Here is a 57,671-nt window from a genome sequence, read left to right as displayed (position 1 = left end):
TGCGTTTTTGACATCTTGGCAGTTTTCGACATCAGTGCTGCCTGGGTAGTATTTAACCCACTAGCTGCCAGTTTAGAAATCATCCTTTGAAACTATATTTAATTACGAATTACGAATTACGAATTACAAATTACAAACTGATTAATTAGATTTTGGCGGTTCTGGGTTGGTCGTTGGAGGATTTTCTGTTGCGGGGATGGGGTTTTCGGGTTTTGGATATACAGATACCCAATCGAGCGATCGTATTGGTGGGAAAAGTTCAACTTTTGCGACTGAAGCTGGAAGTTTCTTTAAATCTAAAGATTTAATTCTGCCGACTGCGACACCAGCAGGAAACTTTTGACTATAAGTGGAAGTAGAAACATAATCGCCTACTTTCACATTCGGAACTTTTTCATAAAATTCCAGCACTGCTTCCGCCGAAGAATCTCCGCGCAAAACCCCTTTGGCTGAGGTGCGACCGATTGTGACACCAACTTGGCTTTTCAGGTCACTAATTAATAAAACCCGGCTAGTATTGGGGGTGACGCTTTCTACCAAACCGACCAATCCGCCTTCTGCCCTCACAATGTAACCTTCTTGAATTCCAGCATTTGAGCCGCGATCCAAGGTGATTTGTTGCCACCAATGGTCAGCGCTACGTCCAACTACCCGCGCTGTCATTGGGCGAGAAGTAGCTGGCTCCTTCTCTACGTAGCCTAATAAATTTTGTAACTTTTTGTTTTGGCTTTCTAAATCAGCAATACGTGTTTGTAACTCCAATGTCCGCGCATCTTTCAGGCGTTCTTCTGCAGTAGGCCCCGTCTGCAACATTTGCAAAGGACGAGTAATCGTTTGATACATCTCCAGTAATAGCGCTCCTTGGGTTTGGCGTAAAATCCAAGCGCTACTTAACACGAGAGCGATTAATCCAATTTGTAGACCTTTGCGTTCCCACCAACGACGTAAGATAACCATCTATCCATACCCGATTTTTATATCTTTGAATATTGTGAAGAATTTTGGGTTCTATTTATAGGAAACCCAATATCAGATAATGAATTCTACGTATTTAGAACTCAATATCTGATATTTTTTATTACATATTGCGAGAACGACCGCTGAATACCCGTTCCAGCTGCTTGAAGTTTTCCAACACACGACCCGTTCCCAAAACCACACAACATAAAGGATCGGCAGCAATATGTGTGACGATACCTGTTTCATGGCTAATGAGAGTATCTAATCCTTTCAGTAAAGCACCACCACCAGCGAGCATAATTCCTCGATCAATAATGTCAGCTGCTAGTTCGGGAGGTGTCCGTTCTAATGTTCGCTTCACCGCTTCAATAATTACCGATAGCGGTTCCAACATACTTTCACGAATTTCCGGGCCTTTGATAGTTACAGTTCTAGGCAAACCAGAAAGCAAATGTAAGCCTCGGACTTCCATAATGGCATCATGATCATCATTGGTAGGATAAGCAGAACCAATGCGAATTTTTATGTCTTCCGCAGTACGTTCTCCAATCACCAAATTATGAACTTTCTTCATATATTGCAGGATGGAATCTGTTAGTTCATCACCTGCAATGCGAACTGATTCACTAATAACTGTACCTTGAAGACTAAGTACTGCTACTTCTGTGGTACCGCCACCAATATCAATGATCATGTTGCCAGTTGGTTCAGCAACTGGGAGTCCTGCGCCAATAGCCGCAGCGACTGGTTCATCAATTAAATAAACTTCTCTAGCGCCAGCTTGGGTAGCTGCATCCATCACTGCTCGTCTTTCTACACCCGTCACGCCGCTGGGAATACCAATGACAATCCGGGGTAAAATCAGCGATCTGCCTTCATTAACACGTTGAATAAAGCTTTTCAACATCAGTTCAGCTGTATCGAAGTCAGCGATTACACCATCACGCAAAGGACGGAGCGCAATCACATTTCCTGGTGTACGACCAAGCATTTTTTTAGCTTCTTCACCTACAGCCAGTGCAATCTTTTCGTTTTGATCGATGGCTACTACCGAAGGCTCTTGGAGTACAATACCTTTACCAGATACATAAACGAGGGTATTAGCAGTACCGAGGTCGATACCCATATCCCACGATGAGCGAAAGTTCCTGAAAAGACCCACGCGTCCTACGCCCCCTATTTGCAATACTTGATGATTAAAATGGTTAGGTTAATCGTGCTGGATTCTATTATGTTTTTGATCCTGAGTCCAGTAAAGCAGGCTATTTTTTTCAATAACTTTTGGCAATCTTTACGACAACTCAGTCGTTCTATTTTTTGATCTTCTGTGATTGACTCAGTATATCCGTAAACTTTTCTACAATCTTCTGAGTAATTTGTATCATTTTTAGACGCAACTATATTGCTAATTCTTTAACATATTTTCAACACTTTCACAATTCGCTATGATGGAATTCAGAATCAATAAGTACGTATGTACTGAAAGGTAACGCACATGAGCATCAATGTTGTCACCCTTGTCGGTCGTGTAGGCAGCGACCCAGATATTAAATATTTTGGTGCGACCCGTTGAATGGGAAACCAATCTCTTTTGAGGTTGGAAGCCATTCGCAAGGATAAGTAGGAATGCCTACATAACCTTGACAACTTAGCTTCTGAGAGGGTGAGATTTCTAAGAAATATTAAGAGGAATCAAACTTTTAATAAACTCTTTAGAATTTCAATTCCCTCCTTCTAGATGCAAGGAGATGCAACACCCCCACTAGGGCGACTGACTATCAAACTAGTGAAGCGGGGAGTAACGGAGGTAACTCTGAACCTGACAGAGAATCCCCCCAAGCAGAGATGGGCATGAGTAAGATTTTCTGAATCTACGTTTGAGCCGTCGTCATTTATATCAGCCTACACAGGTTATTGGCTGTGCCAAAAGGCAAGGATTTGGGCTAGGCAATCCGAAATTTGACCTAGAGCATCCCCACACAAACCCGGCGGATAGTAGAACTCTAACCCCATCGCAAAGCAGGAGCTAGGAACGGGATAACCCCTCAATTTCTCTCACAGTGGTCGATTTGTGAGCAGGGAGTCACCCGCATGGAATTGAAGGGAGGGATTGGCTCAGAAGCCAAAGCCTTTGGGAAAGCCAAAGGATATGCAGACAGAGCCACGGTAACTCAGAGATGGATAATTCAGTAGGAGTCAAAAAGTCATGGACACGGCAAACAAGCCGATGTATGAATGGGAGACAATCAACTGGTCAAAAACCCAGCGATTAGTCTTTAAGCTTCAAAAAAGAATCTATCGAGCCTCAGAGCGTGGTGATGTCAAGGCAGTTCGTCGGCTACAGAGGCTGTTGACCAAATCTTGGAACGCCAAAGCGGTAGCAGTCCGCAAAGTAACTCAGGACAATCAAGGCAAAAATACGCCTGGGGTTGATGGAGTCTCAAGACTCAGAAATCACCAGAAAATTCATCTTGCCAACAACCTGAACTTGAGTGACAAATCTCAACCAACAAAACGGGTATGGATTCCCAAGCCTGGGAGTGGTGAGATGCGACCGTTAGGAATACCAACGATGAAAGAAAGAGCGAAGCAAGCCCTATTGAAGCTGGCTCTAGAACCAGAATGGGAAGCAAAATTTGAGCCTAACAGTTACGGTTTTAGACCCGGTAGGTCATGTCATGACGCAATAACTGCAATTTATAACGGTATTGTGCAGAAGCCAAAATATGTTTTAGATGCAGATATTGAGAAGTGCTTTGACCGCATTAACCATAAAAAGCTACTTGATAAACTCAACACAACGCCAACATTTAGAAGACAGATTAGAGCTTGGCTCAAATCTGGAGTTATGGATGGAAAAACGTTATTCCCCACAGAAGAAGGCACGCCGCAGGGGGGAGTAATTTCACCTCTACTTGCCAACATTGCCTTACATGGAATCGAAGAAATGTTGACGAAAAATTTCTCTAGAAGAACAGGAAAAACTAGCAGAAAACGAAAACCTAGTTTCGTCAGATATGCAGATGATTTTGTTCTTATGGATGAGAGTTTGGAAGTAGTTCTAGAAGCAAAACAGTTAATAGAAACATGGTTAAGTGAAATGGGGTTAGTTCTCAAAGAATCTAAGACGCGAATCACTCATACATTCATGAAATATGAAGAAAAGGTAGGATTCGACTTCTTGGGATTTCATATCCGACAGTATCCATGTAGTGATAAACAAAGTGGGTCAGTTGGCGGAACTGAAAGAAAACGAGGATACAAAACGTTCATCAGACCCAGTAAAGAAGCCATCAAACGACACCTGAACAAAATTGATGACCTACTGGAAAGAAATGGCAAATCTAGCCAAGAACAAGTAATTAATGCGCTTAACCCAGTTATTAGAGGGTGGGCAGCATATTACTCAACTGTTGCTAGCAGTCATACTTTTAACAATATGGATAGTATTTTGTACCAGAAATTGTTTGCCTGGGCTAAGAAAAGAAAAAATCGGGGACAAAACAATACTGAGCTAGTCTCCAATTACTGGGGGGTCAACAGAGGATTAGGCTGGAAATTCATGACTCCAGATAATGAGTATGTCCTAGAAAGATACCGGGACACTCACATCAAAAGGCACGTCAAAATCAAAGGGGAAAGAAGCCCCTATGATGGCGACCTAACTTACTGGAGTAATCGTCTGGCTCAACATCCTATGCTACGTCATGTAGTAGCCAAACTCTTGATTAAACAGGAGAAAAAATGTAGCGAATGTCATCTCATGTTTACCAGTGAAGACATTATGGAAGTTCATCACATCGATCAAAATCGCGGAAATAACAAACTCAGCAATCTTACACTGGTGCATCGACATTGCCATGACATCATACACGCAAGAGGTACACACGCAAGCTGAGTTATTGAGGAGCCGTGTGCGGTGAAAGTCGCACGCACGGTTCTGAAACAGAGGTAAGCAGGGCGACTTGCTTATCGACTGTAACAGTCAGGCAGTGTCAAGTGTAGATTGACGTTAGCAGTCAACAGGCGATCGCGAAATCGAGATGAGCCTGATTGGTTCACATTAGAATTATGGGATAAAACAGCAGAGATTGCTGGTAATTATGTGCGGAAAGGTAGCTTAATTGGTATCAAAGGCTCCTTAAAGTTTGACACATGGAGCGATCGCCAAACTGGAGCAAATAGATCTTCGCCAATTATCAGAGTAGACCAACTAGAGTTGTTAGGTTCTAAACGAGACAGTGAAGCAGCAATGACAGATATGTCCTCAGAACATTTCTAAAATGAATCCAAAGTCAAAAGTCCAGGGTCATAGAGTTTGACACTGGACTGTTGACTGTTGACCGTTGACTGTTGACTGTTGACTAATAACTAATTTGCAATGTCACCGATGCTTCTACTTGCTGTTCGCCACCAATTACTGGAGTCGAAGCATCAGCTTGAGCTAGCTTCGCAGACTCAGCACGGTATAAAACAGGTAATGGTGGGGGCGCACTCGCACCGTTAACTTGAATGCTTACTACTTCTTTAGATGTCAAACCCAAGGAACCGAAAACTGCTTGTGCTTGTGCTTGCGCGTCTTGGGTAGCTTCTTTGAGTGCTTGCTTTTGAGCAGCTGCGATCGCTTCATCAGTTGCCACAAAACTAATACCATTAATTTGTGTAGCACCAGCTTTTACAGCTTCGTCCAATAAGGGGCCAGCTTTTTCTGTTGCAATCCGAAAACTAACGGTATTGCTAGCAGCATACCCAGTAATTCGCTGCACGTTATTGGTATAACTATAAACTGGATTCAAACGAATACCTGTGGTTTGTAACTTCTCCACATTCCGGCTCTTGAGTAGCGCCACTACTGCTGCTGAACGCTGGGCTGCTTCTTGCTGTACTTCCTGGGCTGTTTTACCCTGAATTTCTACCCCTAAGTTAACTAAAGATAGGGTAGTAGGAATTGATTCCATACCACGACCACTCACAGTCAGAGTACGCCACAATTTTTCTTTTTCTTGAGCTAACCCTGGTTGTATAAAAGTTACACAGACAAGCAGAGCTAAAGGTAGGGTTTTACAAAAATTGCCAACGTTAAACCGTGAACCGGATAAAGCGGCTCTCAACATAAAATTTGCACTCCTCAAAAAAATTATCTCGGATGTTTGTCATAGAGCATATCTAACAATCAACATTTAACGGTTAACTGTGCATAGTCAACCGCCACCACTAAGTTTTCACAATTCTTATGGGATTGAATAGATACGATTTGTATGTTTATACTTTGACACTGTTACAGTCAAAAACGGAAATGGTTTCATTTTTTGAAACTAAAAAAATTACAACTGACCAATAATTCATTGATGGTACAAGCCGCCGTTTTGCTGTGGAATCAATATAAAATCTTCAAGCTCCCGTTTCGCTACGGGGTCAATCTAAAATTGTTTGACTGTGGAGATTTTGATGGCGTATTGGCTGCTGAAAACTGAACCCGATAGTTATTCCTACTCTGATTTAGCAATAGAAGGCAGTACAGTTTGGGATGGAGTCAACAATCCTCTAGCTTTAAAACATCTGCGAACAATGGTGATTGGTGACTTGGCTTTGATTTACCATACAGGGAAAGAACGGCAGGTTGTAGGTATAGCAGAGATAGTCAGTCAACCTTACGCCGATCCAGCATTAAATGATGCCAAACGTACAGTTGTAGATGTACGGGCAATACAGAAAGTCAAACAGCCAGTTACCTTAGCTCAAATCAAGCAAGATAGTTTTTTTAAAGACTTTGACTTACTAAGACTTTCTAGATTATCTGTCGTCCCAGTTTCAGAATCCTATTGGCAACGCTTAATGCAGTTAGCAAACAACAAATGAGTGCTCAGAAGCCAGTGCGTTGAGGACGACAGTTGCGTGGGCGGGTTTCCCGACTGGAGCAAACTGTCCGTTGAGGTTCTCTCCGTTGTAGTAACTGGCGTTGCTGAGTAAAAATGCCAGTGAGACTTTTATACATGACGGTGAAATTTTTTTAATTAGGGCTGCCTAAAAAGTCCCTAATCTGGCGAGATAGCAGCAGGCTTCTCGTGGAAACAGGTAAAAATAAAGAGAAAGATTTTCGCAGAACCAATGCAGTTTTTAAATGCAATCAGCTCCTCTGTTCCCCTGTTGGCCAGCGCCACAGAAACAGTAGACAGTTCAATGGTAATGGCAGCAGTGCTGCTAAGTTTAGTGGTAATTTACTTCGCCAGCAAAGTTGGCGGAGAGTTATCTAACAGGGTTGGTTTACCCCCAGTTTTAGGCGAACTGGTAGGCGGTGTTGTCGTCGGTATCTCTGTGTTGCACCTTTTAGTATTTCCTGAAGGTGGCACAGATAGTTCTAGTTCTTTAATTATTGCCTTCCTACAATCTACTGCTGGGTTAACTCCACAAGCTGCTGATGGTGTGTTTGCAGCGCAGTCAGAAGTGATTTCTGTGTTAGCAGAATTGGGTGTAATCGTTCTGCTATTTGAAATTGGTTTGGAGTCGAACTTAAAAGACTTAATGGCGGTTGGTATCCAAGCCACAATTGTTGCAGTCGTCGGAGTAGTAGCACCTTTTGCTGCAGGTACTGTGGGGTTGATGACTTTGTTTGGTATCGATGCTGTTCCAGCGATTTTTGCTGGCGCAGCCTTGACTGCTACAAGTATTGGGATTACGTCCAAGGTACTTTCAGAAATTGGACGACTCAATTCTAAAGAAGGGCAGATTATTCTAGGTGCGGCTGTAATTGATGACGTACTAGGAATTATTGTCTTGGCAGTGGTTGCTAGCTTGGCTAAAGATGGTGAAGTAGATGTCACTAAAGTTATTTTTCTCATTATCAGTGCAACTACTTTCCTGCTAGGCGCAATTTTGCTAGGCAATTTTTTCAACAAGTCTTTTGTATCCATCGTCAACCGTCTCAAAACCCGGGGTGAATTGGTAATTCCAGCATTCATCTTTGCCTTTGTGATGGCATATCTCGCTGCTGTAATCCAATTAGAAGCAATTTTGGGAGCTTTTGCGGCTGGTTTAGTCTTGGAAGAGACGGATAAGCGTAAAGAATTGCAAAAGCAAGTCATTCCCATTGCCGATATGTTAGTGCCAATTTTCTTTGTCACTGTCGGTGCAAAAACTGATTTGGGTGTATTAAACCCTGCTATTCCCACTAATCGGGAAGGTTTAATCATGGCTAGTTTCCTGATTATCGTAGCCATTATTGGAAAAGTAATTACAGGCTTAACGGTATTTGGTCAGCCAGAAATCAACCGTTTAGCCATTGGTGTGGGGATGATTCCCAGAGGTGAAGTAGGATTGGTATTTGCTGGTGTTGGTGCTGCTAGTGGGGCACTCTCCAAACCACTGGGAGCAGCAATTATCATGATGGTAATTTTGACAACCTTTTTGGCACCACCTCTGTTACGGTTTGTCTTTCCAGATCCAGCTAGCGAAACAACAGATACAGAGACATTGGTATTAGATGGTGCTGGTGCTACATCCTTAACAATCGAAGAACCTCAGTTGATGACCGCACAATCGCCAGATGTAGCTAATTTAGAATCGGCTCCGGATTCTTCAGAGACTTAATTGGATTCTTAAGTAGAAACACCCTGTTGATTATCTACTGAGGTAGATTAAGACTGAGTTCTGAATCATTACAATTCAGAACTCAGTCAGCTTAAATGCGATCGCTCTCGGTGTTGGCTACGTAGCATTCCGTGATCATAGTTCTCAATGTACTTGAGTATTTTCCTATGGTCACGGGAAACTTATAGCTTTGAGTGTCCGTCCCCTAAGATTGTTAATTTGGTTTTTTCTCATTCAGACCAGTATTTGTCCTTTGATCGGTTGCTAGCTTTTCCCTGTTTTACTATCTTTACTTTGGTTATTTTTTCAGCAGTGAGGAAGTAAGTAGTAGTCATGAACGGCATACACCAAGTATGAGCAAGGGAATAGAGACTAGTATTTTTTACTTAGACTCTGTACTCACAACTTTTGCTAGCGATCGCATAACTTGAACTCAATTACCTGACTAATTCAAGTTTTACTGACTGGGATTTACTGCTTAAAGTCAATTCTGGTGATTTTTTGTGGTTGTGGTCTGGTGCGATCGCTAGCAAAATCAAAGCTTGTGGCAAATTTGATGCTCTTAAGTTGATGTCTTAATAGCAATGTTCAAGCTCAAATAGGCATAAAAATTCATTTTAGGTGATGCAAGTGTGACAATTTACCAATATGTTGAAATATTAACTACTCCCATGAATGTAAATCAGCAGAAATGACTTTGAATCTAAATTGGTTAATACCTGGTACGTTAGGAACTGTTTTGTTGCTAGCATCACCAACATTGGCAGCGAGGCTAGATTCTTGGCGTTTTGATGCCAATCAAAACCAGCTAGAAATCAATACGATGGGTGCTGTGCAACCGAAGGCACAATTACTTTTCAACCCTACTCGTCTAGTAATTGATCTACCACAAACTGTATTTGGCCGTCCCCAAGTCACGCAAAATTTTGGCGGAGCAGTTCGCTCAATTCGTGTGGGACAGTTTGACCAAGAAACAACCCGCATCGTAGTCGAAATCAACCCAGGCTATACCATAGACCCCAAGCGGGTACAATTTACCCCGATTAATGACAGCCGTTGGCTGGTAAAATTACCCGATCCAGAAGTGGTGAAAATACCATCTGGCGATCGCAATGTTTACAATCCAGCTGCAACAGATGCTGCACCTCAACCTGAGTTACCCCCGTTGATAAACGCCACAGCAGGAGTGACTCAAATTCAGAGATTACGAGTCACGGGTGATGGATTTTTTATCTTGACTAGTGGTGGTAACCCGAAGATAGAAGTGAATCGGACTGAGGACAAAAAGTTAATTAATATCGATATCTCTGGCGCTGCTTTATCACCAAGGTTTGACCAACAGGATATCTTAATTAACCGCTATGGCGTGAATCGGATTCAATTCAAGCAATTACAAAATCAACCGCCTGTAGTGCGGATGACAATGCGGGTAGAGAGTAATAGCCCTGATTGGCGGGCTATGAGTAGCAGGGTTGGTGAGTTAGTTGTTTTGCCCAATAATAGTGGCGTGGCATCCAGCGAAGATAATAATCGACCGCCTGTAACATCTTCTAGCAACTCCCCAGCCAATATTCAATCTGTAGAATTAGCGGGGAACGGCACACAATTGCTGATTCGTGCTGACCAAGCTGTATCTGCAACAGGTGGTTGGGATAGATCTTCTGGTTTGTTCCGCATTACAATTCCCAATGCTAAGGTATCTCCCAGGGTTCAAGGGCCAGCTTTAGATGCTACTAGTCCAATTTTGCGGGTAAGACTCCAACCCCAAGAACCAAATACAGTGGTTGTCTTAGTTCAGCCAGCATCCGGAGTGCAAATTGGCGAACTTAACCAAGTTGGTAGTCAGCTAATAGCGCTACAATTACAACGCTTTTCCCAAGTTAGACCACCTCTCGATTTACCACCGCGATCGCCTTCAGATCTACCAGATAACAATCTTCCCCTACCTGGTTCAGGTTCCACAATTCCCAATGGGCGAATGGTAGTGCTAATTGACCCCGGACATGGCGGTAAAGACCCAGGAGCCATTGGGATTGGTGGAGTGCGTGAGAAGGATATCATCCTCCCCATTGGCATAAGAGTGGCACAGATATTGCAGCAAAATGGCGTGCAAGTAATTATGAGCCGTAATTCTGACTATTTTGTCAGCTTGGAAGGGCGAGTTGTGATGGCAGCCAGAGCAAGAGCTGATGTCTTTGTCAGTATTCATGCTAATTCAGCAGGTGCAGGTCGTCCTGATGTGAATGGATTAGAAACGTATTATTACGACAGTGGTCTCAGTTTGGCTCGCATTGTTCATAGCAACATTCTCCAAAGTTTAAATATCAGAGACCGCGGAGTGCGACGAGCTAGATTTTATGTCCTCAGAAAAAGTTCTATGCCTTCTATTTTGGTAGAAACTGGCTATTTAACTGGTCAAGTGGATGTTGCCAACCTCCAAAGCTCAAATTATCAAAATCAAATGGCGGAAGCGATCGCTCGCGGTATCCTCCAGTATCTTAAACAAAGATAATCAAGCAGCAAAAGTTGAGTAATTTCACTAGCAGCGGGTTCTCAAAATAGATACTTACGTAATTTTAATACCAACTTAAGGATTAAAATATTTATTGCTGAATAACTACTACAAGAAATATCGATGAAACTCTTTCTTCCCAGTCAACGCTCAACAATCAACAGTCAACATTTAGGACTATTTTCCAGATAATCATGCTGAAAAATTTATCAAAGCTAACTCACTTATAAAGTCAATTAATCTCATCTGTACAGTTCGACACACCCATCTATAAAATATTTTTCTAAATATTAAAGAGTGGCTGTCACTAGCCTTGGTACACAAACTAAACGTAGTTAGAGTTTTACACTAGGTGCATTAATTACTAGTAAACAAACAGTTAACTGCAGGATAAAGGGTAAAGAGGGAAGTATGAAGCTCATACCTGAAGATAAATCTGCTAGACGACAACAAGCTACCTGGTTTTTACGGGAGTTGACCTCAAAATACCTCTTTATTGTGCGACCTAATTAAATTTACTTACTTTGGAGAAAATTCTGTTTTTTACTTCTTGAGACTTTATCCTGATTCTTCAGAAACACTTTACGAACATACTTCAATGGTCAGTTTAATTCTAATTATCTTTTTTTGGTGTACCTTAATGCTTTGGAGATGGAATTTGGCAGCATTCACAACATGGCAAAGTTGCAAAAATATGCTAAAATTCCACGCCATTAAGTATGTTGTTAATGCCAGCGCCAAAAGTTTTTGCTGCATTAAAGCTAATGTTTGGGCGGTGACGGTGTGAGGATTTATCAATATTTTGAAAGCTTAACGGCTCCCATGAATGCGAATCAGGAGAAAGGACTGTGAAATTACACTGGTTACTACCCGGTACTTTTGGAACCATCTTCATACTGTCGTCGCCGGCATTTGCAGCGAGACTAGAATCTTGGCGTTTTGATGCCAATCAAAATCAGTTAGAAATCAACACCGCCGGTGGCGTACAACCAAAGGCGCAACTCATTTTCAACCCTACTCGTTTGGTAATTGATTTACCACAAACTGTATTTGGTCGTCCTCAGGTAACCCAACCAGTAGGCGGCGGAATTCGTTCAGTGCGTGTGGGACAGTTCGACCCAGAAACAACTCGTATTGTGGTCGAACTGAACCCAGGGTACACCATAGACCCGCAACAAATAAAATTTACAGGTATCACTGCCAGTCGGTGGTCAGTAAAGTTACCGAATCCCAAAATGGAGCAGGTGTCTGCGTCTAATAATCTTCCAGAGCAACAAACACCAGTTCCTCGAACTATCACTCCTGCTAAACCACCAGCCACCTCATTACCGCCGAGAAATATTTACAACGTAGTCAGAACCGCCCCGGTTACTCCCATCGATAATCGCACTGCGGTTAACTCTAATTCAGGCGCAACTCAAATTCAAAAATTACAACCCACAGGTGATGGATTTTTTATCCGTACCAGTGGCGGTAACCCCAAAATTCAGGTCAACCGCACTGAAGACAGAAAGACAATTAATATTGATATTGCTGGGGCTGCTTTGGCACCCACATTTGAGCAGCAGGATGTCTCAATTAACCGCTATGGCGTGAATCGCATTCAATTTAGCCAATTACAATCTCAACCGCCTGTCGTGCGGATGACAATGCGGGTAGATAGCAATAGTCCCGATTGGCGAGCCAGTAATAGCAGTGTGGGTGGCTTTGTACTTTTACCCAATAGTGGTGGAGTGAGATTACCTGCAGGGAATAACAATGCCAATGTTGTCATCCCCAGTACCAACTCTCCAGCGACAATTCAATCTGTAGAATTAGCTGGGAATGGTACGCAGTTAATAATTCGCGGTGACCAAGCTTTGTCTGCTACAGGTGGTTGGGATAGATCCTCTGGCTTGTTTCGCATTACTATTCCTAATGCTAAGTTAGCTCCTAGGGTGAACGGGCCCGACTTAAACGCCAGTAGCCCGATTCTGCGAGTGAAACTACAACCCCAAGAACCAAATACAGTAGTTGTCTATGTTCAACCAGCAGCAGGCGTACAAATTGGCGAACTTAACCAAATTGGGAATCAGTTAGTAGCATTACAACTACAACGCTCTCGAGCAATTACATCGCCCAGAATACCCCCTGTAGCTTTACCACCCTTACCACCCACCCAAGGGCAATTACCAGACCCCGCAGATAATCCCCGAACTATACCGCAGCCAACACCACGTCCCACAGTTCCTAGAGGCAAATTATTAGTAGTGATTGACCCCGGACATGGTGGTAAGGATTCTGGTGCACCTGGCTTAGGCGGACTGCTAGAAAAAGATGTGGTTTTACCCATTGGCAAACGAGTAGCCTCGATTTTGCAGCAAAATGGCGTACAAGTAGTGTTGACTAGGGATGCTGACTTCTTTGTAGAACTTCAGGGACGGGTAGATATCGCCGAGCGAGTAAATGCGACTTTGTTTGTCAGCATTCATGCTAACTCAGTTGATCGTCGCCCTGATGTGAATGGATTAGAAGTATATTATTACGACAGCGGTTACGGTCTAGCCGAAACTGTCCGCAAGTCGATTCTCCAGAATATCGGCACTATCAAAGACCGAGGTACGCGTAAAGCGCGATTCTACGTCCTCAGAAAGAGTTCTATGCCTTCAATTTTGGTAGAAACTGGCTATATGACTGGTCGAGAAGACAATCCGAGACTAGGTAACCCAGATTACCAAAATCGCATGGCAGAAGCGATCGCTAATGGCATTCTCAAGTACTTACAAAGAAGGTAAAAATGTAGTAGAACTTACCTAGTTAAAGAGGTGATATCAGACTTCTTTTGCGTACAGGATTTATGAGTCTTAGCAAATTGGCTACTAAATCCTGTATCTTAAATCAAAAAACCTCAACCCATATCTGCCCGTGTATTCATCTTCCATCTTTGAAGGCAATCTTTATAATTTTTCCGAGCAAGAACCACAACGCGCCCCGATAGGTATCTTTGATAGCGGCGTGGGTGGTTTAACGGTATTACGACAAGTTTATCGGCAACTTCCTAACGAATCTGTTATTTATTTTGGCGATACAGCGCGACTGCCCTATGGCATTCGTTCACAAGCAGAAATTCTACAGTATGTGCGCGAAATTTTGACCTGGATGCAACAGCAACAGGTCAAAATGGTAATTATGGCTTGTAACACCAGTTCGGCTTTAGCTTTAGATATTGTCCGCGCAGAATTTAATCTGCCTATTCTTGGCGTGATTCTCCCAGGAGCTAGAGCCGCGGTGCAACAAGGCAAGCGGATTGGTGTGATTGCTACCCCCGCCACGGCTAAAAGTAATGCTTATAAGCAAGCGATACTAGAGATTGATCCTCATGTCCAAGTCTGGCAAGTTGGTTGCCCAGAATTTGTGCCTCTAATTGAGCAAAACCGGATTCATGACCCCTACACCACTGAAGTGGCTCGCTCATATTTAGAACCCTTAATCAAGCAGGAAATCGATACTTTAGTTTACGGCTGTACCCATTATCCTCACCTTGCCCCTGTCCTGCGATCGCTTCTTCCTGCTCATGTGAAGCTAGTTGATCCAGCAGTTAATGTTGTCGCCGCTTGTATCCAAGATTTAGACTTATTAGGTTTAAGGAATACCCATCCCCCACTACCCACACGCTTTGCGGTTAGCGGCTGTGCCCAACAGTTTGCCCAATCAGGATTACAGTGGTTAGGCTATACTCCATTAGTTGAGGAAGTTAGCTTCAGTGAAGCTAAAGCTTCTCACTTATAACAAAAATTTGTTTGTAGTAGTGTTTACGAATCAAGAGTCCACAGTCCAAAACAATTTTTTGTGGAGTGCAGACGCGATTAATCGCGTCTCTCCAAACCTTGACTACTGACTATTAACAACTTCAGTCACCTTTGGTGCTACTGATAGCTCTTGTGTATGTTTCTTCTGCCCTGCCAAAGTTACATTTGTAGCATCACTGTTTTTTCCTGTTCGCTTTGCTAGTGCTAAGAGTAGGTAAACGGTGAACAAATATCCAGCAGCTAAAATAAAAATCATCATAGGCATATTTCCGTAAATCATTGTTCTACCAGCACCTTTCTCAAACGAATATGCACTTTCAACACATAAGTAAAACTTCTACCACCCAAGAGGATTCTTGATGGCTGTAGTTTGCTATGCTAGACTACTCCGTAGGGATAAATTCTCTACGGAAAACGGATTTAGTATTTAACTTAATTTTTCACGGACTATACATTCCAGAGCAGTTAAATTGCCAAACGGCAATCCCTAACTACTCTCTTCAGCAGTCTACCTAGTCCGTGTTATTGCTGCTCACACCGCTTTTACAGGAGTTACGCCAAAGCTCAATGTCAAGTAAAACCGAGCGGTGCCCTGTAGGGCTGGCGTATAACTCCAAACCAAGAGGCTGCAAGCCGCGGATATTAAATCAGGAATCACTCCCTTGACTCAACCGCGACAATCTATTGACTCACAACTCCTAAAGAGTATAATTACCTAAAGGTAATTTACTTTCGGCGAGTGAATATCTGAAAAATTTAAAATCCCTAGATCTTAGCGTAACACAAGGTTCCCGACTTTTAAGCCAACTTTGTGGCTAAATTTTAAAATTTCTCAAGGGCTTCAACAAGTGAGAACAATTTAGCTTAACAACTCATGATGCGGGTACTTAATTATACTAAATAATTGATAACTGGTACAAATAATTAACTGTAACAAAAGTAACTCAGTAAATAAAATTTAAATAATAAATTTTTTGAATAGAGAAATATAGCTCTGCAAAATAGTTTTTAGGCAGAGATTTTTTAAAGTATTAAAAATAACTACTATTACGAAATAATACGACAGTACTTAAGTAATTCCTATTATTCACCAGTAAAGATATGGTGAACTCATCTGAAGAGGCTAGAAACCTGATAGATTTCAAGTTTGTCTTGAAAAAGTAAGATGCAGATAATTATAAACCTTTGCTGTAGCTGAAGATACATTTTCCTCAATAATTCAGCCGAACTTCAAAAGCTTGAGTCACTCATGAGTAATCCCTGATTTACCAAAGGTTAATGCCAATGCTTCAAATTGTCCGAGGGAAGAGGATTTTAACTGAAGGACTAACACTTTAGTTATGGGAACTAGGAACGAGTATCACCTTAAAAGGGGTTAAAAGACAATAGACTTCGATGTTTCAAAGAAAAATTATGAGAATTTTGCGGTTGCTGATGGCAGTTAATTTTGCCCTGTCCACTATTTTAATCAACATAAAAAAACTAATAAATCAGGAATATCAAGACTTTCGCCTATTACTGAAGAGTTCTGAGTGAGGTATTCCCGGATCAAAAGTTTGCGCTGGCCCTGGGTTATCTTAAAATGAGTATAGGATATGTAAACTTTCGTAACCTAAGCCAGAGTCCGCCCATCCATGACCCCAGCCACCTCCCTGTTTACCCCTGTGGAAGCAGACCTGCGAATACTAGCAGATAATCTCAAACAGCTAGTTGGAAATCGCCACCCCATACTTTATGCAGCCGCCGAACACCTATTTGGTGCTGGGGGAAAGCGCATTAGACCAGCTATAGTTCTGCTGATTGCGCGAGCGACCATGCTAGAACAAGACATTACATCCCGTCACCGACGTTTAGCTGAGATTACAGAAATGATCCACACAGCAAGCTTGGTGCACGATGATGTAGTGGATGAATCTCAAATGCGACGCGGTGTCTCGACTGTTCATAGTTTGTTCGGTAACCGCATAGCCGTATTAGCAGGAGACTTTCTCTTTGCCCAATCCTCCTGGTATTTAGCCAACTTGGACAATTTAGAAGTCGTGAAACTGCTTTCTGAAGTGATTATGGATTTGGCCGCTGGAGAAATCCAGCAGGGACTAAATCGCTTTGATACTAATATCTCGATAGAGACTTACTTAAACAAGAGCTATTACAAAACTGCTTCATTAATTGCCAACAGCTCAAAAGCAGCTGGCTTACTCAGTGATGTATCCCCAGAAACCGCCGAACATTTGTATAACTACGGTCGCCATCTGGGTCTAGCTTTCCAGATTGTGGATGATATTTTCGATTTCACGAGTTCAGTAGAGACTTTGGGTAAACCAGTGGGTTCTGATCTCAAGAGTGGAAATCTCACTGCACCAGTGTTATTCGCTCTAGCGGAAAAACCTTATTTAGAAGTATTGATTGAGAGAGAGTTTGCTCAAGAAGGAGATTTAGAGCAAGCGCTGAGACTGATTCAAGAAAGCCAAGGAATACAGCAGGCGCGAGAATTAGCAGATCACCATGCAAAACTCGCCACTGAACATATTGCTGTTCTACCACCCTCAGAATCGCGTCAAGCCTTAATTAACATGGCTAACTATGTACTGAGTAGGCTGTATTAAGGATTAGGGGCTAGAAACTGGGTAGTATATGAAAATACCCAATGCCCCATTCCCTTCAAGCAATATCAGGTGGTACTTGTCTTGGCGATCGCTTTTTTTGCAGTTGTTGCTGAATCCGGTTTTGTAAATCAGAACGCTGCACCTCAACAGCGTTTGTACTCATGCCAGAAGTTTCAAAAAATACTATACTATCTACGGTTTCTAGTGCCACCAGTTGGAACAAAATGTGAGTTACAGGAATTTCTGTAGCTATTACTTGCTCCTCAACCCCCGCAGATGAGGCCAGTGAGGCATCTTTTAAGGTAGGAAATGCGTAAATAACATGTTTTTCTAATCTTGGGTTTGCCCGATTGCTCAATGTAGTTAAAACCCACTCAGACTCCACACTTTGGAGAATATAATACTGAGAGTGACTTAACTGATGAGCGATCGCCTTTAAAGCAGGGGCAATTGCTGTAACAAGTTGTGGTGTTATACCATCGTGAGGTGCATTATCAATCAACAATTGAATTTGTGCTTCTAAATCCATAATGACTTGTCCACGGCTCCTGGGTAATGGCCATAACATCAAAACAGAGTATGATCAACCCAACCAAGTTGGGAATAATAAATTAAACCAAATCTTGAATGCAGGATTGGTCTGCGTTTAGCTTATACGCAAAATCATCAAGCCAACACCCACGGTCGTACAGGTTGTGTTTAAGTATGTTAGGGTCTTTTAAAAACAGAGACTATGAATTCAGCCGCAACCGCAACTATTCAGGGAGAAGATTCTATCGGCGTGGAGGTGATATTTCAACTCCTATTCAAGGAGCTTAAACAGTCAACCAAAGCTTCGGAACGGAATTGCCATGATGTGGCAACACGAATTGCCGCCGAAGTATACCGCATTTGCACCGAGAGTAAACGTATTCAAGCTTCCGGTGCTATAGAAAATTCAGCGATGACTCTAGCTAAACACCGACTCCAACAGTGTATTAGATACTATCAGTTGGGTTCAAATCGGGGTAGGGTCGAACTACATAGCACTTTAAGTGCCATCATTTATCGCTATATTAACCCGCCTCAGAAGCAATTGAGTTATCAAGGGCGGTTAACTATCATTGAAGATTTCCTACAGAGCTTTTATTTGGAGGCTTTGAACGCTTTCCGCCGCGAAAATCAATTGGGTAGTGCCTATCGCCCCCAAACATTATTGGAATTGGCAGAATACATGGCATTTACCGAGCGCTATGGTAAGCGACGGATACCTTTGCCAGGACGACAACAGCAGCTAATTATTCTTCGAGCGCAAACCTTCTCGCAACAGCAACCTCCAGAAACCAGTGTAGACATTGAACAAGCCTCAGAAGGTAGTGCTAACGAGGCTGATGGTTCCTGGGAAGAACCAGCAGTACAACAACTGCGTTCGGCAATGGCTACGCAAGCAGAACCAGAACCCGAAGAAGACACACTACGCTCTGTTGTCATTACAGAACTATTAAATTATCTGGAACAACGCCAACAAAACGACTGTGCCGATTACTTCAGCCTCCGCCTTCAGGATCTCTCAGCACAGGAAATAGAGTCGATTTTGGGCTTAACCCCTCGCCAGAGGGATTACTTACAACAAAGGTTTAAATATCATTTAATTCGGTTTGCCTTGTTGCATCGTTGGGAATTGGTTCATGAATGGTTGGAAGCTTCATTACCTACGAATTTAGGTTTGACTCCCCAGCAATGGCAAGCATATACAGCAGAGCTAGATGAAAAACAGCGGTCTCTACTAGATATGAAGCAGCAAGGAGAACCTGATGAAAAAATTGCCAAAACCTTAGGTTTGTCTATGGCTCAACTACAAAAACGCTGGTTTAAAATTCTTGAACAAGCTTGGGAAATTCGTAACTCTTTAGTGTCCGGATCAGGTGCATCTACTCATGAATAGTGACTCAGAATCCTTTCATCACCAATTACTTAGTTTGGTGTTGGCAGAAGATGTCACCACCACTGAGTTCTCCTCGGTAGATTGTCAGGAAATTAACGGGGTGGAAAACCCACTTAAGCAAACTGCCGGCTTTGAAGGTGGGAGGCAAGAGTTGGGTGGGACACCCCAAACCTTTCAATTGGGAGAAATTCCTACTGTGCAAGAACGTTTTCAAGCCGTCATTAAACACCGGTTACAACTTCAAATTCAAAACCGTCCTCCCTTATTCCCTTGGGAAACACAATTAGTAGACTACCCCGATTACGCCGACGAACCATCGGTAGCTTTTGTTCCTACTTGGGGTTGGATAGCACAACAGTCAAAGCTGAATTTGCCAGTTACTCTGCCGGAAAGCATTTTCCGTCAGTTGTTAGCAAAATGTCAAGTATTACTGACATCTTCCCTACCTTTGGGGGCAAAATTAGTTCAGGCTGTGGAAGAGTTATTTCCTAGCGATACTCAAACCCTAAACAACCTCAACAGCATAGCTGGATTAGTTCTGAGAAGTCCTTCTCGATCTGTAGAAGCACTGGAGACAATGCCTAATCTTCAGAACGATTATTCAGATTTAAAAGAATCTCAACAAATGGCGTTGTCGTTACTCACAGTTAAGCAACTACTAGAGACTTTAACTATACCCATCTCACTCACCAATTCAGTGGTAGAAAGAGAATGGCTGACTACTGTGGGTGTTCTGAAGCTGAAAATTGAATACCAATCCCAGAAAGGAAAACTGCGGGTTCAAGGTGAGTTACCCACAAGAGGTATTTTCCAACTTCAAGGTAATGGTACCCAAGCCGTAGCCCAGTCTTCTAGTGTGGGAAGCTTGATTGTAGAATTACCTTGCCAGCACATTAACCAAACTTATACCTTAGAAGTGGATTTCCCAGAAATCGACCAACAGCCACTTTTGTTTGTGATTAATCCAACATAAGTGAAATGGTCATTACTAGCACCCTAGTTTGATAAACGTCAATAGATAATTGCAGATTATCCTGGTTTTGAAACTTATCTTTTTTTTTCAACAAGCGGTATTGAAGGAGCCTACGCAAACATATATTGATTGGTAGAACCTAGCACAAGACGCGTAGATTCACAGAGAGGCATTTATATTTTGCTACCACTTTACTTAGGAAATTCCCATTCGCTAAAGGCATTTCCATAGAGTAGGGTAGGGTAGTAGCTGGAGGTAGGTTAGTTAATTTCCATACCCAGCATAGTGTCTTAGCGTCTACATCATCGCTTGGCTCGTACTTTAAATGTTTAACTTATCCAGGATCAATCGGTTTTGGCGTCTACCTGTAGGACATGACGATTGGCGGCAAAATCAGCAGAAGTCGCCTTTGATAGAAGTGGAAGATTCAATTGCCTTACGGGTGCTAGTGTTAGCTTTGGTAATTACGGGAATTGGGGCAACTGATATTGCTGCCCAGACTAATTTTAGTCTTTGGGCTATTCCTGTAAGTGTTATGGGTGCAATTTGGAGTTACCGTAGTCGCCGCAATGCCAATATTACAGTCAAGTTCTGCATTGCCATAGGAATGTTAGTAGCACTGGGTGCTTTCTTTGGGCGGTTATTAGGGGAATTAAATGATACCCGGTTGGGTTTAGCAGAGTTGCTGATTCAACTTCAAATACTCCACAGCTTTGATACGCCCCGTCGAAAAGATTTGGGCTATTCAATTGTCATTGGGCTCATTTTACTAGGGGTGGCAGCAACCCTGAGTCAGACTTTAGCATTTGCGCCTGTGCTGTTGTTATTTTTAGCGATCGCACTGCCAACTTTAGTCCAAGATTATCGCTCTAGACTGGGCTTGGAGAAACTAAACCTGAAACCAGCAAAGGTAAAAGAGAAAAAATTATCTTCTCTTTTACCTTTTTATTTTTTACTATTTACATTAATTGTGGCTCTAGGGCTGGCGATTTTTGCGGTTTTACCGAGATTTCCTGGTTATCAATTACGTACTTTTCCTGTTAGTTCTTCTATTCCTATTAAAGGTAATTTTACAGGTCGGAGCATTATTAATCCTGGTTATGTCCGTCAAGGTAATAGCAAAAATCCAGGCGATGGTAACAATGGTGATGGGAATGGCCAAGGCGCAAACGGCCAACCAGGCAAAATAGATGATAATTTTTATTACGGCTTTAATAGCCAAATGAACCAAAACCTGCGGGGCGCAATGAAGCCCAAGGTAGTGATGCGGGTGCGATCGCAGGCTGAGGGTTTTTGGCGCGTATTAGCATTTGATCGCTATACAGGTAAAGGCTGGGAAGTATCTCGCAATGAAGATGTTACCACCCTGCGGCGATCGCCTTGGTCTTACCAAATTTTTCTACCGAGGCCAATTATTGGGGGCAAAACTCAAGAGATAGTACAAACTTATACGGTTGTATCAGATTTACCTAACTTAATCCCTGCACTAAGTTATCCCAAAGAAATTTACTTTCCCACATCGATCATCGCTGTCGATAAAGAAAATGGCTTGCGATCGCCTGTGGCATTATCAGAGGATCTCACCTATACAGTCATTTCGGAAGTACCATACCGCAATCGCACTAACTTAGGACAAGCCTCTACTAAATATCCCCAAAGCATCAAAAATTATTATCTGCAAATTCCCCCAGAAATTGCCGAAAAAGTTAAACAACGCACGGAAGAAATACTCGCTAACTACAATCGTGAACGAGTAGGTAAGTCAAATAAAACCTTAGATTCTGCCTATGAAAAAACTCTTTACCTAGCCCAGTACTTAAAACAAAACTATTCTATTCCCGATGATCCTTTAGGGCTACCTTATTTAGGTGATCAAGAAGATTTAGTGGATACTTTCTTGTTTAAGTACCAAGGAGGCTACCCAGACCACTTTTCTACAGTACTCACAATCATGCTGCGTTCTATAGGCATTCCTGCACGCTTGGTAGCAGGATTTAGCCCAGGACAATTCAATCCGTTTACGGGGATGTATGTTGTCCGTAATACAGATGCCTATGCCATGACGGAAGTTTACTTTCCTAAATATGGCTGGTTTGCCTTTGATCCAATTCCTAACCATCCGCTTATACCCCCATCAATAGAAGATACTCAGACTTTTAGCGTCCTAAATCAACTGTGGCGCTGGGTGGCTGGCTGGTTACCTTCTCCTGTTAAAGGCTGGCTGGATTATCTATTTGGGACAATATTTATCTCTTTGAGTAAAGCGATCGCTTGGTTTTTTGCTTTATTCTCTCAGGGTTGGCTAGGTGTGTTGACTGGCTTAATCTTGTCCACCACAACTGCTTTCTTTACTTGGCTGGGTTGGGTACAGTGGCGCGAGTGGCTGAACCGTCGATGGTTAAAAAGATTATCACCAATGGAAAGCCTTTATCAACAAATGCTGCAATGGACAGCAAAACAAGGTTTAGGCAAACATCCGGCACAAACACCCTTAGAGTACGCCAGAGTTGCTTACCAGCATCATGCCCCAAGTAACGCCCAGATAATTGATGAAATTTGTCAAGCCTATGTGAAGTGGCGTTATGGTAGCCATACTCCTAACTTGCAGCAACTACGACAACGGTGGCAAGAAGTAACAACTAGCACCACTAAGGGACTTTCAAAGAAAAAAATCACCAATCGCTAGGGGTAGCAGGGCCAGCAGAGGGAGAGAAAGAATTTGCTCAATACCTTCGCCCTTGCTGATTGAATAATTTAATTTCTGGAAGTCCCTAAACTGAATTCAAAAAATTTATGACCTAAGCTTTCTAACGATGATTTACAAACTTGAAGTAAGGGAGAAACTGTAATTCCCTTACTTTTTTGTTTTTACCCTGATACCAGGTTGAAAATCAAATGCGATAAACAGATAAACATAAGCATATATTGGTGTGTTTGTATAAATTATTATGTGTAAAATAGGTTTTTAATTAGTATAAGCGCCGATAAAATTTTTATACCAACCCGTTATTACGAAAATCTCACCTAATCTAGGTTTGAGGGTGGGAACCTGTTGCCAAATTGTCAAGAATTGGTATTAATAGGTTTATGTATTAAAAAAGACGTGTAAGTATAATTTGTCTAAGGTTTATTTTGCATATATCTTTAGGATGATTTTCGGGTAAATTAGTGTAGAAATCGCTAAAGATAGCAATTTTTATATAAAAACTAGGAATAACGTTAATTTAAGCGTTGTAACTCGAATTTTTTAGGGATAACATGGAAATAATTATGTACTGACTGCTCACATACCATTTGGTATCCGTTTATTTATGGAAATTCAACTAATTAATATAGGTTTTGGCAACATCGTATCTGCCAACCGCGTAGTTGCCATTGTTAGTCCAGAGTCTGCACCGATTAAGCGGATCATTACTGATGCCCGCGACAGAGGTCAGCTGATTGACGCAACCTATGGTCGGAGGACGAGAGCTGTGATTATTACCGATTCCAGCCACGTCATTTTGTCAGCGATTCAACCAGAAACTGTAGCGAATCGCTTCGTAATTTCCCGCGAACATCAAAATGTAGAAAATTAAATCAGGGTGGGCTATTAGCCCTACCCTATTTGCACCACATCGGCAGTACTATGTGAATTAGACGATATTTTATGTGACCCCTGTTACTAATTTCTTAGTCGAAAGTTACAAGTTAACAAATACTAAACTAAGAAATCCCGTCTATCGATTAATTTACAGGTTTAGCGGATGATGCAAGTTCTACCCATCCAGAGTGCTGCTACTACTAAAGAATGCCTGCCTCATGGTCGGCTGATTGTTTTAACTGGTCCCAGTGGAGTTGGCAAAGGTACTTTAATGCGTGTACTTTTGCAACGTCATCCGGAACTCTATTATTCTGTATCCATGACGACTCGTTCTCCTCGTCCTGGCGAAAGCAACGGCAAAAATTATTATTTTGTGAGCCGTAGCAAGTTTGAACAATTAGTGGCCCAAGGCGAATTCTTGGAATGGGCAGAATTTGCTGGTAATTACTACGGAACACCCCGTGAAATCGTGCTTAACCAGGTCAATTCTGGAAAGTTAGTGGTACTAGAAATTGAGTTGGAAGGAGCAAGGCAAATTCGTGCTTCTTTCCCTAGTGCCCATAGCATTTTTATCTTGCCACCTTCCTTCGATGAACTGGAAAAGCGGATACGCGGTCGCGCTCAAGATTCTGAAGAAGCGATCGCTCGTCGTCTGCGCCGCGCTCAAGAAGAAATTCAAGCAGCAGATGAATTTGATGTTCAAATCGTTAATGACGATTTTGAAACCGCTTTAAATGCGCTAGAAGCAGATTTATTCGGGTAATTTGGCATTTTTATTCCCAGCTTGAGCGCTTTCACAATTTACTAGATAAAAGGACAGATAAAACAGTCTAGCTGTTTTATCTGTCCTTGTTGGTTTTATTACAGTTAGTCGGCGCTTGATTGTCCATGCCAATTCAAGACGGTATGAACAGCCAGCAAAATACTTGGGGCATAAAGAACAGAGCATTGATATTTGTCTCATATCTCATACCCCATACCCTATGCCCCATGTTCGCTCTCTTCCGCTACAGCAATTGCTGGGATGAAAAGAGGTAAATTTAACCTACTAGGCCTTGAATTAGTTCCAAATTAATTGTTAAGAAGTAAGCAACTACTGCACCACCAATACCACCAATTAAGAAAGCACTGGCAAAGTTATTCCAGCCTTCATTGCTAGTAAAAGCATCTGGAGGATTACCAGCGGTAACGCTAGCAAGTGCTTTGGGAGGATTGCTGTGAGAATACAAAGACAAAGCAGCGGTTAGAAGTACAACCAAGCCGACTGCTCCTAGTAAGCCAGCTAAGTCAGCACTGGGTGTATTCCGCAGTGGGCCTAATTTAGCAAAGGGGCCAAAGAACCAGTAACCATGAGCCATACCAACTTCTAGCCCACGTCTAAATGGAGTGAGACCAGGACGATATGCGGGTAAGTTACCAACAAACCACTTCACTAAGGGAGAAGAATTAACTGGTGTTTCTAGGTTGCCTATTTGTGGATCGCGTCCTGCGGGAAAAACAACCTCACGATTTCTAGGATCGCTGGGATTATTTTTGGATGCATCTACTGCTTGCATATTTTATGTTGCCTCTAAATTTAGAATTGTTGGCAGTTTCATATTAATAATAATTGTATCTAACGGTGATTTTTGGCAGAGAAGTTTAGAAAAATTAATTTAGCTAATTTCAATAAATGAAACTCGCAACCTGTTGACAGCATTACGAGTTTCATTTATTGATAAACCCTATGGTAGTTATATTTTCACCCCATGAGGTTGAAGTATATAACTACAGGATATTAAGACAGAAGACAACAAATTCAAATTATGAAAATACCGTCTTCAATTTATGGTAATGGGTGAAAAAGTAAATCTGGGAAAAAGCGGTTAAATTCGATTAAAATCCCAGCTGTAATTGTTAACCAAATGGTAGCAGCTACAGGTGCCGTGGAAATAAACTTAATCAAATACGATGAGCTATCGCCTTTGTCTGCCATGAATTTAGCCTCCAAAACAAGTTAATTAATGGTGATGAATTAGCGTGGGGAAATGGGAATTTCTGTATCCTTAGCGGTTAATTCACCTGAGAGCAATTCCTTGATAGCAGAGGCAGGCCAAGCAAAGCCTGTTGCTATAATTGGTAGCGCCAAACCGAGGTCGATTTGGATTTCTTTTTGTTCAGTATCAGATGCCTTTTTGATGGCTTGTAGATAAGTACGACCTACCCAACCAATCCAACCAGCAATGTAAAGGAAGAGAATGCTGGGAATTAAAAAGTCACCTGCTTTATCGAGACGACCATCCACAATCAAGTGGGGGTAACCCTCAGGGCCACATAATTCTTGGGCATAACGCTCAAACCGTTTTTGGCCTGATTGGGGATCGGCGGTAGTATTACGGGCATTTTTTGCTAGCTCTTGAAAAGCGGGAGTGTCTGCACATGGTTTCAGATCAGCCCCCAGTGCCTTCGCAGGCGGGGCAAAATTGAACCAAAGACAAATCGCTAAAGCCAAAGCAAACAATCGTCGCATGGAGTTGTTTCCTTTTATTACAAAACAAAAAGTTTTTTGTACAAAACGAAGCGGCTTGTACAGTGTTTATTTAGATAACTAGCAAGTCATCATACTCTTGCCGGGGAACCGAGTAAAGTTTAAGTAAATAAAAGTTAAAGCTTCTCAACTAAGTTTCTATTGAGTTCTGAGTTCAGCGTGCCAACTGCCGAGTAAAATTTCGTAATATTTGAGCATATTCAAGGCTGATCACTGAACGCCAAAACCCAGGACTTTAGACTCCCCATTCAATACTCATAATTCTTGTGTCGCAATGGCAACCGTTTTAGCAATCGAAACTAGCTGTGATGAAACTGCCGTAGCAATTGTTAACAATCGTCATGTTTGTAGCAGCATCATAGCTTCTCAAATTCCCATCCATCAGCAGTATGGCGGAGTAGTACCAGAGGTAGCATCTCGCCAGCACCTAGAAACGATCAATTGGGCGATCGCGCAAGCGTTAGAGCAAAGCCAATTCAGCTGGGAGCAAATTGATGGCATAGCCGCCACCTGCGCCCCTGGACTTGTCGGCGCGCTGTTGGTAGGGTTAACTGCTGCCAAAACTTTAGCAATCATCCAAAAAAAGCCATTCTTGGGAGTTCACCATCTCGAAGGCCACATTTACGCAACTTACTTGAGCGAGCCAACTTTAAATCCCCCTTTCCTTAGCTTACTCGTTTCGGGAGGACATACAAGCTTGATTTATGTCAAGGATTGTGGTATTTACGAAACTCTGGGAGAAACCCGTGATGATGCGGCAGGAGAAGCTTTTGACAAAATAGCGCGGCTGTTAAAGCTGGGTTATCCAGGGGGGCCAGTAATTGATCAATTGGCACAGACAGGCAATCCTCAAGCCTTTGCTTTGCCAGAAGGCAAAGTTTCCCTCCCTGGCGGGGGATATCATCGCTATGACGGCAGTTTTAGCGGCTTGAAGACGGCTGTACTGCGGTTAGTGCAGCAATTAGAGAAGAATAATACTCCCATCCCTATCCCCGATGTTGCAGCCAGCTTTCAAGAAACTGTAGCGCGATCGCTTACCAAAAGAGCGATCGCCTGTGCCTTAGATTATGGACTCAGTACAATTGCTGTAGGCGGAGGTGTAGCAGCCAACAGTGGATTAAGAAAAAACTTACAAGCAGCAGCTGCCGAGCATAACTTGCGCGTCCTCTTCCCGCCCTTAAAATTTTGTACTGATAACGCTGCCATGATTGCCTGTGCTGCCGCCGAACATTTATCGCGAGGGCATACCTCTCCCCTAACGCTAGGCGTAGAATCTAGGTTATCGCTGGCTCAGGTGATGAAGTTGTATCAACAAGGTTAGTGGGCATGGGGCATTGGGCATTGGGCATTGGGCATCGGGTATAAGTTATTACTCTCCTGCTTCCTCTCCTCCCCTGCTCCCTCATCCCTAGGCTCCAACAATTGAGCTAATATGACTAGCCACCGCGTCTGGCTGTTCTAACATTGCCAAATGACCGCAATCAGGAATTTCTATCACATTGTCTCCAGAGTATTGGAATAGCTTATGAAAGCTAGCTAGGTGGCGAACATACTTGGGTTCCATAACTTTGTCATTGGTTCCCGTTAAGAAATAAACTGGCTGCTTCAGTTGGGAGACTAATTGTGGTAAGCGGTTAACTTCTTCTTCGGTGGTCGAATCTAACAGCGATCCTAAAGCTGCTTCTGGATCGGCTACGACAAAATCAATCACGCGCTGACGTGCCCAATAACGCTCTAAAGGACGCGCTACACTGGCTCTGGTAAACAGCAAATCAATCAAAGGTATTTGTGATAGCCAGCGAGGACGCATCTGTAAAAATCGCTGCCCAGCCGAACGAAACTGCTCAAAGGATTCCTTGAGATAAATACCACCACCGGCATTGATACAGATGACTCCCTGAATACAATCAGGCATTTGTGCTGCTGCCCAAAGAGCGATCGTCCCACCTAAAGAGTGGCCGATCAGCCAAGCACTGGTAATATTTAGCTGCTGCAACAGAACTGCTAAATCTTGAGCGTAGGCAGATGGAGTATATAGAGGATCGAAGCTGGAGCCAACTGGATTACTGGGAGTGGGAGGTAGATTTATAGAAATTTGTTCCCGATTAAAGTCTGTTTCTGGTTGGGACTGCGATTCGCCAAAACCCCGTAAATCGTAAGACAAGCACTGAAAATCTAATGACAGCCGCGAAATAACAGGCTGCCAGTATCCACGGCTATTTAGCCAACCGTGGATAAAAACTAAAGTATGAGGGCAAGAGGTGGGAGCTGTTAATTCGTATGCGTGGGGAACGCCCAAGATTTCGATGGTTGCCATACTTAATATCGTACCTTTAAGGGCGGGTACGACTAAATACGCAATGCTACAGGATGAAGGAGAAACGCCAAAGTAGAAAAATTTTCTCCTGCTTAATTAATAATTCTTAATTTATTTACCTAATAACCGGTGCCGGACTCCTTCAGCAATTTTGTGACCTAAATATTCGGGAATCAAGCTTTCGTTGGGGCCCAGCAAATACAGAATCAGCCTTGTACGTCCACGCCAAACTAGTAAGTTGGCGTTGACTACCAACAGGTCTTCCTGCCAGATGGCGTACATGACTTTGTAGAATAATCCCGGTTGGTTATCAGCCTCAATAACTAGGGCTGGGAGATGAAAAACCGGATCGACATAAAATTCTGTCTGTACTAAATCTAAGCCGCTATCGAGATTGAATTCTACAGCCAGCATTTCTTCTACCTCAAACCGTCCTCCTAATGCCTCGCGAATTGCTCGACAGACATTATCAGCGGTTTTTTCGGTCAAAGCTTTGCTACCGCGAGACACTAGCAGCTTGATAAAAACTAGCATCGGCGCTCGAATTTGCCCGTATAAGCTCAAACCGTGGATTGTTAGCCCATAAGCCGCCAGCACGCCAAAAATATCGCTGAGGAGAAAAGACTGGTTACGGTAGGCAAAATGTAGGGCACTTTTACTACCTTCCGGTTTCAACTCGATTACGGCGCGTCTGGTTTTATAGAGACGGTAGGCTAATCGTAGGTTTTGTAGTTGAATTTCACTACTAACAAACTGTTCATAAAACTGGGGAAACGCTCGGTTAAAGCGCTTTAGAAGTTCAAGTGTGGAAGATTTTAAACCAGAAGCCATCTTTGGTGTAAGACTCGCAAGATAAGTCAACAAGAGACTGGGGACTAGAAACTGGGGCTAGGAAAAGAGAGATTAACAATGGGCACTAAGGACTGGGTAACTCCACGAAATAAATGCGCTGGATAGAAATCAGTACGCCTCAAGTGTTGCAGTATACGGTTACCTATAATTTTTCTCCATATATATAAAGATAGGCGCTGGCGACTAATTATTTGCCCATTTCTCATACTCAGTCATTAATCCTTATATAAAATTCACTCTACTTATCTTTCCCTTTTGGTGAATTTCTCCTAGCTTTGCAACAAAATGCTAAAGTTGAAAATGATTGGTGCGAAACACGCCCTAGCAGAGTGTTGCCATTGAGCATCCGCAAAACACCAAAATAACCTTGAGTGTGAGGGATACTAGATGGTACTGGCTTTGTGAAACGTGAATCACCACTTTATTTATAGTGGTAACCAATTCAGTTATACTACCCGAACCGCGTTGGCATGGGTTTTTGGAAAACTTGGTTTAGTACTTCTGAATCTACTGCGGCAACCAGAACAGGTGCCTTTGAAGAGATGAGTGCGGATGTGATGGGCAACTCTAGCCCCAGTAGCGATCGCATCGTCTTTAGCACAGAGCGAGAGATTGACTTGTATGAACTCGAAGAACTCTGTGATGCCGTTGGTTGGTCGCGTCGTCCGTTGCGAAAAGTTAAAAAAGCTATTGAGCATAGTTTTCTCGTCGCCACCATGTGGCAGGTACGAGGAAACCAAAGGCGGCTCATTGGTTTTGCTCGCGCTACTTCCGATCATGCTTTTAATGCCACAATCTGGGATGTGGTAGTTCACCCAGACTTTCAAGGGAAAGGACTGGGGAAAGCGTTGATGAAATATGTCCTCAAAAAACTCAGAAGCGAAGAGATTAGCAATGTGACTCTCTTTGCTGACCCCCATGTAGTCGATTTTTATCGGACTATGGGTTTTATGGCCGACCCAGAAGGTATAAAAGGTATGTTCTGGTATCCTCATTAAATCTTTTAGAGAAATCACCAACTTGCCACTCTAATTTAGTTAATATAGGCAGAATCTTCTAAAAATTAGTTTTAAAGGTTTATTTGGGATGCCAGCAACTACCTTGATGGTTAAGCTTGGTTGGCGTTAATTATTATTTATGGGTGCTAAAAGCTGGTAGAATCTAGATTATTGGCAGATGCAGAAAAAAGTTAGCAAATATCTGCTAAGTCTGATATAATCAGCATAGTGCTTTGCTCATCTAGCAAATTGATTAGTAAACTTTGGTAGTTGTTCAATGCTCAAGCTACTTTTTTAGAATGCGATCACGCAACTGAAAGATAGATTCACTAACGGGATGTAGCGCAGCTTGGTAGCGCGCCTGCTTTGGGAGCAGGATGCCGCAGGTTCAAATCCTGTCATCCCGATTGGAATTAAATTCAAAAAACCGTAGTTCCATAAGTAGAGCTACGGTTTTTTAATTATTGAATAAGAAAAATCGATGATTGATTGGGGGTTTGTTTTGTCGAATATATGTGCTGCTAAATTAGATATTTTTTCGGAGAAGTGTAATTTAGCTTTGTTGCTCTTAGGCTATTGTGTGAGCGATTGTAGACTAAATTGTCAGTTTAGGAGCTAGTTATCTAGAGCCTGAATATTATACATAGCTAGATAAATTTCAGTAGATTTGAAATTAAAGGCAATTGGAACGATTCACTATATAATGTCGTCATTTATAGCAGGGTAAAGAAAATCAAATGACATTTAGCGCTGAAATAATTTGAGCAATTTATCCAGTCTGGATCGCACCATATAATAAGCATCTACGGCATTTTCTGCCCAAGAGCAAAAATAGCCTAGTTAACATTGAGTAAGCAGCATTTAAGCATCATCAATAGGTGAAGGCGATCCTGTAGCAATCCTAAATTATTGGAGAATATTACTTTTTGAGGGTTGTCTATTTACATGCAATAGATAGCAGCAATTTTTCACATTTTTAAGGGATTGCTATATAACTAAAACAAGTTGGTTTTGCAAATCCAACTGTTTGCTTGAAAGAATTAAATTGTTGACACGAGGAGTAGTCATGAAATCATTGGTTCGCTGGGGCGCAACATTAGGTCTAGTCGGCAGTACACTCCTAGGATCAGTCTTTGCAGGCAATATACCAGTGCTGGCATTGTCTGAACAGCAAATAAAAGACAAGTTAGATTCCGTACCTGTGTATTTGGTGACGAATGACAAAGGTTTACCCCTCAGCCGTCCTTTACCAGAAAACCAAAACGGACAAAAACCTGGTGGCTCAGTGACAGGAGTTTACTTGAGCAGACAAGAAGCCCAAAAATTTATCAACGATTTGCGAAATACCAAAGAAAAAGATCCGAAAATTCAAGACATGCTTAAAAGTCTCCAGGTGACAGCAGTGCCTCTGGGGGTAATTTATCAGCAATTACAACAAAGCAAAAACCAACCCAACCGTCTTTTATTTGCCTTTAAACCTGTAGATCAGGAAATCCAAGGGGCAATGGACTTGCTACGCCAAAGCGGTCAAAAAGTAGATCAATTTAAGAGTGTGCCGATTTTCGCGGTGAGATTTGCGCCAGATCAAGGATATGTACCGATTAAACTGACTGCTAACGAACAGCAGTTGATTCCTTTGTTTTTAAGTAAGCAAGACGCACAGGGTTTATTAAGCCAAGTCAAGCCAAAATATCCCAAGGCTGATATTCAGGTGATTGATGTAGACGGAGTCATTAAAACATTACAGGATAAAAACGATCCTTGGCTGAATCAAGTTGTTTTAGTGCCATCTCCAGAATCTAGAGAATATATCAAGACTCTGCCTAGAGATAATAATGCCAATGCACCCAAGGCTCCCGCGCGGAACAATACACAAGCTCCCAAGCCTCGATAACCTGAAAGCATGACGGATACACAGCCAAAAGTAATTTCTGGTTTACAACTTTGGCAGTGGCGACAGAAGGCAATTCAAGCTGCGATCGCCACAGATGTTTCAGTAGCGGAAGTTGATTGGCTGCTACAAGAGATAGCTGGTTTAGATCGCTTGGCACTTCGTTTGGAATCGTACAAAAATTGGCCTCAAATTCAACTGGAGTTGTCTTTAGAAGATTTGGATCGATTGTGGCAAAGGCGGTTACACGATCGCTTGCCAGTACAGTACATCGCAGGAGTTACACCTTGGCGACAGTTTAAAATTGCCGTATCGAGCGCAGTTTTGATTCCCCGGCCAGAAACGGAATGCTTAATTGATTTAGCTGTAACAGCAGCTGCAACTAGTGGGACTATCCCATCATTAACAAAAGGACATTGGGTGGACTTAGGTACTGGTAGTGGAGCGATCGCTCTCGGACTAGCAAGTGTCTTTCCAGAGTCAACCATTCACGCTGTGGATTACAGTCCTGAAGCTTTGGCGATCGCAGCGGCAAATGCCCAAAAATTAGGTTTTGCCAACCAAATTAGGTTTTATCAAGGTTCCTGGTGGGAGCCACTAACACCGATGAAAGGTCAGTTTAGTGGTATGGTATCGAATCCGCCTTATATTCCTACCAGTGCCTTACCTACCCTACAACCAGAAGTAATTCGCCATGAACCACATTTAGCTTTAGATGGTGGTGGTGATGGCTTAGATTGCATCCGCCATTTAATTGAAATCTCTCCTAGCTATTTACGGCCTGGTGGCGTATGGCTAATTGAGATGATGGCAGGACAGGCTGATAACGTGCGAGAAATTTTGCAAAATCACGGTAGCTATAAAAATATTCAAATTCACTCTGATTTAGAGGGAATTGAACGTTTTGCCTTAGCTTACCTTAAGGATGAAGGGTGAAAGGCGTAAAATTGGAGGTCTTAGCCTCTGATTGCTTGTTTAAGTTTGGGGTTAAAGGGAAAAGGGTAAGGGGAAAAGGTAAAGAACAGCCTTTCACCTTTCCCTTTCGCTTTTTATGAAATCCAATTCTGAGTTTGCGACACATCAATAATATTCTTGAGCGACACATCAATAATATTCTTGAGGGCAAGGCAGTGCCTTGCCCCTACTGTCGCATTTTTTTCAAAATTGGTATAAAAAATGCAAGCATTTGTACCATAGCCTCATAATATTTATGAGTTTTCATCCTTCATACTTCCGATGACACAAGTTTCTTTGGCTGAACTGGTAACTGGCGCACGTGCTGGCAATTTAGTTAGCTTTCCTACAGATACGGTTCCTGCACTAGCAACGTTACCAGAAAAAGCGGCTTTAATATTTGCAGCTAAACAGCGCAGTCAAGATAAACCGTTGATTTTAATGGCGGCTAGCGGAGCAGATTTGTGGACTTATGTGCAGGGAAGCGATCGCGAATATCAAATTTGGCAAGAATTAACAGCTAAATATTGGCCTGGGGGTCTAACTTTGGTTTTACCAGCTTCTGTTTTAGTACCAAAGGAGATGAACCCTACAGACCCTACCACAATCGGAATTAGAGTACCAGCAAGTGCGATCGCCCAACAAATTTTGGCGCAAACAGGCCCTATGGCTACCACCAGCGCTAATCTTTCTGGACAGCCACCTTTGCAGACGATGGCAGAAATTGACGCTCAGTTTCCCGAAGCTTTGACTTTAATCGCCACAGAATTTCAAACGGAAGTCTCAGCAATGGGTGTACCTTCTACAGTGGCTAAATGGACGGGGACAAGTTGGCAAATTTTGCGGCAAGGTACGATCAAGTTATAGCTGTATCAACAAGTTAGCTATCTCTTTATACTTGAAGGAAAAAGGGTAAGGGTGAAAAGGAAAGAAAAAACCTTTACCCTTTTCCCTTTCACCAAATTCAATTTGTATTACTTCTAGGTACAGTCTGGTTTAAATTGGCAACTGCCATAACTTTTTAGGGTATGGTATTTTTGTTTACCACTATTGCTCTGTCACAGTTTTTCTCACTTCTGCAAAACATCGGCAATTTTACCGTTATGAATCATGAGAACTAGGAACTTGATTTTGAGCCTTTGCGATCAAAAAATAAAGCTGAACAACTGCTAAATATTATGGATTGGATTAATTGGGTATATTTAGGATCGGGGCTGGTGTTGGGTATAAGTGTGCGGTGGTTATTTCCCAAATCTACCAACGCTAGAACTAGCACTCAGGTAATAGAAACAACACAACCACAGCATTTTCCACAGCTACAGCAAACACAACTCGCATACGAAATGGCAAAGGAGATGAGCCAGTTTAAAGCGGGTTTTTTAGCGCGGACTACCCATGAATTGCGATCGCCTCTCAATGGGTTAATTGGTTTACATCAGTTAATTTTGTCTGATTTATGCGAAAATCCAGAAGAAGAGCGATAATTTGTAGCTCAGGCTCACGAAAGAGCGCTCAAGTTGCTCAAATTGATGGATGAAGTTCTCAATGTTGCCAGAGTTGAGCATGGAACCAATAAATTAGATATTCAACCTCTATCACTCAAAGAAGTTTTACAAGAAGTTGATAAATTAATTTATATGCTGGCGGCGAATCGTAACTTTAAGTTGCAAGTGTCGCCGCCAGATCCAGGAATTTATGTTTTGGCAGATCCTCGGTGGCTACGCCAAGTTTTAATTAGCTTAGTAGACACCAGTATTTCTCAAATGGAAGAAGGCGGAATCTCCATTTCTAGTAGTCTTTCACCTAGTAAGGATTCTGTATATATTTGGCTAGATGTGCCAACTCATACTCTACCTGGGAGCGAGTCTATAGATTTTATCAAATCGATAGATTTTTTGGATTCGCCAGACAAAGCTATTTGTAACAAAACAGAGAGTTCTACATTATCTCCAGGAATGAGGCTCTTACTCAATCAAACCTTGTTAGAAGAGATGGGAGGAAAGTTGGAAATTGTGCCATTTCCAACCAATCAAGCAGAAATTCCCGAAATTACTAGGTTGCAGGTATCTATCCCCCTCGTAATTCCTGAAGCTGAATTTCCCCAGTCGGTAGAGAATCAAGATTAGCTTGGTTATATAGCACCATAGTGGTAGTTGTATTGCGCTGAAAACCAATCTTTTCGTAGAAACCTTGCTGGTGAGTAGTCATGAGATAAACACGCTCAACCCTCATCCGAGGATGACTCAAGATAGTTTCTACTAATTTGCTTCCTAATCCCGTACCACGATAGTCTGGATGAATGACAACATCCCAAATTGTGGCGCGATAAATTCCATCGGAAGTGGCGCGAGCAAAGCCAACGAGTCGGTTTCCATCACATACAGAAATTACTGGTTCGCTGTTGCTAATCGCTATACTCAAATCTTCAATACTACGTTCTCTAGCCCAAAAGGCGCAGAGATTAAATAGCTGTTGCAGTTGTTCTAGATCAATTTCAGACTTGCGATCGCTAAATTGAATTTGAGGATAGTTCATGTACAACACCCGATTTAGCAGTATTTTGACTACCGATTATTTCAATTTTTACAGATTTTGCCACAGATGAATCTGCTATTTTTACGCTATCATCTCTAGCGATCGCACTCATGTTTTTCATTAGTGCAGCCTCGAATCACCAAAGCAAAAAAGATTTTTTGATTTTAATATAGAAATTTAAAATCAGCACTAAACGCTATTGATTTATCGAATATAAACAAAGTAAAACCAAATTAATTTCAATCCTAGACTTACCCTGATAGTAATTAATTTCAAATCAGCCAATTTTAAATTTTTGCTAGAGACTTACTCATCTTGCTCAAGAATTTTTAATCTTTAATTTCTCGCTTAGTCTGACAAACCCACTTCCATAAAGGATGACTTTGTCCCTGCTGACGGATGCGAAAAACTTGCTTTTCTAAACGTTGCTTTTCTGGTTCTGGTAGCCCTATTAAAATATTTCGACTTTGCCAAATTAAAACAGAAGCTGTCATGGCAATACAAAATGCTAAACCAATTGTAGCCAGTGGATGGTATACAAGACCGTATCGCACTGCTACCCAGGTAAAGTATTGTCTCCAAAGGGCAATTTCTGATTGTAAATTCCACAAGGAAATAGGTGCGATTGTGAGCCATAAACAAGCCACAAACAACCACCTTCCGTATACTGTCAATTGATGTAGTCTTTGGACTTGTTGCCCAAAAACTGGGTCAGAATTATCAAAATTATTGCCACTCATTGGTGGTTGTTCTGAGTGTTCCATATCCTGTAAAACTGCAAGGTTTGGGTTGTACCAAATTGGAATTTAGAATTTGATATTTTTGATTACTAACACTGATTTTGATTGTGTTTCACTGAATTTTAATTTTTTAATCTTCAGTGATATGCATTAATCTCAAATCTCAAATCTAAATCCAAAATTGTTCGACCCAAGTTATGAACATAAACCAGCTTAACTCTATTAAGAACTGGCGGAGGTATCAGTTGCATTAGCAGTTGCTACTGCTACAGATTGACCTGTACGTTCTCGCCACCAAGCTAATAGAGTACTGGCAATGAAAATGCTCGAATAAGCTCCCATTGTGAAGCCAATAATTAAAGCTAGGGAGAAATTTCTTAAAGTTTCTCCGCCAAACAGAAAGATAGCCAGTAATGTCAACAATACGGTTAGGGTTGTATTAAGTGACCTGGTTAAAGTTTGATTAACCGCATCATCGACAATCTCAGCAATTGGTCTATCTGGATGAACTTTGATAGTTTCGCGAATGCGATCGTAAATTACGACTGTGTCATTCACAGAAAAACCTGTAATTGTCAGCAAGGCGACGATGAATAAGCTATCTGCTTCAATGCCTAATAGCAAACCCAAAATTGAAAAAGACCCAACGGTAATTAAAATATCGTGGAATAGAGCAACGATCGCAAAAATGGCAAAGTCCCATTGAAAGCGGAAGGCCATGTAAACGGTGATTCCCACGAAGGACACAACCAAAGCCAGAACCCCAGAGCGAAATAACTCTGCTCCCAAAGTCGGCCCAACAGAGTCAATTTGGTTTTTTTGCGGATCAAATTCACCAACTTTTTCACTTAAGGTATTGCGTAATTTGGTACGCTGATCCGCATCCAGGTTTTTTGTCCGAATTAAGATACCGTTCTCACCAACTATTTGGATACTGCTATCACCTAGCCCTTGTGCTTTGGCGACATCCCGCACTACACCAATATCAATTGGTTTATCGCAGTTACTTGGTTTTGTACAGTCGCGTTCAAATTGCAACCGCGTACCACCAACAAAATCTAAGCCAGGGCGTAGGGGTGCATGGATATTAGGGTTTTGCCAAGAAATCACCATTGAGATGATACCGCTGAGGATAAAGGCAGCGGAAATAGCCCACCATAGCGATCGCGATTTATTAACAGTCAGTTTCATTGTGCGACCTCTGCCTTATTCGCAACTGGTACGTTAGGACAGTATAGTTCTGTCTTCCGTAAGGATTGAATGGAAATTGCCAAAAACAACAATGTGCGACTACAGGTAATTGCAGTAAACATACTCACTGCTACCCCTAAAGCTAGAGTTAAGGCAAAGCCTTTGACTAAGCCAGAACCTAGCCAAAACAGAGCAGCACAAGCAATCCATGTTGTGACGTTGCTATCTAAAATACTCGAAAATGCTCGGTAAAAACCAGATTCTACAGAACGATACAATGATTTACCTGCACGTAGTTCTTCTCTGGTACGCTCAAAAATCAGTACGTTAGCATCAACCGCCATCCCAATACTGAGGATAAAACCAGCAATTCCCGGCAAAGTCAAGGTTACACCCAGCAACGCAAAACACGCCCAAGTTAACAAAGAGTAAATTACTAATGAAATATCCGCAATTAGCCCTGGTAGTCGATAGTACACAACCATAAATATGAGTACTAAAGTCAAACCCCCAAGCCCAGCATAGATGCTGCTTTGAATACTATCTTTACCTAAGGTAGCCCCGACTGTCCGTCTTTCAGCAATTTCTACTGGTACAGGTAATGCGCCACCACGTAGCTGTACGCCTAAGTCATTGGCTTGTTGAGCAGTAAACCTACCTGTAATGACCGCAGAACCACCAGTAATCCCTGTAGCTGCGAATTCAGGGCCGACACTAGGAGAACTAATCAATTCATTATCGAGAAAAATGCCAATACCGCGCCCTGTCCCAGCAAGGCTTTTGGTTAATTCAGCAAACAGTTCACCACCTTTTGGTTTGAAGCGGAGAGCAACATTCCAGTTGTTACCTTGGGTGGGTTCACCATAGGCATTTTCCAGATATTGACCACTCAGAGGTGGATCGGTACTTTCAAACAATTCTGCGATCGCTTGATTATTTTTCTGCAACTCTTCTTGATTTTTAGCGATCGCAGCAGCATCATTGCTGGTTCTCAATTCCTGTTGCTTGGCTTTTAATTCTGCCCTAGATGCTTGATAAGCAAACAGTTGAGGTTCTGTACCAGATTTTTGTTTGCGAAATTCTAACTGTGCTGTACCACCAAGTACTCGTTCTGCTTGTTCTGGATCGTTAACCCCAGGCAGTTGTACTAGAATCTTGTCTGTACCTACAGTTTGAATTACTGGTTCAGAAACGCCAAGTCCGTTAATCCGTCCTTCAACAACTTTCTTCACCCCTTCCAATTCTTTTTCGGTGATTTGCTTAATTTCTGGGGTAGTTTTTACCTGAATTGTAAGCTGTGAACCACCCCGCAAATCTAACCCCAGAGGAATAGGGATTGTGAAAATCACCGCAAAAGCGGCGATAATCAACACTACAATTAAAGCTAATAGCGATCGCTGTCTCTGCATACCATAACCATCACTCGCAACTGACAAAGGCTATAATAGCGCTCTTTTTAATAGTTATGAGTTATTGGTTATTAGTAAGAATTATTACTGGAATGGGGCATAGGGCATTGGGCATAGGGCATTGGTAATGGGTAATGGGTAATTGGTAATTGCTGTTTGTTCTCTTTCCCCTTTCCCCTTTCCCTTTACCCAAGTCCCCTACTCCCAACCTAAACTCGCATAGCCACCATTTTTTCTACGGCTTCTACAATTTGTTCTGGCTGAACAATGGTTAGACGCTCTAGATTACCGTTGTATGGTGTGGGAATATCTTGAGATGAAAGGCGTAGTACAGGCGCATCCAATTCATCAAATAAGCGGTCATTAATAGAAGCTATGACTTCTGCGCCAATACCTGCTGTCCGCATCGCTTCTTCTACGACAATCACGCGATGGGTTTTGCGAATAGATGCACCGATGGTATCAAAATCTAATGGTTTCAGTGATATTAAATCAATGACTTCTGGGTCGTAACCTTTTTTTTCTAAAGTTTTCACGGCTTGTAATACATGATGGCGCATCCGTGAATAAGTAAGAATTGTGACATCTTGACCACGACGCACAACTTCGGCTTTATCTAAAGGAAGTAAATATTCTTCTGATGGCAGGTCTTCTTTTAAGTTGTAAAGCAGAACATGTTCAAAGAACAGTACTGGGTTATCATCGCGAATTGCTGATTTCAGAAGTCCTTTAGCGTTATAAGGTGTAGAACACGCAACAATTTTTAATCCAGGAACAGCTTGAAAGTAAGTTTCTAGCCGTTGTGAATGTTCTGCACCTAGCTGTCTACCAACACCACCAGGGCCACGAATTACCATTGGAATTTTAAAATTCCCGCCGGAAGTATAGCGTAACATCCCAGCGTTATTAGAGATTTGGTTAAAGGCTAGCAGCAAAAAACCCATATTCATACCTTCGATGATGGGTCTTAACCCAGTCATCGCAGCTCCCACAGCCAAGCCAGTAAAGCTATTTTCGGCGATAGGGGTGTCAAGAACTCTTAGTTCACCATACTTTTTGTAAAGGTCTTTGGTAACTTTGTAGGAACCACCATAGTGTCCGACATCTTCCCCAAGAACAAATACATTAGAATCACGCGCCATTTCTTCGTCAATGGCTTCACGGAGGGCGTTGAAGAAAAGAGTTTCTGCCATTTAAACCTTGTATTCACAATTATTGTTTTAGAATCTTATCGCGCCACCGTTGGCAAATACCGTGAGCGATCGCACTACTTGGAAATTTTGGCATAAGGCATAGGGCATTGGGTATGGGGCACCGAAATTTAGACAGGTATTATATCTCCCTGTCTCCCTTAGTTTGAAAGTGCTGAGTGCTGAGGAGCCAGTGCGTTGGGCGGCTCTGCCGACTTCAAGCAACTGGCGTTGCTGAGTAAAAATCCCCGCCTCGACTTTCATGCAAGGCTTGTGAAAATTTTTTCATTGGGACTGCTTCCTTCTCCCCAGTCCCTGATCCCCAGTCCCCAGTCCCCAGTCCCCAGTCCCTAACTACTACAAACTGGCAAGCGAATCAGTGACTTGAGCTACCACTGCGTCTGGAAAGCGTTTTGGTCTTCCTGGTTTGCGTTTATGCCTCTGGTTTATGGACTTTTCACTAGCTGCTGCCAATTCTTCAGGTGTGCATTTAAACAAACGCAAAGCATCTAAATATTTCTTTGGTGTCATTGTGGGTTCAGTCCGCCCAGCTTCCCAGTTGCGAACACTGGTTTCACTGATTGCAAGCCTGAAGGCAACCTCAGCACGGCTAAGACCAGCACGTTCTCTCAGGACTTGCATATCCATAATCCCATGCTCCTATTGAATAATTTACATTCTGTTTATTAAATCAATTGACATAAAATATCAATTGTTAGCATTTTATTAACTATATACTTTATAAGCGATCGCTTACTTCTATGGCAAACGCCGCAACCCTTTATTTCTGTAATAACCCGTAAGAAATATTTGATAGAAATTTTAAATATCCGTAGAATAGCGTATAAAAATTAGCTTTAAAAAAATACTTCCTGATTTTGACAAAAGCAAAATCAATACTTTAGTTTTTGGACAAAATCCTACAACCAATACATGAGGTAGAAAAGCAAAGGTTTGCACCCTTATAAATAATTAATGTATTCTCAAAATTTGGGAAATTGATCATAGCTATCGAAACAATAATCTCACGCTCAGACACCAAGACACTCAAATACCATTTGCGCCTTTGTACCTGTGCATGAGATTTTGAATAAAAGATGAGTTTTTACATCAATTGTGCAGCTTACTTTAACCAGCGTGCCGCATCTTTGGCGTGGTAAGTCAAAATTAAATCAGCGCCAGCACGTTTAAAGCCAGTTAAAGTTTCCATCACTACACGCTGTTCATCAATCCAACCATTGAGAGCAGCAGCTTTAATCATGGAATACTCACCGGAAACGTTATAAGCTGCAACAGGAAGGTTGCTAGCTTCCTTAACACGCCAAATAATATCCATGTATGCTAAGGCTGGCTTCACCATCAGCATATCAGCGCCTTCTGCGATATCAAGTTCAATTTCTTTAATCGCTTCGCGGGAGTTACCAGGGTCCATTTGGTAAGTTCTTCTATCACCAAATTGCGGTGTAGAATCCGCCGCATCCCGGAATGGGCCATAATAAGCCGAAGCATACTTAGCCGCATAAGATAAAATTGGTGTATCTTGGAATCCCGCTTCATCTAAACCCGCACGAATTGCTTGCACAAAGCCATCCATCATTCCTGAAGGCGCAATAATATCAGCACCAGCTTTGGCTTGAGATACTGCTGTTTTTTTCAGTAATTCTAAAGTAGGGTCATTTAAAACTCTTCCCGTTAAATCACCTACTTGTAAGTAACCGCAATGACCATGACTTGTATATTCACACAGACAAGTATCAGCCACCACAATTAAATCTGGTACTGCTTCCTTCACCGCAGTAGCTGCTTTTTGCACAATACCGCAATCATGCCAAGCGCCAGTAGCATCTACATCTTTATCGGCGGGAATACCAAATAGAATGATGGCGGGAATTCCTAAGTCGTAAACTTCCTTTGCCTCTTCAACAATTTTGTCTACCGACAGCTGGTAAACTCCAGGCATGGATTTGACTTCGTTAGCAATTCCTTCACCTGGTACCGCAAAAAGTGGGTAAATCAAATCACTTGTTGATAAAACAGTTTCTCGTACCATCCGGCGCAGTTGGGGATGTGTACGCAGACGGCGGGGGCGGTGAGTTGGAAACATAAAGTTTTATGAAGAATTACAACGCAAATAGACACAATAGAAAGCGTCACAAAAGCAAGGAAAAACCTTACTTATTTAGGACAGACTACCAGCAGTGCTTAACTGTCCTTTGCCCTACTGTTGATGAAGCTGTGGGGCAATTTCGTATTGTACAGCGTGATAGACATCACTTCGACGCACTGCAAAAAAAACCTGATAAAAATCCCCCAAAATTAATTGCAGAAATTTGGTAATGAGTAGTGCAAAAACTAATGTTTCTCAACTATAAATATTCTCAATTACTTAATGACTGCTGCGGAATTACCAAGTACCATAATTAGCGCGAAACAACCTCTGCAACTGAACGCCTAACGGTATGGTTAATCTGGGTTGCCAAATAGCAGCACTATTGCCCAAAACTATAATTAGCCCCCAGTTTAGTAGATACCCTTTACCTATGAGGGGAACAATCTCAAGGTTACTGAAAGTAGTACTGCAATCTATTCTTCCATAAAGCTATACATTAAAGAAGAAATTAATAGATTCTTTGGCATTTTTTGTGAATCCTATTTGCAGACTGGGATTGAAAAAATAAAAATTTTTATTAATTAGTTGTGTACAAATTGGCGCTTTTACCCTTTGAATTTTAGAAATATTAGGCACAAATCAAAAACATAAATGACACAAAAAATGCATCCTTCTCTGGGTACATAGTTGATCGTGAGTAATTTTTATCGAGGATGTGTGTTTGATATGCAAAAAATCACCCTTCACTCTATTGCTACTAGTCTGCCAAAGTTGTTTTGACAGGCGGGGGAAAGGCTAAAGGTTTTAAACCCTTCCCCTTTTCCCGTTCGCCAATCTACACCTGTCAATATTTGTGTGTGGAACTACTACTGCTTCCCAATTCCTCGTACCCGATCGCGTGCATCGTTGTTCTAAGATGAAAAGACTCACCAATCTTGAAAAAAAATTAAGTTAAGTTAACTAAAGAGCAAACAATTACACTTATGTCAACTGAACTCAACTCAGATCTGCATCAGGCTGTTGAACTTCGCCGCAACTTTGCGATTATTTCACACCCCGACGCAGGTAAAACTACACTGACCGAAAAACTTCTGTTATACGGAGGTGCGATTCACGAAGCTGGTGCAGTCAAAGCCCGCCGGGCCCAGCGTAAAGCCACCTCAGACTGGATGGCGATGGAACAGCAACGGGGTATTTCGATTACATCTACAGTATTGCAATTTGAATATCGTAGCTGTTATATCAACTTATTAGATACTCCTGGACACCAAGATTTCAGTGAAGATACGTACCGGACGCTGGCTGCTGCCGATAATGCAGTGATGCTGATTGATGTGGCAAAAGGCTTGGAACCCCAAACTCGCAAGCTATTTGAAGTTTGTAAGTTGCGCGGTATCCCCATTTTTACCTTTGTAAATAAACTCGACCGTCCCGGGCGCGAACCCCTGGAATTATTAGACGAAATCGAGCAAGAATTGGGATTGCAAACCTATGCAGTCAACTGGCCGATTGGCATGGGCGATCGCTTTAAAGGTGTATTTGACCGCCAAAATCAACAAATTCACTTATTTGAACGTAGCGCTCACGGTAGCAGAGAAGCGAAAGATACAATAGTTGATTTGGGTGATGCCAAAATTGAGGAACTGCTGGAACAGGATCTCTATTACCAACTGAAAAACGATTTAGAACTCTTAGAAGGAGTCGGGCCGGAACTAGATTTAGATTTGGTGCATCAAGGAAAAATGACACCAGTATTCTTCGGTAGTGCCATGACCAACTTTGGGGTAGAGCTATTCTTGAAGCACTTCTTGGATTATGCCTTGAAACCAGGAACTCATAATAGTAGCGTTGGTGAAGTTCCCCCTACGTATCCCGAGTTTTCTGGCTTTGTCTTCAAACTCCAGGCTAACATGGACCCGAAGCACCGCGATCGCGTGGCGTTTATTCGCGTCTGCACGGGTAAGTTTGAAAAAGATATGACGGTGACTCACGCCCGCACAGGCAAAATCGTCCGTCTGTCTCGCCCACAAAAACTTTTCGCCCAAGAGCGAGAATCAATTGATGTCGCTTTTCCAGGCGATGTCATCGGTTTAAATAATCCTGGGGTTTTTGCGATCGGCGACACTATTTACACTGGGCAAAAGCTCGAATATGAAGGAATTCCTTATTTTTCACCGGAATTGTTTGCGACTTTAAGGAACCCCAACCCTTCCAAGTTTAAGCAATTTCAAAAAGGAATTTCGGAATTACGGGAAGAAGGTGCAGTACAAATTATGTACTCCACTGACGAAGCCAAACGCGATCCAATTTTAGCGGCGGTGGGTCAGTTGCAGTTCGAGGTAGTGCAGTTCCGCTTACAAAATGAGTATGGTGTAGAAACCATATTAGACTTGCTACCTTATAGCGTCGCCCGTTGGGTGGAAGGCGGTTGGGAAGCATTGAATGAGGTGGGGCGAATATTCAATACCACCACAGTCAAAGACAATATGGGACGACCAGTATTGCTTTTCCGTAATGAATGGAATTGCCAACAGTTACAGGGAGATCATCCCAAGTTAAAATTAAGCGCGATCGCTCCGGTGTATTCTACTCAGCAATCAGTGGAGGGATAATTCCGGACGCAAGCTATGAGCTGGGGAATCTAAACATTATGCGCTTGAGCATAAACGTGGATCAGTTAGAACAGATGGGAGTGCCAGAAATTCTATGCCTTCACATGCCGAATCGTCTTTGGAGGCTGGTTTAGTTGCTCTAAAACAGGGAAATTATCCCACAGCGATCGCTCACCTGGAACCTGTGGCCAATAGCCAGCAAGATGGCAAAACTGGCTTACAGGCGCAGGTGGGCTTGGTTATGGCTTATGCGCGCAGTGGCCAAGTCCCCAAAGCGATCGCTGTGTGTAACAATCTGATTGTGAGTCCAAATCCGCAGGTTCAAGAGTGGGCAGAACGTGCTCTTGAGCATTTAAAAAAGCACCAACAACGTAAAAAGACCTCATCCAAAAATTCTGCAACTGGATTTGTTGCTTTTGATCATTCTCATAAACCAGATGCTGCGCCTGTAAATACTGCATCACCACAGCAGACCAAAAATTCAGGGGTGAAAGCCACGAATCATGCGGGCACTACATCAACTTTACCAGCCAGTGGTATTAAAAATACCAATGTAGACACCATGATGGGAGCCAATTATATTGGTTCTCTCCATCGCCCACAACCTAAATTATTCACTATCTATTGGCGACACGCAGGCCGGGCAAAAGTTTGGCAACCCCTACATAAGCTAAATTTAATTCCTTTAAAATTACTGGCTACTGGCACATTTTTCGCTCTATTTTGGGTGATGCGGGAAATGCTGAAGCTGGTAATGGGTTTAATAAATCAGATTTTAGTTAAACTACCTTATTTAGAGCCTTGGCAATTTTTATATCGCGATCCAACTGTGGTTGTCATGGCGGTATTAGTGATAGCGCTGGCTTTATCACCTTGGTTGCTAGATCGGTTACTCACAAATTTTTATGGCCAGCAAGAATTACCCAAGGAGCAGTTAAATAATCGCAGTCGGGAAGCAATTCGGGTATTACAACGTTCTTGTCAACAGAAAGGCTGGCCATTTCCTAAACTGCGAATTTTGCCAATGGCTGCTCCTATTGCTCTGACCTATGGTAATTTAGCTCGCAATGCTCGGATAGTCATCAGTCAAGGGCTATTAGATCAACTAGCTGATGATGAAATTGCCGTTATTTACGCCACGCAGTTAGGGCATATCATCCACAAAGATTTTATGGTGATGTCTCTGATATTGCTAGTGACCGTGATTGTCCACAAAATATATCAGAGTATATCGGAGTGGGGCAACAGCATCTCATCGGCATTTGGGCGCTGGCCTGCTAGAGTCTTAGCTAGTCTTACTTATGGGATTTGGTGTCTACTGACTGGCATAGCTTTGTGGTTGTCGAAGTTGCGGCTTTATTATAGCGATCGCGCCGCCTCGGAAATTACTGGTAATCCCAATGCTTTAACCCGCGCCTTATTGAAAATTGCTATTGGTGTAGCTGGTGATATTTCCCACAAAGAACAAACTAGTTGGCAGTTAGAAAGCTTGAATCTGGTAGCACCTGTGAGTTATCAGCAAAGTATTTCTTTAGGTAGTCTAGCTGGTCAAGTTCCTTTTACATCATTATTGATGTGGGATAATTTCAATCCCCATCGTCACTGGTTCACTATTAATAATAGTCATCCTTTAATAGGCGATCGCATTCAACGCCTTAGTAAAATTGCCCGCCACTGGCATTTGGAACCAGAATTACATCTGATCAACGAGCAATCCTTAAGACCGAAAAAGCATCCTTTCTTTTTACAAATTGCTCCTTGGTTGGGTATTCCCTTCGGTTTTTTGTTTGCAGGTCTGATCTGGTTAGGTTGGCAGATCGCATTTGCACTCAAAATTTTAAACCTCAAATGGATCTATGAGGATTGGTCTTTTGTCTCAGGTTGTTTGCTGATTGGCTTTAGTATCGGTATGGTGATCCGCATGAATTCTTTCTTCCCAGATATCCAACCCCAAGCTTTACAAACTGACGATCGCTTACCCAGCCTTTTAGCTAACCCTTCAGCTATCCCCATCGATAGTATCAATGTGTGCCTTGCAGGTAAGCTCTTAGGTCGTCCAGGAATCAGCAATTCTCTTGCACAAGACTTAATTTTGCAAACCAACATCGGGTTAGTGAAATTGCACCACATTCCCTGGCTGGGACAATCCATCAATCCTCAAGACTTCATTGGTAGGCAAATTACAGTTACAGGCTGGTTCCGGCGTGGCGCAACCCCCTGGATTGATATCCAAACCATGCAAACCCAAAACGGTCAAACCGTTAACAGCGCTCATCCTATTTGGTCTACCATCATCGCAGTAGCAGCCCAAGCATGGGGCGCTTTCATCTTCCTCAGAGGCTAGGAGCTAGAGAAGAGGAAGCAAAGGGGACAAGAAATACAAATTCCCAATGCCCCATCCCAAAAATGTTACAAAAATTTGCAATTTTCGCCAGCAGGTGTTACATTTATTTACATAAACATTTCTAATTTATATAACTCGGCACTCCAGCTTAGTTATTTATCACCAACGCTTGCGCCAATCTATCTTTGTAATTCTCCCAACACAGCAGTAAATCAACCAGCCATCGGCTGGTTTTTGTTTCCTAATATTTACCTGTTGAGAAAAAATTGTATTTTATGTTACGATTCGATTACAAGAATATGCCAGAAATGTGTGCGCTGAACTAGCTACGTAGAAAATACCGTGATAATGTAAGGGATGGTGTTTAATTCTGCGAACAGGGGCACAAGAAAACGTTTACTTTAGCAGACAGTAAACTATTAAATTTACAATTCTTATAACTAAGGTGGTATTTAATTGAGCTTCGTTTGTTCTTTGGCATTAAACAAGCTTGACCCCGACGAAAAATTGTATTGTATAGGTTGACAGTTTTGAGTAAAAAAATTGGTTTATGGCAGTCTTGGGAAATAGCATATATTTGAAAGCCAAAGCCAAGTGATTGTTTTCTCATTTTGCCTTGTTCATTCAACTCTGGAGGTATAGTTCATGTCTGTTCGCCTATATATAGGCAATTTGCCAAAAGAAGAAATAGATCGTCAAGAACTGCAAGCAGTTTTCGCGGCTGAAGGTGATGCTGTCACCACAAAATTAATTAAAGACCGGAAAACAGGCAAATGCCGTGGATTCGGCTTTCTCACAGTGAATAATGATGAACAAGCCGATCAAATTATTGAAAAGTATAATGGTCAATTGTTCAAAGACACTGCCATCAAGTTAGAGAAGGCATTACCACGCACTAAGGGCGACGAAGGTGACGAGCAAGCACCCAAAGCTGCTCAAAGCGCTGGTAGCAGTAATCCTGCTCCTGTTACCCACAAAGAAAGCAACCGTCGCGACAAATCTTCTAAGAAGTCTCGTCGTGGTGGTGCGGCTAGTGGCGGACGCGAAACGACTACAACATCTGACTCAGATGCTATTCGTCCAGATCCCCGTTGGGCTTCTGAATTAGAAAAGCTGAAGCAGATGCTAGCTGCACAAACTACAAATTAATCTTGATGCAAAAGCAATTAAAAATTAAAAATCAGAATTTTTTTGATTTTTAATTTTTAATTTTTTACTAGCAGGAAAACCAAAGCAAAAAATTTACAACATTATATAGCAAGTTACCTGTGAAGTAACTAAATTTGCCTTTTCTAGAATATAGTTGAGGTTTTTGTTATTGGTACGTATATTTTTGCTTGGAGTCCAATTTTGTTTTCCATAAGTATTAAGTGTTTTTATCGGCGGTTAATTATTAATTCTTGAGAATTTGCCGATCAGAAAATTCTCAAGAGTTACACGCACAAGGGATAAAAGTCCCGCTCCTCATATTCAAAATTACTTATCTTCAAGCTAATCACTTGTGAGAGAATCTTTATTATCTAGCGCCTAATCCCTATTTTCAATCCAGTCCCCATCCGCATCATTACGGAAAACGAATCAGCTATTGTGTTCCCACTGTTGGTAATTTTGTGATAAAGAATCATAAAAAATCATGAAAACTACTGTGGCATTGGGAATAATATCCCTAGCAGACCATCCTCAGAAATTTTTTTGCAATGCCGAGTAGAAAAGTAAGGCATTGAAAAGCAAAAGTGAATACCTGAGTTATGGATAAGTTGGGGAAAAAATTGTGTGAAAATTCTTTTAATAGAAGATGACAAGCAGACAAATTTAGTTCTAGCGAAAGCGCTTTCGACTCTCAATTACCAAATAGAGACCACTAACGATGGTGAAACGGGATTAGAGTTAGCGAAGGCATTTGATTACGACTTGCTAATTTTGGATGTGATGCTACCAAAATTGGATGGGATTAGTCTTTGTCGCCAACTCCGTTTGGAAGGATCTCAAGTACCCATTCTGATGCTGACTGCTAAGGACGATATTAGTATGCGCGTCATGGGTTTAGAGGCGGGTGCAGATGATTATATTAACAAACCGTTTGAGCTATCAGAGCTCATCGCCAGAATTCGAGCTTTAATGCGGCGAGGTAAGACAATTGTTGCTAAGGTGTTAGTCTGGGAGAATTTAGAGCTTGATATTAACATCAAAGAAGTCACCTATGCTGGCAAGCGTCTGCACCTTACCCCTAAAGAGTATGGTTTGTTAGAACTTTTTTTGCAAAATCCGCGCCGCATATTTAGTAGAAGTGTTTTATTAGATAGAATTTGGTCTGCTGATGAGTTTCCTGGGGAAGAAGCGGTGACAACCCAAATCAAGGGTTTGCGCCAGAAACTAAAAGCAACAGGAATGACTGCAGATTTCATAGAAACAGTATATGGTTTAGGTTATCGGCTGAAAGAACCAAAAAATCAGCCACAAAAGCAAAATCTTCCCAGTCAGAATTTATCAGAGAAAGAGCAAGCCGAAGCCAAAGTCATGGCTGTAGTGGCAAATATGCGGGAAGAGTTTCTCAAAAGTTTTAGCGAAAAGTTTGAGTTACTAGAACAAGCGATCGCGCAATTATCAACTGTCACTCCAGATAAGCGGATATTAAAACAAGCACAGGCGGAAGCACACCGTTTAGCTGGTTCTTTGGGATGTTACGGTTTTCTAGAAGGTTCCAAAATAGCGCGTGACATAGAACAACTGCTAGAAAGATACACTGTTCCCTACCAGAGAATAGCTTTGCAGTTGGTAGAGTTACTGAAATTACTCAAACAAACATTGCAGCAACAGCCATCTTCACCAGTTATCCCTGCCAATGCTCAAATTACATCATCAGCACACCTGCTGATTGTTGATGACGATACGACCCTGACGGAACGTATTAAATTAGAAGCTATATCCTGGGGTTTTAATGTAGATGTAGCAGTAGATATCAAAACAGCGAGAACTATCCTTTCCTTAAATTCAGTCGAAGTTATTTTACTGGATTTATCATTTCCTGCTAAAGAAGAAAATGGTTTAACTTTTCTCGCGGAACTAAGCGAGACGCATCCAGAAATTCCTGTTTTAGTCTTGACTACTAATAATCAATTACAAAACAGGGTAGAAGCTGCTCGTTTAGGCGCACAAAGCTTTTTAAATAAAACCATGTCTGCTGTGGAGGTTTTAAGCGCTATTAATATAGCGCTTAATCAACAAACTGCTACAGATGCAAAAGTTTTAGTTGTGGATGACGATCCGCTCATACTCAAAAAGGTGACTACTTTGCTCTCACCTTGGGGATTACAAGTTACGCCATTACAAGAATCGCAAAGATTTTGGGAAGTATTAGAATCTACTAAACCAGATCTGTTAATTTTAGACATTGAGATGCCAGATTTTAATGGTATAGAATTATGCCAAATAATCCGGAATGATCATTTTTGGCATCGCTTACCAATTTTGTTTCTCTCTGGCCATTTTGAACCGGAAATACTCTATCAAGTTTATTTAGTTGGAGCCGACGACTACATCAGAAAACCAATTGTAGAGCCAGAATTAATTGCTCGGATTTTGAATCGGCTAGAACGGACACATCTGAGCAAAAAATTGTTACATAAATATTACCAGTAGCCAGGGTGACGCTATGTCAAAAAAACGCATTTTAGTCATTGATGATGAAAAAAATCTCTGTACAGTGATTAAAGCTTGTTTAGAAAATATTGGAAGTTGGCAAGTCTTAGTGGCACAATCTGGTAGTGAAGGTCTAGCTGTAGCTAAAAGTGAACATCCAGATGCAATTTTGTTAGATGTTATGATGCCAGATATCAATGGAATGTTGCTGTTTCAACGGCTACAAGAAAATTTGACCACTAATAATATACCCGTAATTTTACTAACAGCTAAAGTCCAAACAGTAGATTTAAAGGAATTTTCCCAATTGTCCATTGCAGGAGTGATTTCTAAACCGTTTGATCCTTTGCGTTTATCAGAACTAGTTGCAAACACTCTGGGGTGGCAGTTTTAAGGCTTTAAGCTAAAAAATATACTAACTTGAAAATTGGCATAGGGCATAGGACATCGGAAAGACAGATTTTTATGCTTGGTTGTGTTAAAACTGGGCATAAATGGCTTTATTTTTTTTATTTTTCAATAAAGAAAATACCTCATAATTTCCTCATATTTATTTTTTAGTCTAAGTAATAAGTTTAGCGGGAAAAAGGTAAATAATGGGAAGATAAAGAAATAGTTTGGCTGACTATTTATCTTCTTTGTGGCTGGTTAAAGATCAGCCGATACGCGCTGAGATAATTTATTCTTCGATTCAAATTTCCTTTGTTCAGAGGAGTCAGTACCTATAGCGATCGCATCGCAACTTCTACCCCTATGGGGAAGCAAGCTAGGCGTAGCATCACCTATGGGAGAGGTGGCTGGCGTTCTCATGTCCAATCTAGTATTTGGATCAGGACTCTTAACAACCCAATGGCGAAATCTAGGATTAACTGCGTAATCGCGTATCTATGGTATTTCGATACTGAAAATTAGCATCTGTAATATGTCCAGAAAACGTATTCTTTTGATTGATGATGAAAAATCGCTGTCCACAGTAATTCAAGCCTGTCTAGAAAATTTAGCCGATTGGACAGTACTAAAAGCTGAATCTGGCAGAGAAGGCTTACTTAAAGCCCAAACTGAAAAGCTAAATGCTATTTTGCTTGATGTCATGATGCCAGATTTAGATGGATTTACTGTGTTACAAGAGTTAAAAAAGAACCCTGTAACTCAAAGTATTCCAGTTATGTTGATCACTGCTAAAGTGGAACCTACTAAGCATGAACAATATGCCCAGTTAGGAATTGCAGGCGTGATTAATAAACCTTTTGATCCTTTACGGCTGGCGGAACAGGTAGCAGGCATTTTGGGTTGGAATTAAGAAGATTTTGGATTTTAGATTAAATATCCTAATCATTAAATACTTCCAGAAATTTCCCACAATACTATCTATTTGAATTCAGCATTAGATGAGCGAGATTGTAATATACCAGCTAATCCCTACGGGGAATTCAAAATTCAAAATTAAGGAAATTTAGTGAGAAAATTTTAATTATGAGAACAAATATAAATTTAGAATAGGGTGTGTTCATACTAAAGATATAGTACCTGGAATTGTTTATTTTGCATCGGTGCAGCGCTGGGCGACAACAGATCTTACATATATTTATTACAAATATTTTTAAATTTCTAGTGTATAGGTTATACTTCTGGTTTAGGAATTGTAAAATAAAAAATACTCCCTTCACCTAAAACACTTTGTGCCCAAATTGTGCCACCATGTTGTTGCACAATACCACGACAAATAGCTAATCCTAAACCTGTGCCACCTTTTTGGCGGGAATCGCTGGCATCAACTTGTTGAAAGCGTCCAAAAATAGTTTCTAACATATCATGAGGTATGCCTCGACCTTGGTCTTGAACTTTAAATAAAATGCGATCGCTCAAATCTTCGGCACTTAGCGTGACTGTACTATTCGCTGGGGAAAATTTGATGGCATTCCCAATTAAGTTAAGCAGGGTTTGCATAATGCGATCGGGGTCTACGCATATCTGGATAGAGGTTAGCGACATCTCTAATACAACATTATTAGCTGTAGCTAAAGGCTGTAAAGCTTCGACAGATTGGCGTATCAGTGTAGCAGCATCACACCGCTGCTTAACAAGAGAAAATTTGTTGGATTCTAAATGTTCCAAATCTAAAATATCATTTACTAAACGTACTAAACGTTCCGTATCGCTGTAAGCAATATCTAACATTTGTTGAGCCGTTTCTGGTTGCGTTTTTAATACTCCAGATGACAGCAATCCTAAAGCACCGCGAATAGAAGCTAAAGGTGTTCGTAATTCATGGCTCACAATTGAGATAAATTCATTTTTCATTTTCTCAATTGCGCGACTTTCAGTAATATCTTCGATTGTGCCAACGTACCCTATAATTTCATGAGGAGAAGAGATGATTGGGACAATAGTGATGCGTAAAAAGCGTAATGTTGAATCGGGGCGAATGTAACGCAACTCCGTACAAAACTCTAGGTTGACAGTTGCTAACTCTTGCCACTGGGGCCAGAATACTGCTAAATCTTCTGGATGAATATACTGTAACCAGCTATCACCAAACGATTCTTCTAAACTTAATCCGCAAATTGCTTGAAAGCGGGGATTTGTATAGATATTTGTGCCCAAAGTATCGCTTCTAAAAATACCGACAGGTGCAGAATCGCTGAGAGTCCGAAATAAAGTTTCGCTTTGGCGCATGGCTTCTTCAGCTAGTTTAAGGCTGCTAACATCAATGCTGACACCAATAACCACCCAAGTATCAGTTTCTTCTTGGCGAACAGAAGAATAAGTGGTGGAAATCCAGCGAACAGCACCATCTTTGTGACGGAATCTATACTCTATAGAGTTAGTACCTTCAGCAATACTTCGCTGAAACCGAGCATACATAACTTGTTTTCTGTCTTCTGGCAATACCCGTGAAATCCACAGCTTTTTATCTGCTAGAATTTCTGCAGGAGAATAACCAAAAATTATTTCGCTAGCAGCAGACTGATATTCATATTCCCATTCTTGATTAGCAGAGATCCGAAAACTAAATATAGAAGCACTGGCTGTAGAGAGAATATTTTGTAATCGTTTTTCAGAAGCTTGCAGTGCTAGTTCTAAGCGTTTGCGATCGCTAATATCAATGCTTACTCCCGTGACAATCCAACAATTAGCCACTTTGTCTCGATGGGAGGAGTAAGTTGCAGAAATCCAGCGCAGAGAACCATCTTTGTGATGAAACCGATACTCAATAGTACTAGTGCGTTCCGCCAAAATTTCCTCAAACAGCGGATATAAAACTTGTTCTCTATCTTCTGCAAATACCTGTGACATCCACATCTGTTTGTCAGATACAATTTCTGCCGGAGTATAGCCAAATAGAGCTTCACTACCTATAGACTGATACTCATATTCCCAGTCGTAATTGGCAAAGACACGAAAACACACAATAGAAGCGTTAGCTGTAGTGAGAATATTATTTAATCGGCTTTCAGAAGCTTGCAGTGCTAGTTCTAACCGTTTGCGATCGCTAATATTTGTACTGCTACCAACGATACGATACACACATGAATTTTCGTCAAGTAAAGGAGTTAAACTAGTGATCCACCAAGTATCTTGTCCGGAGATTGGTAAACATTCCTCATAGGTAACAGTCTCTCTCGCGGTAACACAGGCTTGATAATGCTGGCGCACTAATGATGCAACTTCTGGTGGTAGTAACTTATCTAATGTTTTACCTTGGATGTCTAAAGCACTAATCCCTGTTAACCGTTCATAGGCAGGGTTGATATCTACAAAGGAAATTTCACCATCTACCAAAACATCAACTACGAAAATACATTGTTCAACACCGTTATAAATACTGCTTAAAAATTCTTCCTTTTTCTGTAAGCTTTGTTGTGCTAAGAAACGCTCTGTAATATCTTGGGCGGTTCCATAAAGCCGAATTACTTGTCCATCAGCATTGAACTCGGCTTGTCCAGTACCTTCAATGTAGCGGATAGAGCCATCAGGACGGGGATTGCGTTTTAGTATGAGCTTATATGATTCACCAGTTGTAATTGTGGTTTCAACGGCTTTGTGCAACCTTGCTGCATCTTGTGGCTGATAAATTTGCAGGTTTTCATCATAGCTAGGTTCTAGTAGTGCTGGATCTCGGTTTAAGATATGGAAAAGCTCTTCCGTCCAAGTAATTTTTTGTGTAGCTAAATCATATTCCCAGTTGCCAATTTGAGCTACCTGTTGAGCTTCTGTAAGTAGAGCCGTGCTTTTGCGTAGTCTTTCTTCAGTTAATTTCTGTTCGGTAATATCCAGTCGAATACCATCCCAACAAATCCGCCCATCATCTAAATGCCGAGGTGTGGAGCAGAGGCGTATCCAACGAATATCTCTCTGCGGGGTATATTCTCGCACCTGAACATCGAAGACTGACATTGTTTGGGCAGATTCCTCTTGTTTCTGGCTGACGTAAAGTTGATCCTCTGGGAGCAAGTTGTTATAGAGTAAGCTGGAATCTGCTAAAACTGCTGTGGGATGGAATCCATTTGTAGCTTCCACACCAGCACTAATATAGTAGAAGCGATAATTACCATCCCTTTCGCGGATTACTTGGTAAATATAACTATGGGGAATGTTATCTCCTATTGCCCTTAAAAAAGCTTCGCGTTCTTGTAAAGCTTGTTCGGCGCGTTTGCGATTGGTCACATTGCGGTGAATTCCCGCCATCCGTAAAGCTTGACCGTTTTTATCTCGACTCACGACTTTGCCATAGTTAGCAATCCATTTCCACCCTTCCGATTTAGTTCGCATTCGATATTCAAAAGTGTAGGGAATGGAACTATCCATCAGGTGAGATTGTAGTACATCCATTACCCAAGGACGGTCTTCTGGATGCAGCAATTGCTCCCAAGTAGTGATATCATCAGCTAGTTCATCAGCAGCATAGCCAAGCATTTCACACCAACGAGGGCTGAGATAAAGATACCCTGTAATTATGTTCCAATCCCAAACCCCTTCTCCAGAGGCTTCTAAGGCTAGCTGCAAGCGTTCTTCACTTGTGCGTAAGGCTTCTTCGGTTTGTTTGCGCTGAGTGATGTCTGTTTTGACACTCATTACCTGCCAGGATTGGGTAATTTCATCCCACTCGGAACTAAAAGTATCGCAAATCCAGCAAATTGATCCATCTTTGTGACTGAAGGGATACTCGATGGTAAGTATTTTCTCAGACTGAATCGCATCCTGAATATGATGCAAAATCACATTCTGATCTTCTGGTAATAGCCTAGAAGCCCAAAGCAGAGGATCTGCTAAGAATTCATCAGGAGAATATCCTAAAATGCTTTGACAGCTAGGAGAGATATATTCACAACGGAATTCTGGCGCGGATAGTAGCCGAATTCTACTAATAATTGTTCTCGTGCTGCTCAGAATGACATCAAGCTGAGTTTGGTAATTTGGTTGAGTTTGTGCAACTTGTTCACGATGCTCAATTTCTAGGAGCAATGCTGCTTGCATATTCGCAAGCGCGATCGCACCTACTAATTTTCCCTCTTTGTCTAAAACTGGTAGGTAGGAAATTTGCTGCTGTTTCAGCAGTCGCAATATCTTAAATAAGTCGCCTAACTCAGATTCCTTAACAGTAATGACATTGTCAGTCATTACATCTGATAAAGTCGCCACACTCAAATTCACACCAGATGCGATCGCCTTTACCAAATCTCTTTGAGTAAAAATTCCTACAAGCTGGTGTTGCTCTACAACCAAGACATAGCTGCTGTTTTCTTGGTTCATGGCTTGGACTGCAAACTCAACTGATGTATTCGGCGCTAGCGTTAGCGGACACTTTTGCAGGAATTGAGTTTGGGAGAGTGGCTGCATAAACTTGAGATGACAATTTATCTTACCTATGTCTTATTACACATAACTGCGATCGCACAACAGCTAGAAATTAGGCTAGATATTTCTCCACTTTACTCGCAATTTCTGGTTTTTGCCTTGCTTAATAGCTTTTTATAGGTACCGCTACACCCATGATTAATCAACAAGTGAATCCTATTGCTTAGTTGTTGAATCGCTTAAATCACTCGTAAACAAATTTGCTGCGGCTTTTGCTCAAGTATTTGGAAGTATAAGTATATCCTATAGCTTCTATAAGCTTTTTCTTGTGCTTAATATTTGGCAATATGAACCTTTGTAATAAGGCACAAATTATTACTTTTTGTAAATGCTGTATCTTATGTAACAAAAAAATATTTATCTTTTTAAAAGTATAAGAAAATACAATGTATTTATTTTGGTATATTCTCTGAGGGAAAACACCACAGTAAGAAAACTCTTGATTGATCAAACTTTTCAAGGCTAAAACTAAAAATTCATATATAGTTAACTAGCGTTTAATACATATTTAAATGCGTATTAAAACTGAAGCAAAATAGCTAAAAATGATGCGTAGAAAGTAGAGTATTG

45 protein-coding genes, 1 tRNA gene and 2 pseudogenes are annotated in these 57,671 nt (G+C 41.7%); 27 read left to right on the top strand and 21 right to left on the bottom strand.

Annotated features, from left to right (window positions below):
* Window positions 1-141: 141 nt before the first annotated feature.
* Window positions 142-957, bottom strand: a complete 816-nt coding sequence (gene mreC, locus HG267_RS22945; RefSeq protein WP_045868140.1) for a rod shape-determining protein MreC — start codon at window positions 955-957, stop codon at window positions 142-144.
* A gap of 121 nt (window positions 958-1,078) precedes the next feature.
* Complete coding sequence (locus tag HG267_RS22940) at window positions 1,079-2,086, bottom strand: rod shape-determining protein (protein WP_045868139.1); 1,008 nt, start codon at window positions 2,084-2,086, stop codon at window positions 1,079-1,081.
* 1,080 nt (window positions 2,087-3,166) lie between these two features.
* Here HG267_RS22940 and ltrA point away from each other — a divergent pair.
* Both ltrA and ssb read left to right on the top strand, forming a co-directional pair.
* Complete coding sequence (gene ltrA, locus HG267_RS22935; RefSeq protein ID WP_045868138.1) at window positions 3,167-4,858, top strand: group II intron reverse transcriptase/maturase; 1,692 nt, start codon at window positions 3,167-3,169, stop codon at window positions 4,856-4,858.
* A gap of 84 nt (window positions 4,859-4,942) precedes the next feature.
* Window positions 4,943-5,242: pseudogene (gene ssb, locus HG267_RS22930) on the top strand (single-stranded DNA-binding protein); the annotation flags it as partial.
* Window positions 5,243-5,324: 82 nt separating this feature from the next.
* Here ssb and HG267_RS22925 read toward each other — a convergent pair.
* The gene (locus HG267_RS22925; RefSeq protein WP_045868136.1) at window positions 5,325-6,074 is read right to left on the bottom strand and encodes an SIMPL domain-containing protein; all 750 of its coding nucleotides are present in this window, start codon (window positions 6,072-6,074) and stop codon (window positions 5,325-5,327) included.
* 334 nt (window positions 6,075-6,408) lie between these two features.
* On the opposite strand from HG267_RS22925, the gene HG267_RS22920 reads away from it, so the two are divergent.
* Window positions 6,409-6,819, top strand: coding sequence for an EVE domain-containing protein (locus HG267_RS22920; RefSeq protein WP_045868135.1), 411 nt, complete (start codon window positions 6,409-6,411; stop codon window positions 6,817-6,819).
* A gap of 4 nt (window positions 6,820-6,823) precedes the next feature.
* Here the strand turns inward: HG267_RS22920 and HG267_RS22915 are convergent, their stop codons facing one another.
* The gene (locus HG267_RS22915) at window positions 6,824-6,955 is read right to left on the bottom strand and encodes a hypothetical protein (RefSeq protein ID WP_255325148.1); all 132 of its coding nucleotides are present in this window, start codon (window positions 6,953-6,955) and stop codon (window positions 6,824-6,826) included.
* 113 nt (window positions 6,956-7,068) lie between these two features.
* Here HG267_RS22915 and HG267_RS22910 point away from each other — a divergent pair, with 113 nt between their 5' ends.
* From HG267_RS22910 to murI, 4 genes are all read left to right on the top strand, one after another.
* On the top strand, window positions 7,069-8,547 hold the full coding sequence (locus HG267_RS22910) for a cation:proton antiporter (protein ID WP_045868134.1): 1,479 nt from the start codon (window positions 7,069-7,071) through the stop codon (window positions 8,545-8,547).
* A 697-nt stretch (window positions 8,548-9,244) separates the two neighbouring features.
* The gene (locus HG267_RS22905) at window positions 9,245-11,059 is read left to right on the top strand and encodes an N-acetylmuramoyl-L-alanine amidase (protein ID WP_045868877.1); all 1,815 of its coding nucleotides are present in this window, start codon (window positions 9,245-9,247) and stop codon (window positions 11,057-11,059) included.
* An 848-nt stretch (window positions 11,060-11,907) separates the two neighbouring features.
* Complete coding sequence (locus HG267_RS22900; protein ID WP_045868133.1) at window positions 11,908-13,833, top strand: N-acetylmuramoyl-L-alanine amidase; 1,926 nt, start codon at window positions 11,908-11,910, stop codon at window positions 13,831-13,833.
* A gap of 130 nt (window positions 13,834-13,963) precedes the next feature.
* Window positions 13,964-14,827: a glutamate racemase gene (gene murI, locus HG267_RS22895; protein ID WP_045868132.1), complete on the top strand. Its 864-nt coding sequence runs from the start codon at window positions 13,964-13,966 to the stop codon at window positions 14,825-14,827.
* Window positions 14,828-14,929: 102 nt separating this feature from the next.
* On the opposite strand, the gene HG267_RS22890 is transcribed toward murI, so the two are convergent.
* Window positions 14,930-15,127, bottom strand: a complete 198-nt coding sequence (locus HG267_RS22890) for a hypothetical protein (protein ID WP_045868131.1) — start codon at window positions 15,125-15,127, stop codon at window positions 14,930-14,932.
* Window positions 15,128-16,481: 1,354 nt separating this feature from the next.
* Between HG267_RS22890 and sds the strand changes: the two genes are divergently transcribed.
* Entirely contained in the window at window positions 16,482-17,453 is a 972-nt protein-coding gene (sds, locus tag HG267_RS22885) for a solanesyl diphosphate synthase (RefSeq protein ID WP_045868130.1), read from the top strand.
* Window positions 17,454-17,508: 55 nt separating this feature from the next.
* On the opposite strand, the gene HG267_RS22880 is transcribed toward sds, so the two are convergent.
* A complete protein-coding gene (locus HG267_RS22880; protein WP_045868129.1) occupies window positions 17,509-17,982 on the bottom strand; it encodes a hypothetical protein in 474 nt (157 codons plus the stop codon).
* A 204-nt stretch (window positions 17,983-18,186) separates the two neighbouring features.
* Here HG267_RS22880 and hetZ point away from each other — a divergent pair, with 204 nt between their 5' ends.
* The 5 genes from hetZ to gmk all read left to right on the top strand — a co-directional run bounded on the left by hetZ (window position 18,187) and on the right by gmk (window position 24,696).
* The gene (gene hetZ, locus HG267_RS22875; RefSeq protein ID WP_045868128.1) at window positions 18,187-19,377 is read left to right on the top strand and encodes a heterocyst differentiation protein HetZ; all 1,191 of its coding nucleotides are present in this window, start codon (window positions 18,187-18,189) and stop codon (window positions 19,375-19,377) included.
* Window positions 19,370-20,350 (top strand): PatU, encoded by a 981-nt coding sequence (locus tag HG267_RS22870; RefSeq protein ID WP_096621908.1) that lies wholly within the window; start codon window positions 19,370-19,372, stop codon window positions 20,348-20,350. The genes hetZ and HG267_RS22870 overlap by 8 nt, the downstream gene beginning before the upstream one ends.
* 325 nt (window positions 20,351-20,675) lie before the next feature.
* The gene (locus HG267_RS22865; protein ID WP_045868127.1) at window positions 20,676-23,036 is read left to right on the top strand and encodes a DUF3488 and DUF4129 domain-containing transglutaminase family protein; all 2,361 of its coding nucleotides are present in this window, start codon (window positions 20,676-20,678) and stop codon (window positions 23,034-23,036) included.
* 625 nt (window positions 23,037-23,661) lie between these two features.
* Window positions 23,662-23,928: an extracellular matrix/biofilm regulator RemA gene (gene remA, locus HG267_RS22860; protein ID WP_045868126.1), complete on the top strand. Its 267-nt coding sequence runs from the start codon at window positions 23,662-23,664 to the stop codon at window positions 23,926-23,928.
* Between the two features lie 168 nt (window positions 23,929-24,096).
* A complete protein-coding gene (gene gmk / locus HG267_RS22855) occupies window positions 24,097-24,696 on the top strand; it encodes a guanylate kinase (RefSeq protein WP_045868125.1) in 600 nt (199 codons plus the stop codon).
* A gap of 277 nt (window positions 24,697-24,973) precedes the next feature.
* Here the strand turns inward: gmk and HG267_RS22850 are convergent, their stop codons facing one another.
* The 3 genes from HG267_RS22850 to HG267_RS22840 form a co-directional block, all read right to left on the bottom strand.
* Window positions 24,974-25,489, bottom strand: a complete 516-nt coding sequence (locus HG267_RS22850; protein ID WP_045868124.1) for a photosystem I reaction center protein subunit XI — start codon at window positions 25,487-25,489, stop codon at window positions 24,974-24,976.
* Window positions 25,490-25,758: 269 nt separating this feature from the next.
* The gene (gene psaJ / locus HG267_RS22845; RefSeq protein ID WP_045868123.1) at window positions 25,759-25,908 is read right to left on the bottom strand and encodes a photosystem I reaction center subunit IX; all 150 of its coding nucleotides are present in this window, start codon (window positions 25,906-25,908) and stop codon (window positions 25,759-25,761) included.
* Between the two features lie 39 nt (window positions 25,909-25,947).
* The gene (locus tag HG267_RS22840; protein ID WP_045868122.1) at window positions 25,948-26,442 is read right to left on the bottom strand and encodes a photosystem I reaction center subunit III; all 495 of its coding nucleotides are present in this window, start codon (window positions 26,440-26,442) and stop codon (window positions 25,948-25,950) included.
* A 292-nt stretch (window positions 26,443-26,734) separates the two neighbouring features.
* On the opposite strand from HG267_RS22840, the gene tsaD reads away from it, so the two are divergent.
* The gene (gene tsaD, locus HG267_RS22835; RefSeq protein ID WP_045868121.1) at window positions 26,735-27,781 is read left to right on the top strand and encodes a tRNA (adenosine(37)-N6)-threonylcarbamoyltransferase complex transferase subunit TsaD; all 1,047 of its coding nucleotides are present in this window, start codon (window positions 26,735-26,737) and stop codon (window positions 27,779-27,781) included.
* 87 nt (window positions 27,782-27,868) lie between these two features.
* Here the strand turns inward: tsaD and HG267_RS22830 are convergent, their stop codons facing one another.
* Together HG267_RS22830 and HG267_RS22825 are read right to left on the bottom strand one after the other, a co-directional pair.
* On the bottom strand, window positions 27,869-28,777 hold the full coding sequence (locus tag HG267_RS22830) for an alpha/beta fold hydrolase (RefSeq protein WP_045868120.1): 909 nt from the start codon (window positions 28,775-28,777) through the stop codon (window positions 27,869-27,871).
* A gap of 111 nt (window positions 28,778-28,888) precedes the next feature.
* Window positions 28,889-29,608, bottom strand: a complete 720-nt coding sequence (locus tag HG267_RS22825; RefSeq protein WP_045868119.1) for a hypothetical protein — start codon at window positions 29,606-29,608, stop codon at window positions 28,889-28,891.
* 491 nt (window positions 29,609-30,099) lie between these two features.
* On the opposite strand from HG267_RS22825, the gene HG267_RS22820 reads away from it, so the two are divergent.
* The 6 genes and pseudogenes from HG267_RS22820 (at window position 30,100) to HG267_RS22795 (ending at window position 35,598) form a co-directional block, all read left to right on the top strand.
* Window positions 30,100-30,627, top strand: a complete 528-nt coding sequence (locus HG267_RS22820) for a GNAT family N-acetyltransferase (RefSeq protein WP_045868118.1) — start codon at window positions 30,100-30,102, stop codon at window positions 30,625-30,627.
* Window positions 30,628-30,960: 333 nt separating this feature from the next.
* A tRNA-Pro gene (locus HG267_RS22815) sits at window positions 30,961-31,034 on the top strand.
* Window positions 31,035-31,693: 659 nt separating this feature from the next.
* Window positions 31,694-32,521: a Tic22 family protein gene (locus HG267_RS22810; protein ID WP_045868117.1), complete on the top strand. Its 828-nt coding sequence runs from the start codon at window positions 31,694-31,696 to the stop codon at window positions 32,519-32,521.
* Between the two features lie 9 nt (window positions 32,522-32,530).
* A complete protein-coding gene (gene prmC, locus HG267_RS22805) occupies window positions 32,531-33,454 on the top strand; it encodes a peptide chain release factor N(5)-glutamine methyltransferase (protein ID WP_045868116.1) in 924 nt (307 codons plus the stop codon).
* Between the two features lie 300 nt (window positions 33,455-33,754).
* Window positions 33,755-34,339: an L-threonylcarbamoyladenylate synthase gene (locus HG267_RS22800; RefSeq protein WP_045868115.1), complete on the top strand. Its 585-nt coding sequence runs from the start codon at window positions 33,755-33,757 to the stop codon at window positions 34,337-34,339.
* A gap of 311 nt (window positions 34,340-34,650) precedes the next feature.
* Window positions 34,651-35,598, top strand: a pseudogene (locus HG267_RS22795) (sensor histidine kinase).
* Here the strand turns inward: HG267_RS22795 and HG267_RS22790 are convergent.
* The 9 genes from HG267_RS22790 to hemB all read right to left on the bottom strand — a co-directional run bounded on the left by HG267_RS22790 (window position 35,540) and on the right by hemB (window position 42,641).
* On the bottom strand, window positions 35,540-36,007 hold the full coding sequence (locus tag HG267_RS22790; protein WP_045868114.1) for a GNAT family N-acetyltransferase: 468 nt from the start codon (window positions 36,005-36,007) through the stop codon (window positions 35,540-35,542). The pseudogene HG267_RS22795 and the gene HG267_RS22790 sit on opposite strands and share 59 nt — an antisense overlap.
* Window positions 35,982-36,128: a hypothetical protein gene (locus HG267_RS22785; protein WP_155538973.1), complete on the bottom strand. Its 147-nt coding sequence runs from the start codon at window positions 36,126-36,128 to the stop codon at window positions 35,982-35,984. The genes HG267_RS22790 and HG267_RS22785 overlap by 26 nt, the downstream gene beginning before the upstream one ends.
* A 208-nt stretch (window positions 36,129-36,336) precedes the next feature.
* Window positions 36,337-36,771: a hypothetical protein gene (locus HG267_RS22780; protein ID WP_045868113.1), complete on the bottom strand. Its 435-nt coding sequence runs from the start codon at window positions 36,769-36,771 to the stop codon at window positions 36,337-36,339.
* A gap of 198 nt (window positions 36,772-36,969) precedes the next feature.
* Window positions 36,970-37,938, bottom strand: a complete 969-nt coding sequence (secF, locus tag HG267_RS22775; RefSeq protein ID WP_045868112.1) for a protein translocase subunit SecF — start codon at window positions 37,936-37,938, stop codon at window positions 36,970-36,972.
* On the bottom strand, window positions 37,935-39,347 hold the full coding sequence (gene secD / locus HG267_RS22770; protein WP_045868111.1) for a protein translocase subunit SecD: 1,413 nt from the start codon (window positions 39,345-39,347) through the stop codon (window positions 37,935-37,937). The genes secF and secD overlap by 4 nt, the downstream gene beginning before the upstream one ends.
* Window positions 39,348-39,556: 209 nt before the next feature.
* On the bottom strand, window positions 39,557-40,540 hold the full coding sequence (locus tag HG267_RS22765) for an alpha-ketoacid dehydrogenase subunit beta (RefSeq protein WP_045868110.1): 984 nt from the start codon (window positions 40,538-40,540) through the stop codon (window positions 39,557-39,559).
* Window positions 40,541-40,567: 27 nt separating this feature from the next.
* The gene (locus HG267_RS22760) at window positions 40,568-40,801 is read right to left on the bottom strand and encodes a hypothetical protein (RefSeq protein WP_045868109.1); all 234 of its coding nucleotides are present in this window, start codon (window positions 40,799-40,801) and stop codon (window positions 40,568-40,570) included.
* A 93-nt stretch (window positions 40,802-40,894) separates the two neighbouring features.
* On the bottom strand, window positions 40,895-41,185 hold the full coding sequence (locus HG267_RS22755) for a helix-turn-helix domain-containing protein (RefSeq protein ID WP_045868108.1): 291 nt from the start codon (window positions 41,183-41,185) through the stop codon (window positions 40,895-40,897).
* 475 nt (window positions 41,186-41,660) lie between these two features.
* Window positions 41,661-42,641 carry a porphobilinogen synthase gene (gene hemB, locus HG267_RS22750; protein WP_045868107.1) on the bottom strand — a complete coding sequence of 327 codons (981 nt, stop codon included), beginning with the start codon at window positions 42,639-42,641 and terminating at the stop codon, window positions 41,661-41,663.
* A 989-nt stretch (window positions 42,642-43,630) separates the two neighbouring features.
* Between hemB and HG267_RS22745 the strand changes: the two genes are divergently transcribed.
* The 6 genes from HG267_RS22745 (at window position 43,631) to HG267_RS22720 (ending at window position 52,542) form a co-directional block, all read left to right on the top strand.
* On the top strand, window positions 43,631-45,259 hold the full coding sequence (locus HG267_RS22745) for a peptide chain release factor 3 (protein WP_045868105.1): 1,629 nt from the start codon (window positions 43,631-43,633) through the stop codon (window positions 45,257-45,259).
* A gap of 94 nt (window positions 45,260-45,353) precedes the next feature.
* Window positions 45,354-47,603, top strand: coding sequence for a zinc metalloprotease HtpX (locus HG267_RS22740; protein ID WP_045868104.1), 2,250 nt, complete (start codon window positions 45,354-45,356; stop codon window positions 47,601-47,603).
* A gap of 645 nt (window positions 47,604-48,248) precedes the next feature.
* Complete coding sequence (locus HG267_RS22735) at window positions 48,249-48,752, top strand: RNA recognition motif domain-containing protein (RefSeq protein WP_045868103.1); 504 nt, start codon at window positions 48,249-48,251, stop codon at window positions 48,750-48,752.
* Window positions 48,753-49,376: 624 nt separating this feature from the next.
* Window positions 49,377-51,242 carry a response regulator gene (locus HG267_RS22730; protein ID WP_045868102.1) on the top strand — a complete coding sequence of 622 codons (1,866 nt, stop codon included), beginning with the start codon at window positions 49,377-49,379 and terminating at the stop codon, window positions 51,240-51,242.
* Between the two features lie 13 nt (window positions 51,243-51,255).
* Complete coding sequence (locus HG267_RS22725; RefSeq protein WP_045868101.1) at window positions 51,256-51,636, top strand: response regulator; 381 nt, start codon at window positions 51,256-51,258, stop codon at window positions 51,634-51,636.
* A 528-nt stretch (window positions 51,637-52,164) separates the two neighbouring features.
* Window positions 52,165-52,542: a response regulator gene (locus HG267_RS22720; protein ID WP_045868100.1), complete on the top strand. Its 378-nt coding sequence runs from the start codon at window positions 52,165-52,167 to the stop codon at window positions 52,540-52,542.
* 320 nt (window positions 52,543-52,862) lie between these two features.
* On the opposite strand, the gene HG267_RS22715 is transcribed toward HG267_RS22720, so the two are convergent.
* Window positions 52,863-57,083: a PAS domain-containing protein gene (locus HG267_RS22715; protein WP_045868099.1), complete on the bottom strand. Its 4,221-nt coding sequence runs from the start codon at window positions 57,081-57,083 to the stop codon at window positions 52,863-52,865.
* 9 nt (window positions 57,084-57,092) lie between these two features.
* Between HG267_RS22715 and HG267_RS22710 the strand changes: the two genes are divergently transcribed.
* Window positions 57,093-57,221 carry a hypothetical protein gene (locus HG267_RS22710; protein ID WP_255325144.1) on the top strand — a complete coding sequence of 43 codons (129 nt, stop codon included), beginning with the start codon at window positions 57,093-57,095 and terminating at the stop codon, window positions 57,219-57,221.
* Window positions 57,222-57,671 lie beyond the last annotated feature (450 nt).

This window comes from Tolypothrix sp. PCC 7601 (assembly GCF_025677855.1).
In the GTDB taxonomy this organism is placed as follows: Bacteria; Cyanobacteriota; Cyanobacteriia; order Cyanobacteriales; family Nostocaceae; genus Aulosira; species Aulosira diplosiphon.
This window is presented reverse-complemented; position numbering and strand designations above follow the sequence as displayed.

Coding starts and splice junctions, on each gene's coding strand:
- HG267_RS22745 (WP_045868105.1), top strand. CDS start 43,631: ATGTCAACTGAACTCAACTCAGATCTGCATCAGGCTGTTGAACTTCGC.
- hetZ (WP_045868128.1), top strand. CDS start 18,187: ATGAATTCAGCCGCAACCGCAACTATTCAGGGAGAAGATTCTATCGGC.
- HG267_RS22840 (WP_045868122.1), bottom strand. CDS start 26,442: ATGCGACGATTGTTTGCTTTGGCTTTAGCGATTTGTCTTTGGTTCAAT.
- ltrA (WP_045868138.1), top strand. CDS start 3,167: ATGGACACGGCAAACAAGCCGATGTATGAATGGGAGACAATCAACTGG.
- HG267_RS22810 (WP_045868117.1), top strand. CDS start 31,694: ATGAAATCATTGGTTCGCTGGGGCGCAACATTAGGTCTAGTCGGCAGT.
- HG267_RS22890 (WP_045868131.1), bottom strand. CDS start 15,127: ATGATTTACGGAAATATGCCTATGATGATTTTTATTTTAGCTGCTGGA.
- tsaD (WP_045868121.1), top strand. CDS start 26,735: ATGGCAACCGTTTTAGCAATCGAAACTAGCTGTGATGAAACTGCCGTA.
- HG267_RS22920 (WP_045868135.1), top strand. CDS start 6,409: ATGGCGTATTGGCTGCTGAAAACTGAACCCGATAGTTATTCCTACTCT.
- HG267_RS22880 (WP_045868129.1), bottom strand. CDS start 17,982: ATGGATTTAGAAGCACAAATTCAATTGTTGATTGATAATGCACCTCAC.
- HG267_RS22790 (WP_045868114.1), bottom strand. CDS start 36,007: ATGAACTATCCTCAAATTCAATTTAGCGATCGCAAGTCTGAAATTGAT.
- HG267_RS22915 (WP_255325148.1), bottom strand. CDS start 6,955: ATGTATAAAAGTCTCACTGGCATTTTTACTCAGCAACGCCAGTTACTA.
- HG267_RS22755 (WP_045868108.1), bottom strand. CDS start 41,185: ATGGATATGCAAGTCCTGAGAGAACGTGCTGGTCTTAGCCGTGCTGAG.
- HG267_RS22780 (WP_045868113.1), bottom strand. CDS start 36,771: ATGGAACACTCAGAACAACCACCAATGAGTGGCAATAATTTTGATAAT.
- sds (WP_045868130.1), top strand. CDS start 16,482: ATGACCCCAGCCACCTCCCTGTTTACCCCTGTGGAAGCAGACCTGCGA.
- HG267_RS22910 (WP_045868134.1), top strand. CDS start 7,069: ATGCAGTTTTTAAATGCAATCAGCTCCTCTGTTCCCCTGTTGGCCAGC.
- HG267_RS22715 (WP_045868099.1), bottom strand. CDS start 57,083: ATGCAGCCACTCTCCCAAACTCAATTCCTGCAAAAGTGTCCGCTAACG.
- HG267_RS22720 (WP_045868100.1), top strand. CDS start 52,165: ATGTCCAGAAAACGTATTCTTTTGATTGATGATGAAAAATCGCTGTCC.
- HG267_RS22830 (WP_045868120.1), bottom strand. CDS start 28,777: ATGGCAACCATCGAAATCTTGGGCGTTCCCCACGCATACGAATTAACA.
- HG267_RS22740 (WP_045868104.1), top strand. CDS start 45,354: ATGCCTTCACATGCCGAATCGTCTTTGGAGGCTGGTTTAGTTGCTCTA.
- remA (WP_045868126.1), top strand. CDS start 23,662: ATGGAAATTCAACTAATTAATATAGGTTTTGGCAACATCGTATCTGCC.
- HG267_RS22870 (WP_096621908.1), top strand. CDS start 19,370: ATGAATAGTGACTCAGAATCCTTTCATCACCAATTACTTAGTTTGGTG.
- secF (WP_045868112.1), bottom strand. CDS start 37,938: ATGAAACTGACTGTTAATAAATCGCGATCGCTATGGTGGGCTATTTCC.
- HG267_RS22800 (WP_045868115.1), top strand. CDS start 33,755: ATGACACAAGTTTCTTTGGCTGAACTGGTAACTGGCGCACGTGCTGGC.
- HG267_RS22710 (WP_255325144.1), top strand. CDS start 57,093: ATGACAATTTATCTTACCTATGTCTTATTACACATAACTGCGATCGCA.
- prmC (WP_045868116.1), top strand. CDS start 32,531: ATGACGGATACACAGCCAAAAGTAATTTCTGGTTTACAACTTTGGCAG.
- mreC (WP_045868140.1), bottom strand. CDS start 957: ATGGTTATCTTACGTCGTTGGTGGGAACGCAAAGGTCTACAAATTGGA.
- hemB (WP_045868107.1), bottom strand. CDS start 42,641: ATGTTTCCAACTCACCGCCCCCGCCGTCTGCGTACACATCCCCAACTG.
- gmk (WP_045868125.1), top strand. CDS start 24,097: ATGATGCAAGTTCTACCCATCCAGAGTGCTGCTACTACTAAAGAATGC.
- HG267_RS22735 (WP_045868103.1), top strand. CDS start 48,249: ATGTCTGTTCGCCTATATATAGGCAATTTGCCAAAAGAAGAAATAGAT.
- HG267_RS22940 (WP_045868139.1), bottom strand. CDS start 2,086: ATGGGTATCGACCTCGGTACTGCTAATACCCTCGTTTATGTATCTGGT.
- HG267_RS22760 (WP_045868109.1), bottom strand. CDS start 40,801: ATGAAAGTCGAGGCGGGGATTTTTACTCAGCAACGCCAGTTGCTTGAA.
- psaJ (WP_045868123.1), bottom strand. CDS start 25,908: ATGGCAGACAAAGGCGATAGCTCATCGTATTTGATTAAGTTTATTTCC.
- HG267_RS22725 (WP_045868101.1), top strand. CDS start 51,256: ATGTCAAAAAAACGCATTTTAGTCATTGATGATGAAAAAAATCTCTGT.
- HG267_RS22925 (WP_045868136.1), bottom strand. CDS start 6,074: ATGTTGAGAGCCGCTTTATCCGGTTCACGGTTTAACGTTGGCAATTTT.
- secD (WP_045868111.1), bottom strand. CDS start 39,347: ATGCAGAGACAGCGATCGCTATTAGCTTTAATTGTAGTGTTGATTATC.
- HG267_RS22785 (WP_155538973.1), bottom strand. CDS start 36,128: ATGAAAAACATGAGTGCGATCGCTAGAGATGATAGCGTAAAAATAGCA.
- HG267_RS22765 (WP_045868110.1), bottom strand. CDS start 40,540: ATGGCAGAAACTCTTTTCTTCAACGCCCTCCGTGAAGCCATTGACGAA.
- HG267_RS22820 (WP_045868118.1), top strand. CDS start 30,100: ATGGGTTTTTGGAAAACTTGGTTTAGTACTTCTGAATCTACTGCGGCA.
- HG267_RS22850 (WP_045868124.1), bottom strand. CDS start 25,489: ATGCAAGCAGTAGATGCATCCAAAAATAATCCCAGCGATCCTAGAAAT.
- HG267_RS22865 (WP_045868127.1), top strand. CDS start 20,676: ATGTTTAACTTATCCAGGATCAATCGGTTTTGGCGTCTACCTGTAGGA.
- HG267_RS22825 (WP_045868119.1), bottom strand. CDS start 29,608: ATGGCTTCTGGTTTAAAATCTTCCACACTTGAACTTCTAAAGCGCTTT.